We start from the raw sequence: 57,475 nt of genomic DNA on the forward strand, positions 1-57,475 counted from the left end.
GGGCCGGACGGGCCGGCGCGACCGGCCCGGCCGCCGCCGGCAGCGGCCCGGCGAAGGCGCAGCGGGCCGCCGCCGGGGCGCTGTGGCGGGCCGCCGCCGCGGTGCTCGCCTCCGGAGTCCCGGCCGCCGGCGCGGTCGGTCAGGCCGACCTGCTGCGGGCCGCGCACGGCGCCCGGCTGGCCGGCCTGCCGCGCGCCGAAGCCGCCGCGCTGCGCCTGGTGCGCGGCCTGCGCGCGCACCGGTCCCGGCAGACCGGCCACCGGCTCGCCGACCTGGTCGAGGTGCTGCACGACCTGCTGTACGTGGCCGGTCGGCTGGTCGCCGGCGATCCCGACCCGGCGCTGGTCGGCGTGCTCCGGCGGGCCTACCAGCCGGACGGCACGTTGGAGGTGCACGGCATCTGCCGGGAGCCGGTGATCAGCGCGACCGGGTACGCCGGGGTGGTCACCCACCTGGTCGCCGCCGACGGTCGCCGGCTCTCGTTCGCCGACGTGTTGCCGGGCGGCCCGCACCGCGCCCACGACTGCGCCCACGCGGTCACCCAGATGGGCGCGGTCGCGGTGGATCACGCGGCGCTGGCCCGGGGCGGCCTGCGGATCAGCGGCACCACGGTCTCCCCGGAGGGCCGGCTCGGTGCCGGCGCGGGGGTCCGGGCCACCCCGCTCACCGGGACCGACTGGTCCACCGGCGTGCTGGGCGAGCTGTTCGCCCGTCCGCTCGCGGAGGTGGTGGCCGGGCAGCTCGCCACCGACGACCCGGCCGACCCGGGTCGGGCCGGCACGGCGCTGCTCGGTGCCGACCTGGTGGTGGTCGGCGCGGTCGGCGACCAGGTGCTGGCCCGCGAGCTGGCCCCCGGTGCGGGGGCGGACCGGGCACCGGTGCCGGACGGGCCGGTGATCCGGTTGGTGCCGGCCGACCCGCACCCCGCGCTGGCGCACGTGGCCAACCTGCGGCGGCTGGCCTCCCGGCCGGGCCTGCGGATCCGGGTGGTCGGCCGCCTGGACCCCGACCGGGCCGGCACGCTGCGCCCGCTCGCGGTCGGCGCGGTGCCCGGTGCCACCGAGACCCTGTGGCTGCCGGCGCAGTGGCACGGCCGGGCGGACCTGGGCTACGACCAGATCCAGGGCGGTCACCTGCCGCCCCGCTCGCCAGCCGGTACGGCGCAACCGGTGCCGGCCGTCGACGAGGTCGCGGAGTCCCCGCTGTGGCGGGTCCGCCGGCTGGTGGAACTGGCCGTCTCCGGTGGCCGTCGGGCGGTGGCCGAGGCGGCCCGCGACGAGGCCGCCTCGCTGGCGGGGCCGCTGCGCCGGGCCGGCTTCACCACCGCCGCCGCGCTGGCGTCGGCGCTGGTGGCGGAGTCGGACCGGCGTGGCCGGGACGCGTTCGGCCGGCTCACCGATCCCGACCCGGACCGGTACGCCTGGGCCTGGCTCATCGCGACCGCCCACCTCGCCGCCACCGAGCGGGAGCTGATCCGGTCCTCCTGGGTGGAGCCTGCGGTCGGCTGATCCACGCTTGCGGGTCCGGCCTGGATGCCGCCCCCACGGGTGCCCGGTGCGGGGGCACCCGTGGGGGCGGTGCGGGGCGCATTCTTCGTTTGATCTAATTCGATCTCTGGGGCGGCGACGCCGTCCCTGCCCCGCGAGGACCAGGAGAATCGTCATGACCGTTCCGCAGCGCGTCGCGATCGTGACCGGCGGTTCCCAGGGCATCGGCCGGCGGATCGCGCAACGCCTGGCGGCGGACGGCTTCGCGGTGGTGGTCAACTTCGCCACCGGCAAGATCGAGGCGGAGCAGGTCGTGGCGGAGATCCTCGCTGCCGGCGGTAACGCCGTCGCGGTTCCGGCCGATGTCGCCGACGAGTTGGCGGTGGCGGAACTGTTCGACGTCGCCGAGCGGACGTACGGCGGGATCGACGTCGTCGTGCACTCGGCCGGGGTGGCGTCCCACGCGCCGGTGACCGAGCTGGACCTCGCGGAGCTGGACCGGGTGCACCGCATCAACGTGCGCGGCACCTTCGTGGTGGATCAGCAGGCGGCCCGCCGGATCCGTCCCGGCGGCGCGCTCGTCAACATCTCGAGCACGACAACCCGGTTGTCCCTGCCCGGCTACGCTGCGTACGCGGCCAGCAAGGCGGCGGTGGACGCGATCACGTTGATCCTGGCCCGGGAGCTTCGCGGACGCGACGTCACCGTGAACGCGGTCGCGCCCGGCGCTACCGCCACCGCGCTGTTCCTCGCGGGCAAGGACGAGCAGACGATCGCCGCGATGGCGGCCATGTCGCCGATGGACCGGCTCGGTGACCCGGGAGACACCGCCGAGGTGGTGGCGTTCCTGGCCGGCCCGGCCCGGTGGATCAATGGTCAGGTGGTGTACGTCAACGGGGGCGCCGCCTGAACCTCGCCGCCGGCGGGCCGGCCACCCATTCCCTGCCGGCGGGCCGGCCACCCATTCCTTCCGACCGGACGGTAGCATTGTGGGGCTGCGCAGGGGATAGGAGGCCACCAATGGCACGTGCCACGTCCAACCGGCCGGAGTCGACCCGTCGCCGGCAGCGGTGGCCCGACGGCTACGACCCGGAGAACACCCGCAAGTCGTTGATCTCCAGCGCGCTGGAGCTGTTCGAGAAGCGCGGCTTCGACCGCACGTCGGTGCAGGAGATCGCCGACCGGGCCACGCTCACCAAGGGCGCCTTCTACCACCACTTCGAGAGCAAGGACGACCTGCTGCGTCACATCCAGGAGGAGTACCTGGAGGCGCAGCTCGCCGCGATCGGAAAGATCGAGGCCGGCAGCGACGACCCGAAGGTGCGGGTGGCCGAGCTGATCCGGTTCAGCCTCACCAGTGTGGCCGAATACCGGGCACATGTGACGATCTTCTACCAGGAGCGGCGCAACCTCACCGCCGACCTGTTTGCCGAGGTGACCCGCAAGCGTGGCCTGGTGGAGTCTGCCTTCGCCGGGATGATCGCCGATGGCATCGCCCGGGGGGTGTTCCGCTCCGACGTCGACCCGCGCATCGCCACGTTCGGCCTGGTCGGGATGTGCGCCTGGGCGTACCAGTGGCTCAACGTCGGCGGCCCGCTCAGCGTCGACGAGGTGGCGCGCCAGTTCAGCGCGATGGTGCTGGAGGGCCTGTCCGCCTGACCTGCGGGCCGGTTCGGCCAGCCGCCGAGAAGCTGGCGGGCCATGACGTGCGGTGCACCTGGTTGTCGCCGCCCTGTCGGCATGACATACCATCCAGTCGGAATGCAGGGGGTGCGGACCGGGGCGAGCGTCCCCGGAGCCCCTCGACCGACGAGCCGAACGGAGCGAACCGCGACCATGCGAACCGCGAAGAAGACGATCGTGCGTACCCCGAGCGACCTGCTCGACCTCGTCGGCCAGGAGTTGGGCGCCTGCGAGCCCCGGGTGGTGACGCAGGAGCAGATCGACCGGTTCGCCGACGTCACCGGCGACCACCAGTGGATCCACGTCGACGTCGAGCGGGCGCGCTCCGGGCCGTTCGGCACGACGGTCGTGCACGGGTTCCTGACCCTGGCGCTCGTCCCGCTCCTGCTCGCGGACATCCTGGAGGTGCGGGAGCACTCGATGGGGGTCAACTACGGCCTGGACCGGGTCCGCTTCATCCGACCGTTGCCGCCGGGCGTCGAGATCCAGGGCACGGCGACGCTCGTGTCGGCCCGGCGGATCCCGGCGGCGGTGGAGGGTTTGCCCGGCGGCGTGCAGGCCAAGGCGTCGGTGGTGGTGGAGTTCGCGCGGGACTCGCAGCCCTGCTGCGTGGCGGAGATCCTGTTCCGCTACCACGGCTGAGGCACCCGGTTGGGCCGCGACGGCGCGCTCACTCGGCCGGCGCGTCCGCCGGCGCGACGAACCGGCCCCGGTAGAACGACAGCGCCGGCACGCCCGTCGGCTTCAGGAGCACGTGGTCGACGTCCAGCAGGATGATCACGTGGTCGCCGCTGGTGATCACCTCGTCGCGGCGGCCGGCGAGGATCGCCGGCGTGCCGGGCAGCAACGGGACGGCGTCGGGGCCGGGCACCCAGGACACGCCGTCGAGCCGCTGCGCACCGGACAGGCCGGAGGTGGCGAACCGCCGGGCCACGTCCTCCTGGTTCTGGCTGAGGATGTGGACCGCGATGCGGTCGGCCGCCATCAGCACCGGGAAGCTCGACGAGTGGCTGGTGACGCAGAACAGCACCTTCGGCGGGCGCAGCGAGACCGAGGTGAACGAGTTCACCGTCAGCGCGGCGACCTCGCCGGTGCCGGTCACGGCGGTCACGGCGGTCACGCCGGTGGGGAAGTGCCCGCACACCTGGCGGAACTCGGCGGAGTCGAACAGGGGCTCGGCCATCATCGGTTCACCGCCGGGTCGCAGGAGTCGGGTGCGGGGCGGAGTCCGCCTTCGAGCTGGATGAGGCACAGCGTGTGCCCGCCGGGGTCCTTGATCAGGTGCAGGCGTCCGTGCGGGCTGTCGACCGGCCCGACGGTCGGCGTGCCGCCCAGGGCGCGTACCCGGTCGAGCGCGTCGTCGAGGTCGGCGACGGCGAAGTAGGTGATCCACTTCGACGGGATGAGGTTGGGCCACTCGTTGTCCAGTTCGAGGACGCCGGCGACCGGGACGTCGCCGAGCATCAGCAGCGTGTAGGGCCGGGCCGTCGGCGCGTCGCCGCGCTGCCGGGCGGTGTAGCCGAACATGGCCCGGTAGTAGGCCACCGACCGGGCGGGCTCGCCGGTGTCCAGCTCGTTCCAGCACAGCGCGCCGACCGAGTTGAGGGCCTGGACGCCGGCGCGCGACTCGCCCTGGTAGAGGCCGAAGGCGGCGCCGAAGGGGTCGACGACCGCCGCGCCGGTGCCGGCCGCGGGCAGGTAGCGCGGGGGCGTGACCAGTTCCCCGCCGAGCGCGACGGCCTGCCGCGCCGACCGCGCGACGTCGTCGACCGCGAAATAGGTGAGCCAGCCCCGGGGGCGGCCTCCGTGCAGGGCGGCGGCGTCGGAGATGCCGGCGACGTCGCGCCCGTCGACGCCGCACATCCGGTAGGTGGTGGCGCCCAGCTGCTCCGCGCGGACCGTCCAGCCGAGCAGCGAGCCGTAGAAGGCCTCGGCCCGCCCGGGGTCCGGGGTGCACAGCTCCACCCAGACGGCCTCGCCGGGCCGGAACGGCCGGCTCACCCGGACACCGCCCGTGCGGTGAGGGCGGCGACGATCGTGCGCGCCGAGACGTCGTACGCGTGGTCGGGCGCCCCGGTGGCCAGGCTCGACTCGACGACCTCGACCACCGCCCGCAGGGTGCCCTCGGGCAGGGCGAGCAGCGAGTCGACGAGGTCGTCGACCTCGCGGTCGAGGTGGGCGTCGGGGACGACGCGGGCGACCAGGCCCCAGGCGAGCAGCTGGGCGGCCGTGGCCGTCGCCGCGCCGGTCAGCAGGTGGTAGGCGTGCGGCCGGGGCAGGGCCCGGGCGATCGTGTGGCCGACACCGGCGGGGGCGAAGCCGTAGCGGGCCTCCGGCAGCGACAGCCGGGCGTCGGCGGCGGCGACCGGCAGGTGCACGGCGTCGAGCAGACCCGCGCCGAACCCGACGACCTGGCCCCGGACGGCGGCGACGACGGGCACGGGGAGCCGCCGGATCCGCTCCAGGGCCGCGTCGCTGCCGCGCAGGCGGGCGGCGACCGCCTCGCGGGTCGCGCCGGCCAGCCCGGCGAAGGACGAGGTGTCCCAGCCGCCGCAGAAGTGCCGGCCGGCCATGTCGAGGCGGATCACCACGCAGGTCTCGTCGGAGGCGGCGGCCTCCAGGGTGTCGACGAGTTCCCGCAGCGCGGCGTCGTCGACGCAGTTGCCGCGCGCGGCGTTGTCGTAGCGGACGTGCGCCACGCGGCCGTCGTGCCCATGGGCGAGGGTGATGGTCACCGCCGCATCATACATACCGGTCGGTATGAACACAACGCTGCTGTTGGGCGGGGGTTTGACACACGAACGTCACGGACGAGATACCCGCTCGACCCGTTGACTTGATACCGGCTGGTCGGTACTTTGTGGCGAACGTCACCGCCGGCCCAGGCCGAGACACGACGGGTCCATCGCCTCTGAAGGACGCCCATGATGATCACGAAATCCCTGCGCTCCCGGCGGCCCCTCGCGCTGGCCGCCGCCCTTGCCGTCGCGAGCGCCAGCCTCACCGCGTGCGGCGGGTCCGACTCCGAGGACGCCGGGCCGGCCGGCGCGGCGACCATCCGGGCGCTGCTCGCCGCCCAGCCGGCGACCCTCGACCCGATCGTCGGCGCGCGCTCCGCCCAGATCGTCTGGGCGACGATGCTCGAGCCCCTGATCGACACCGACGACAGCCTCGCCCCGACCGACACGGGCCTGGTCACGGCCTGGACGCGCACCGACGCGACGACCTGGACCTTCAAGGTCCGGCCCGACATCGCCTTCAGCAACGGCGAGAAGGCGGACGCGGCGGCCGTGGCGAACACCATCACGCTCACCCGCGACGCCGCCGCGTCCCAGCTGAAGTCCTACTTCACCAACGTCACCGCGATCGAGGCGCCCGACGCCACCACCGTCGTGGTGAAGACGAAGACCCCGCAGTACAACGTCCCCGACCTGCTCACCACGGTCTACCTGGTGCCGCCGAAGTACTACCAGGAGAAGGGCTCGGAGGGCTTCGCCGCCGCCCCCGTCGGCACCGGCCCGTACGTGTGGTCGGGCGCGAACGCCGGCCGCGACATCTCGGTCAAGAAGAACCCCGCCTACTGGGGCACGAAGGCCACCAACGACGGCATCACCTTCACCTGGGCCAACGAGGCCGCGCAGCGCCTCGCGCTGATCCAGAGCAAGAGCGTCGACATCTCCTTCGACCTGCCGCCCGCGCAGGCGAGCGCGGCCAAGAGCGCCGGCGTCACCGTGGTGAGCACCGAGACCGCCATGAAGATCATCGCGTTCCTCGACTCGACGAAGGCCCCCTTCGACGACCCGAAGCTGCGCGAGGCCGCCGCCCTGGCCATCGACCGCGACGCGATCGTCAAGGGCATCTTCGACGGCCAGGCCGTCGCCGACGCCGGCCTGCTCAACGTCAGGCCGGGGCAGCAGCCGGCGCAGAGCGTGACCGCCGACGCCGCCCGGGCCAAGGAACTCGTCGGCTCCGCCGCCCCGGCCGTGCAGATCAGCTACCCGGCGGCCCAGTACACCAACATCGAGGAGGTCGCCCAGGCCGTCGGCGGCAGCCTCGAACAGGCCGGCTTCAAGGTGACCTACGTCCCGCTCGACTACGGCACCCTCGTCAAGCGGATCATCGGCCGCCAGGTGCCCGGCATCTCGATCTTCGCCGGGGTGCCGAACGTCGCGGTGCCGGACTACTTCGTCAGCGGCTTCATGAAGACCAAGTCGATCACCGGCAACTGCCCCGACCCGAAGATCGACGAGCTCGCCCAGCAGGCACTGGAGCAGGACGGCGCCGAGCAGGCCGCCCCGATCTACGACCAGCTCAACACGATCGGCGTGGTGGACAGGCACTGCTACGTGCCGCTGTACCGGCAGGTGTTCAACTACGCGACCGGCCCCGGCGTCTCCGGCGTGGTGTTCGGCCCCCTGAACACCGTGGACTTCACGAAGACGACCCGCTGACGATGACCGAGGCAGTGCGCAGGGGGGTGTCGGGCGAGGTCGCCCGGCACCCCCGCACCCCGGAGACGGACACCCCCGTGCTGGTGGTCGACGACCTCGTCGTCGAGCACCGCGACCGGAGCACCGGCCAGGTCTTCCGCGCCGTCGACCACGTGTCGCTGCGCATCGGCGCCGGCGAGAGCGTCGCCGTCGTCGGCGAGTCCGGCTCCGGCAAGACGACGCTCGCGATGGCCGCGACCGCGCTGGGACCGCGCGGCGAGGGCGACATCCGGCTGCTCGGCCACTCCCTGTCGGAGATCGGCCGTACGCGGCTGCGCCGGCTGCGGCCCGAGGTGCAGGTCGTCCTCCAGGACCCGCACGGCTCCCTCGACCCCCGGCAGTCCGTGCGGTCCGGGCTGCGGGAGCTGCGCACCCTGCAACCCGAGCGCACCTCCTGGATCGGCGACGCCGACCTGCTCGGCAGCGTCCGGCTCGCCCCCGAGCTGCTCGACCGCTACCCGCACCAGCTCTCCGGCGGCCAGGCCCAGCGGGTCTGCATCGCCCGCGCGCTGCTCATGCGCCCGCGCCTCATCGTCGCCGACGAGCCGACCTCCGGCCTCGACGTCTCCGTCCAGGCCGACGTGCTGGCCCTGCTCCGGCAGATCCGCGCCAGCACCGGCGCGGCGCTGCTGATGATCAGCCACGATCTCGCCGTCGTCCGCTCGCTCTGTGACGTCGTGCACGTGATGTACCGCGGCCGGGTCGTCGAGTCGGGGCCCTGCGAGACGGTCTTCGTCACCCCCGAGAACGACTACACCCGCGAGCTGCTCGCCGCCATGCCCGGAGCGCGCTGGAGGTCCCGCCGATGAAGGCCAGCACCGTCCGCCGGGTCGGCAGCCGGCTCGCGTCACTGTTCGCGTCGCTGCTGATCGCCCTCAGCCTCGCGTTCCTGCTGGGCCGCCTCTCCGGCGACCCCACCGCCACCATTCTCGGGCCGATGGCACCACCGGAGCAGCGCGAGGCGCTGCGCCACGAGCTGGGACTCGACCTGCCCCTGGTCGTGCAGTACCTCGACTACCTGCGGGGCGTCCTCACCGGCGACCTCGGCCAGTCGCTGCAGTTCTACCAGTCGAACACGTCGATGATCGCCGACCGGCTGCCGTACACGCTGCAACTGGTCGCCGCCGGCATGGCCCTCGCCGTCGGCGTCGGTGTCCCCCTCGGCGTGCTCGCGGCGACCCGGGAGGGCACCTGGTGGGACCGGGCCGCCTCCACCCTCGCCCTGCTCGGGCAGTCCGTGCCTGTCTTCTGGTTCGGCATGATGCTCGTGGTGCTGTTCGCCGTGCAGCTCGGCTGGCTGCCCGCCGGACAGTCAGGCACCCCGAAGCACCTGATCCTGCCCGCCCTCACCATGTCGGTCTACCCGATGGCGCACATCGCCCGGCTCACCCGCGCCTCGATGAGCGAGGCCCTCGCCGAGCCCTACGTCGACTCGGCCCGCGCCCGAGGGCTCGGCAACCGGCGGGTCGTGTGGCGGCACGCGTTCACCAACGCGATGATGCCGATCCTGACGATCGTCGTGCTCCAGACCGGCATCCTGCTCTCGGGCGCGGTCGCCGTCGAGTACGTCTATTCCTGGCCGGGCCTCGGGCAGCTCGCGCTCCAGGCCATCCAGTTCCGCGACTTCCCGCTCGTGCAGGCGATCGTCGTCTTCGGTGCGCTGGTCTTCGTCCTGCTCAACCTGGTCGTCGACGTCCTGCACTCGATCGTCGACCCGAGGGTGAGGTGAACGTCGTGAGCCAACTCGAACTCGACCCGACCGCCGCGGGGACACCGCCCAGGCGGCCCGGCCGGCGCGCGCGTACCTCCGTGTTCTGGCTGTCCCTGCCGCTGGCCGTCGTCTCCGTCGCGGTGTTCGTGCTGCCACTGACCGGGCTGCTCCCGGCGGCCGGCCAGGACCTGGCCGCGACCCGGCAGCCGCCGGGATTCCTGCCCGGCGGCACCTGGGCCCATCCCCTCGGCACCGACAAGCTCGGCCAGGACGTGCTCACCCAGTTCGTCACGGCCGGCCGCCTGACGATCGTCATCGGTCTGGTCGGCGCGCTCGTCGCCATCGGCCCCGGCACGCTGCTCGGCGTGCTCGCCGGATACTTCCGGGGCTGGGTCGACCGGGTCGTCTCGGTCCTCGTCGACGCCCAGCTGGCCCTGCCGTTCATCCTGGTCGCCCTCGCGATCATCGCGAACCGGGGCAGCTCGCTGCCGGTGCTGTTCCTGGTGCTGGCGTTCACCGGCTGGGCCGTGTGCGCCCGCGTCACCCGCTCGGCGACCATGGCGATCCGGGAACGCCAGTTCGTGTTCGGCCTGCGCGCGGCCGGCGCGTCGGAACCCCGGATCGTCCTGCGGCACATCCTGCCCAACCTCGCCGGCACGACCGTCGCGCTCGGCACCCTCCAGGTCGGCACGGCGATCCTGGTCGAGAGCGCGCTGAGCTTCCTCGGCCTGGGCGTGGTGCCGCCGATGAACAGCTGGGGCTCGATGCTGGCGTCCGGCCAGGACGAGCTGAGCCAGGCCTGGTGGATCGCCTTCTTCCCCGGGCTCGCCATCACGCTGCTGGTGCTGCTGGTGAACCTGCTCGGCGACGCGCTGCTCACCCACCACGACCCCCGGAAGGCGCGCCGATGAGCGCACTGCTGAAGGCCGACGGCCTCGCCGTCACCGCCCGGCTCGCGGCCGGCGACCTGCGCCTGCTCGACGACGTCGACCTGGAGATCCGCCGTGGCCAGATCGTCGGCGTCGTCGGGGAGTCCGGCAGCGGCAAGACCACCCTCGCCCGCTGCGTCGTCGGGCTGCTCGACCGCAACGTCCGCGTCGAGCGCGGCTCCGTCGCGCTGGCCGGCGACGTGGTGGTGGCACCCGGCGTCGACCGCACCGACCGGGTGCGCGGCAGCGCCGTCGGCATGGTCTTCCAGGACACGTCGCGGTCGCTGAACCCGCTGATGCGGGTACGCACCCAGCTCGCCGAGGTGCTGCGCCGGCACGTCCGCGCCATCACCCGGGACGAGGTGCGGCGGCGCTCGGTGGAGGTGCTGGAGCAGATGCGCATCGCCGACCCGGCCCGCGTGCTCGACAGCTACCCCCACCAGCTCTCCGGCGGGCTGCGCCAGCGGGTCGCCATCGCCCTTGCCGTCGTCACCCGCCCCGCCCTGGTGATCGCCGACGAGTGCACCACCGCCCTGGACGTCACGACGCAGACCAAGGTCGTCGCCCTGTTCCGCACCCTGGTCGACGAGCTCGGCATCGGCCTGCTGTTCGTCACCCACGACCTGATGCTGGCCAGCGACCTCTGCGACCGGGTCGCGGTGATGAGCGGCGGGCGGGTCGTCGAGGAGGGGGAGACCACGCGCGTGCTGGACCGGCCGCAACAGGAGTACACGCAGCGGCTCCTCGCCGCCCTCCCCTCATGGAGCTGAAGGAGAACCGCGTGGAGCCGAAGGAGAACCCGCCACCCATGCCCGAGCAGCCCGGCATCGACGCCTACGCGGCCCACCTCCCGGCGTACGCGCTCGACGACAACCGACTCGACGCCACCGGGCCGCCCCGCCCCGGCGGCCCGGTCCGCAGCGTCGCCGCGTTCGACGAGGACACCGTCACGATGGCCGTCGAGGCGTTGCGGCACGTCGCCGCCGCCACCCCCGCCGGCCGGCAGCTGCTGTTCGCCACCACCAACGCCCCGTACGACGCGAAGACCTCCGCCGGGGTGGTGCACGAGGCCCTCGGGCTCGACTCGGCGGTCGCCGCGGTCGACCTGCGCGGACACCGCAGCGGCGCCACCGCCCTCGACCTCGTCGTCCGGGCCGGCGCCACCGCCGCCCTCGCCGACCTGCGCACCACCCGCCCCGGTGCGCCCGACGAGCTGGCCCAGGGCGACGCCGCCGTCGGGTTCGTCGGCGGCGGCCACGCCGCCGCCGTGCTCCTGGCCCGCGCCGGCCGCACCGCCGAGGTCCTGGAGCGCTGGCGGCTGCCCGGGGAGCGGCACGACCGGGTCTGGGACGAGCGGTTCACCGCCGAGATCCTCGTCGCGGCCGGCCTCGACGCGGCCCGCCACGCCCTGGCCGAGTCGTCCCTCGACGCCGTCGACCAGGTCGTCGTGTCGTCGTCGAATCCGCGCGCGGCGGCGGCGCTGCGCCGGGCGCTGGGCGGTGACGGGCGGGACGCGACGATCGAACGGGCCACCGGCTTCACCGGTGCCGCCCACCCGGGACTGCTGCTCGCCGCCGCGCTCGACGAGGCGCGGCCCGGCCACACGATCCTGCTGCTGTCGGCCACCGAGGGCGCCGACGCGTTCGTCTTCGCCGCCGGCGACGGGGTGCGGGCGGCGTGCGGCGGGCCGTCCGTGCGCGCGCAGCTCGCCGCGCGGCAGCCCGTCGGCTACGGCCGGTACCTGCGCTGGCGCGGGCTGCTGGACGTGCAGGGCCCCGCCCGCCCGGCCGCCCCCGCCCCCGCGGCCCCGCCGATGCGCCGCCGCGCCGGCTGGAAGTACCGGCTGGAGGGCAGCCGCTGCGGCGCCTGCGGCGCGGTCACCACGCCACCCGGCCGGGTCTGCGCCGCCTGCGGCATCGCCGGTGCGCCCGACGCGACCGGGAAGGTCTCGCTGCGCGACCGCACCGCCCGGGTCGTGTCGGTGACCCGGGACCACCTGACGACCATGCCGGAGCCGGAGGTCGCGGTCGTCGTCGCCGACGTCGACGGCGGCGGCCGGCTCAGCGCGTACGCGACCGACGTCGCGCCCGCCGACGTGACGGTGGGGATGGCGATGACGCCGACCTTCCGGCGGCTGTGGACCACCGACGCGATCCACAACTACTTCTGGAAGCTCCGCCCGGCACCTCGGGACGCCCCGCCCGGAAAGGACACCACCGATGGCCAGTAGGCGCACGGTCAACGACGTCGCGATCGTCGCGATGGGCTGCACCCCGTTCCGGGACCACTGGCAGTCCTCGGCCGACGACCTGCTCGTCGACGCCGTACGGGAGTGCGTCGGGTCGCTGCCAGCCGTCACCCTCGACGACGTCGACGCGTTCTGGGTCGGCACGCAGGGCTCGGGCCTGTCCGGGCAGACCCTCGCCCGGCCGCTGCGGCTGACCGGCAAGCCCGTCACCCGCGTCGAGAACTACTGCGCCACCGGCTCCGAGGCGTTCCGCAACGCGGCGTACGCCGTCGCGTCCGGCGCGTACGACATGGTCATGGCGACCGGGGTGGAGAAGCTGAAGGACTCCTCCCACTCGGGGCTGTCCGCCGTCTACCCGCCCGCCGACGGCACCGACGTCGATTGGACCGCCCCGGCCGGGTTCTCCCTGCTCGTGCCCGCCTACCAGCGGGCGTACGGGGTGGACGCGCGCGGCATGCGCGACGCGCTGACCAGGGTCGCCGTGAAGAACCACGCCAACGGCGCGCGCAACGAACGCGCCCAGTTCCGCAAGGCGGTGACCGCCGAGACGGTGGAGAACTCCCCGCGCGTGGCCGGGCCGCTGGGCGTCCTGGACTGCTCGGGCGTCTCCGACGGGGCCGCCGCCGCGATCCTCGTGCGCGCCGAGGACGCCCACCGGTACACCGACCGGCCGGTCTACCTGCGGGGGATGGGTTTCGTCGCCGGGTCGGGGGCCGGGCTGGCCACCGACGGCTACGACTTCACCACGTTTCCGGAGGTGGTCGCGGCGGCGGGGCAGGCCTACGAGCAGGCCGGCGTCACGGACCCGGCGACGCAGATATCCCTGGCCGAGGTGCACGACTGCTTCACACCGACGGAGGTGGTGCTCATGGAGGACCTCGGGTTCTCGGCACGGGGCAGGGCCTGGCGCGACATCCTCGACGGCCGCTACGACCTCGACGGGGCGCTGCCGGTCAACACCGACGGCGGCCTCAAGTCGTTCGGCCACCCGATCGGCGCGACCGGGCTGCGGATGATGTTCGAGTGCTTCACGCAGCTGCGCGGCGAGGCCGGCAGCCGGCAGGTGCCCGACGCCCGGCTGGCGCTCGCGCAGAACCTCGGCGGGCAGCCGGGCTCCTGCGTCGCGTTCGTGGCGGTCCTCGGGAACGAGCGATGAGCCCCCGGGTCACCCTCGACGGCCGGGTCGTCGTCGTCACCGGGGCCGGCAACGGCATCGGCCGGGCCCACGCACTTTCCCTCGCCGAGCGGGGCGCGGCGGTGGTCGTCAACGACCTCGGCGGCGCCGTCGACGGCTCGGGCGCCTCGGGCGCGGCCGAGCGGGTCGTCGCCGAGATCCGCGCGGCCGGCGGCGCCGCCGTCGCGTCGACCGACTCCGTGGCGACCGCCGAGGGCGGCGCGCGCCTCGTGCGGTGCGCCGTCGACGCCTACGGCCACCTCGACGCCGTCATCCACAACGCCGGCATCCTGCGGGACCGGACGCTGGCCAAGATGGGCGACGAGGACGTCACCGCCGTGCTCGACGTGCACCTCGCCGGCGCGTTCCACGTGCTGCGGCCCGCCTGGCCGCACCTGGTCGAGCGCGGCTACGGCCGGATCGTGCTGACCAGCTCGTCGTCCGGGCTGTTCGGCAACTTCGGCCAGGCCAACTACGGCGCGGCGAAGACCGGCCTGATCGGCCTGATGAACGTCCTCGCGCTGGAGGGCGCCCGGCACGGCATCCTGGTCAACGCGATCGCGCCCACCGCGGCGACCCGGATGACCGAGAACCTGCTCGGCGACCTGACCGACCGGTTCGACCCGCGGCACGTCGCGGCGGTGGCGACCTACCTCGCGTCCGAGCGGTGCCGGATCAACCGGCACATCCTCACCGTCGGCGGCGGCCGGGTCGGCCGGATCTTCCTCGGCGTCACCCCCGGCTGGTACGGCGGGCCGGAGCCGGCCACCCCCGACGACATCGACGGGTCCATCGACGACATCTGCCGGCTCGACGACTTCGTCGTGCCCGACAGCGGCGCCGACGAGGTCACGCTGATCCAGCGGGTCCTGGGCGGGCCGACCGGACCGGCCGCCTGAGCCGGCGCGGACAACCCAGAAAGCGAGGCACCATGCCGGTCAGCGAAGTGCACCACGTGGCCATGACCGTCTCCGACGTCGACCGGGCCGCGGACTTCTACGAGCGGGCCCTCGGCTACCGCCGGACGCTGCGCACCGACGTCGGCGGGCCCGGGATCGAGGTGTCGCTGGGCCTGCCCACCGGCACCACCGGGAAGGTCCAGTATCTCCAGGGGCCCAGCCGGATCGGCCAGCTCGAACTCATCGAGTGGAACGGCGCCCCCACCCGGACGGCGACCGGCGGCCATCTGGAGCTGGGACCCTTCCTGCTCAGCTTCGAGGTGCCGCTCGACGAGATGGACGAGCTGCACCGGCGGCTGACCGAGCTGGGCGCGGAGTGCCTGACCGCCCCGGACCGGGTGCTGCTGGAGAACTACGGCCACATCACCGCGTTCGCGGCCCGCGACCTCGACGGCAACCTGCTGGAGTTCGTGTCGTTGCCGTCCCGGGAGGAGATCCTGGCGCGGCGGCGGGACGGCGGTCACTGATGGCCGGCAGCAACGTCACCGAGCACCTGCGCCGGCAGGCGCTGCGCCGCGCCGACCGGGAGGCCCTCGTCGACGGGTCGGCCCGCTGGACGTACGCCGAACTCGACGCCGACGTCGACCGGCACGCGGCGGCGCTGCTGGCCGCCGGCATCACCGCCGACGACCTGGTCGGCGTGCTGGGGCGCAACACCGGCACGTACGTGATCGAGCTGCTCGCGCTGAGCCGGATCGGCGCGATCTCGGTGCCGCTGAACTGGCGGCTGCACGCCACCGAGCAGGCGTACGTCCTGGACCAGGCCGGCGTCACCGGCCTGCTCTACGACGACGACTTCGCCGACGCCGCCGCCCGGCTGGTGACCGCGACCGGGCTACGGACCCTCGTCGCCAACGGCGAACGGGCCGTCGGTGGCGCGCGGCGGCTGGCCGACCTGCTCGCCGGGCAGCCGGCCGGCGTCCGGGTCGCCGACGCCGAAAAGGGGCCCGCCGACGTGCACCGGCTGCTCTACACCTCGGGCACCACCGCGCGGCCCAAGGGGGTCGTGCACACCTACGGCAACCTCACCGCGAACCACCTCGCGCAGGTCCTCGAACTGGACCTGACCAGCGCCGACCGGATCCTCGTCTCCGCGCCGCTGTTCCACGTCAGCGGGCTGGAGGCGCCGGGCCTGGCGACGTTCGTGGCGGGCGCGACGATGGTGCTCACGCCGACGTTCAAGGCGGCGGACGTCGCCCGGATCGCCGCCGCCGAACGCGTCACCGGCATGGTGCTCGCCGCGCAGATCCTCTTCGGCGTGCTCGACCTGCCCGACCCGCCGGACCTGCACGCGCTGCGCTACCTGCTCTTCGCCGGGGTCGCGCCGAGCGTGCGGCGGGAGGTGAAGCGCCGCCTGCCGCACGTGCGCCTCGTCGACACGTTCGGCATGACCGAGCTGTGCAACGGCGTCTGCTATATGGACGCCGCCCACGAGGAGTCGAAGCTGGGCGCCCTCGGCGCGCCGTTCCCCGGCGTGCAGATCCGGATCGTCGACGACCACTTCCGGCCGGTCGCCCCCGGCGTGGCGGGGGAGATCGTCGTGCGCGGCGAGAAGGTGTCCCCCGGCTACTGGAACGACGACGAGGCCAACCGGCGTACCCGCCGCGACGGCTGGTTCCGCACCGGCGACGTCGGGCGGATCGACGCCGACGGCTACCTGTGGTTCGTGGACCGCCGCACCGACCTGATCAAGTCCGGCGGGGAGAACATCGCCAGCGCCGAGATCGAACGGGTCCTCGCCCGGCACCCCGACGTCGCCGAGGTCGCGGTCGTCGGCGTCCCGGACCCGACGTGGGACGAGGTGCCGAAGGCGTTCGTCGTCCTGCGCGACGGCGCGGCCACCATCGCCGGGGACCTGCGCGAGCACTGCCGGGCCGAACTCGCCCGGTTCAAGGTCCCGAAGTACGTCGAGATCGTGGGCGCCCTGCCGCGCAACGACTCCGGCAAGGTGCTGAAGAAGCTGTTGCGCGAGAGCCCGACGGTGGCCGGGTGAGCACCGCGAACATCGCCGCGATGCTGGCCGGCAACGCCCTGCGCTTCGGCGACGCCGACGCGCTGGTCTTCGAGGGCCGCCGGTGGACCCACCGGCAGCTCGACGTCGACGTCAACGCCCTGGCCGCCGGCCTGGCGGCCGAGGGGGTACGCCGGGACAGCCGGGTGGCGATCGTGGCGAACAACGTGCCGGAGTTCCTCATCCTGTCCCTGGCGCTGGCGAAGCTCGGCGCGGTCTTCGTGCCGCTGAACTACCGGCTCACGCCGGGGGAGCTGGCGCGACTGCTGAGGCACGCGCGGGTCCAGGCGGTCGCGACCGTCCCGGAGTTCGCCGCGCTGACGGAGGCCGCGCTCGCCGACGCCGAGCCGGCCGACGCCGGGGTTGCCGGCCTGGCGGGCGTACGCCGGTTGGCCCTCGAACCGATCGGCGACGGCTGGCTCGACCTGCGGGCGCTGATCGACTCCCACCGGGGGGCCCGGGTCGCCGACGCCGAGCTGGACGACGCGGCGCTGCAACGGATCGTCTACACCTCCGGCACGACCAGCCTGCCCAAGGGCGTGCTGCTCACCCACGGCAACGTGAACATGAACATGCACGCCCAGATCGTGGAGCTGGGGCTGCGCCCGGGCGACCGGATCCTCAACTTCGCCCCGCTCTACCACGTGGGCGGCACCGACCTGCCCGGCTACGGCATCTGGCACGTCGGCGGCTCGATGGTGCTGCTGCGGCGGTTCGAGCCGGCGGCCGTGCTGCGGGCGATCGAGGCGGAGCGGATCACCGGCATGGTGATGGCGGCGACGATGCTCGACATGCTCCGCCGCTCCACGGGCGTCGAGGCCGACCTGTCGTCGGTGCGGTGGGTCATCTACTCGCAGGTGACGTCGGCGTTGTTCGCCGTGGCGCGGGAACTGTTGCCGAACGCGCGCCTGATCGAGGGCTACGGCCTCACCGAGACGTGCAGCGGGCTGACCTACCTCGACGCCGCGCACCAGGAGGCCAAGCAGGGCTCGGTGGGCCTGCCGGTGCCGTGGGTCCAGGTCCGGGTGGTCGCCCCGGACGGCCGCGACGTGCCGGCCGGCGAGAACGGCGAGGTCGTCGCGCGGGGGCCGAAGGTGAGCCCGGGCTACCTCGACGACCCGTCGGCGACGCGGGCCGCGTTCCGCGACGGCTGGTTCCACACCGGCGACGTCGGCTGCCTCGACGCCGACGGCTACCTCTACATCCGGGACCGGCTCAAGGACATGATCCGTAGCGGCGGGGAGAACATCGCCAGCGCCGAGATCGAGAACGTGCTCGCCGGTCACCCGCTCGTGCTGGCCGCGTCGGTGGTGGGGGCCCCGCACCCGGTGTGGGTGGAGGTGCCGGTGGCGTTCGTCGTCGGCCGGCCGGGACTGGCGGCCGAGGCGCTGATCGGGTACGCCCGGCAGCGGCTCGGCCGGTTCAAGGTGCCGAAGGAGGTCTACCTGGTGGCGGAGCTCCCGACGAACCCGTCGGGGAAGGTCCTCAAACGGACCCTGCGGGAGCTGCGATCCGGGCTGCGGCCGGACTGGACGTACGCCGAGCCGGGGCGCGACTGACGTCCTATCGGGCGGGATCGGTCGCGTGGCGCAGCAGGGCGAGGGTGTGCATCAGGGAGAAGCGCCGGGTGCCCCGGCCGAGGGCGTCCCACGGCTTCTTCCACGGCATCCGCCGTGCCAGGGTCCACGTGTCGGCGCCGTCGCGCGCCAGCTCCCGGGCGAGGTCGACCTCGCCCCGATGGAAGGCCGTCAGCTCGTCGGCGCGTTGCGCCACGTCCCGGTAGGGGAACTGGTGGGCGGGGCAGGCGATGGTGGCGCCGAGGTCGCGGATGCGTCCGAGGGAGCGGAACAGGTCGCCGGCCGGGTCGTCGTCGGGCCGGCTCACGATCGCGAGCTGGGTCGGCCCCTCCGCCATCATCGTGTCGCCGGTGAAGAGCAGGCCACGGGTGTCGAGGTAGACCGTGTGCCCGTAGGTGTGCCCGGGGGCGGGCACGGCGTGGATGGTCACGTCGCCGAGGCGGAACTCGGTGTCCCCGTCCAGGGCGACGTCGAGCCGCAGCGTCTCGTGGTGCTCGGCGACCGCGACGGCGTCGGCGTACATGCCGTCGGCGACGTCGGGCGGTGCGCCGGTCAGGTCGAGGGCGGCGCGCAGCTGGGCGAGGAAGGTACCGCGCGTGCGGTGCGCGGTGGCGAAGTCGTCGGCGCGTCCCATGACGACCCGCGCCCCGGAGGCCTCCCGCAGGCGGGCGGCGAAGCCGATGTGGTCGGGGTGGTTGTGGGTGAGGAACACTGTCGAGATGGCATCGATGCGGTGGCCGACGGACTCGACCGACCGCTGGAACGACGTCCAGCAGCTCGGGTGATCGTAGCCGGCGTCGACGAGGATCGGGCCGTCGGCGGTGTCGACCAGGTAGACGGTGACGTAGCGCAGGGCGCTGCCGTGCAGGGGGATCGGGATGCCCCAGACGCCGTCGACGACCTGGGTGGGGGCCGGCACCTGGCGGGCGCGGTAGCTGGCGGCGTGTGCGTCGCTCACGGGTATGGACATCGTCGGGCGGCTCCCTTACTGTGTGACAACAACATACCGGATGGTCGGAATTTAATTCAAGGAGTCCGATGAGCGAGGAGCGGACGGGGTTCCGGCGGTGGGCAGCCGCCGAACCGGACCTGTGCGCGATCGTGACCGCCGACGATCGGCGGATCTCCTACGGCGACCTGTTCTCCGAGGTGAACCGGATCTCGCACGGCCTGCGCGCCCGCGCGGGCCTCCAGGCCGGCGACACGGTCGCGGCGGTCATGACGAACAGCGCCGGCATGGTCGCGCTCTATCTCGCGGCGATGCAGTCGGGGCTCTACCTCGTGACGCTCAACTACCACCTCACCGCGCCCGAGGTCGGCTACATCCTCGCCGACAGCGGCGCGAGGGTGGTCGTCGGCTCCACCCGCGTCGAGGACGTCGTGGTCGCCGCCGCCGAGGCCGCGCCCGGCATCGAGGTCTTCGTCGACGGCACGCCCACCACGGGCCGGGCCCGGCCGCTGTCGGCGCTCACCGAGGGCATGGCCGACACGAGCCCGCAGGACACGCCGGCCGGGTCGCTGATGATGTACACCTCGGGCACCACCGGCCGTCCGAAGGGCGTCAAGCGGCCGCTCAGCGGCGTCGACGCCGACACCGGGGCGCTGACGTACGTCTGGCTGTTCAAGGAGTTCGGGATGGAACGCCCCGCGTTCGCGTCCTGGCTGGTCTCCGCGCCGATGTACCACTCGGCCAACATCACCCCGGCCATGGGCGCGCTGCACGCCGGCGGCACCCTGGTCCTGATGGACGGCTGGACGCCGGAGGGCTTCCTGCGGCGGGTCCAGGACCGTCGCGTCACCGGGACCAGCATGGTGCCGACGCACTTCTACCGGCTGCTGCAACTGCCCCCCGACGTGCGGGACGCCTACGACGTCTCCTCGCTGCACTACGTGCTGCACGGCGCGGCGCCCTGCCCCCGCGAGGTCAAGCAGCGGATCCTCGACTGGTTCGGCCCCGTCGTCTACGAGTACTACGGCTCGACCGAGGTCGGCACGACCATCGCGCGTCCGCACGAGTGGCTCGCCCACCCGGGCACCGTCGGCCGCCCGGCCTCGATCTCCACCCTGCGGATCCTCGACGAGCTGGGCAACGAGGTGCCCGTCGGGCAGACCGGCATCGTCTACATGCGTCAGGGCGACGACCGGGTCGAATACCACAACGACCCGGGCAAGACCGACGGCGCGCGCCGCGACGGCCTGATGACCGTCTGGGACGTCGGCCACGTCGACGCCGACGGCTTCCTCTACATCACCGGCCGTGCGGCCGAGCTGATCCTCGTCGGCGGGGTCAACGTCTACCCGGCCGAAATCGAGGCGGCGCTGCTGGAACACGACTGGGTCGTCGACGCCGGCGTCGTCGGCGTGCCCGACGAGGAGTTCGGCGAGGTGCCCCAGGCGCACGTCGTCCTGGCCGACGCCGCGCCCGACGCCGACGCGGCCGTGGCGCAGCTGCGCCGGCACCTCGCGCAGCGGCTGGCGAAGCCGAAGCGCCCGGTGTCGTACGTCGTGCGCGACGCGCTGCCGCGCGACCCGAACGGCAAGCTCTACAAGGCCCGGCTCACGCGCTCCACGGAGCTGTCCGCGTGAGGGGCACCGACGACCCGGTGGGAGGTGGGCATGGACTTCGCTGACAGCGGCACCGACCTGGCGCTCCGGCGCGAGGTCGGCGGCTGGCTCGACGGGGCGCTGGCCGACGTGCCCGACCAGGAGGAGCTGTCGCAGGCCGAGCGCGAGCACTGGTCGCGGGTGTGGCAGGACCGGCTGTGCGCCGGCGGCTGGGCCGGCCTGTCGTGGCCGACCGCGCACGGTGGCCGGGGCATGGACTCGCTGGCGCAGGCCATCTTCAACGAGGAGGCCGCCGTGCGCGGCGCGCCGTACCCGCTCAACGGGGTCGGCATGATGCTGGCCGGGCCCACGATCATCGCCCACGGCACCGACGGGCAGCAGGCCCGGCACCTGCCGGGGATCCTGCGCGGCGAGACGTACTGGTGCCAGGGCTTCAGCGAGCCCTGCTCCGGCTCCGACCTGGCGAGCCTGCGTACGGCCGCGACCCGGGTCGACGGCGGGTGGCGCGTCAACGGCGCGAAGATCTGGACCTCCAACGCGCACAACGCCTCGAAGTGCCTGCTGCTGGCGCGCACCGACCCCGACGCGCCGAAGCACCGCGGCATCACCTATCTCCTCGCCCCGATGGACGGGTTCACCGTCCGGTCACTGGAGATGATCAACGGGGACACCGAGTTCAACGAGATGTTCCTCGACGACGTCTTCGTGCCCGACTGCGATGTGCTCGGCGGCGTCGGCAACGGCTGGAACGTCGCGCTCACCACGCTCGCGTTCGAACGCGGCAGCATGGCGCTGAACCTGTGGGTGTGGGCCCGCCAGGCGGTGGACCGGGTCGTCGACCTCGCGGTGGCGCGCGGCGTGGCCGACGACGGCGCGTTCCTCGACACGGTGGGCGCGCTGCACTGCGACGCCGAGGCGGTCCGGATCGGGTCGATGCGCATGCTCGGCGAGAGCCGGGCCGGCGGCGTGCCGGGCCCGGAGACGTCGGCGCTCAAGAGCCTGTGGGCGCAGGTGGTGCAGAACGCCAACCGCCTCGCCGTGCAGCTCGACGAGGCCGGCGGCGTGCTGCTCGACGGCGACGGGGCCGCCGCCCGGATGCGCCGCTACCTGCGTGCCCGCGCCCACACCATCGAGGGCGGCACGGAGGAAGTCCAGAAGTCGATCCTCGCGGAGCGGGTGCTGAACCTGCCCCGCTCACGCTGAGTGGAGTGGCCACATGCGAGCAACCTTCACCCCCGAGCAGCGGGAGATCGGCGAGACCGTCGCCTCCCTCGCGGCGGGGGAGAGCGCCCGGGCGCGCGACGCCCTGTCGGGCCCGTGGCTCGCCCCGGCCTGCGACGGCCCGCTGCTGCGCGACTTCGGCCTCCTCGGGGTGCCCGAGGCGGCCGGCGGCGTCGGGTCGAGCCTGATCGACCTGCTCGTCGCCGTCGAGGCGCTCGGCGAGCGGCTCGTGCCGAGCCGGTTCCCGGCGCACGCGGCGGCGGTCCAGCTGCTCTGCGGCGACGACGGGTCCGACCCGCTGCCCGAGGAGGTGCTGGCGGGCGGCCGGGTGCTCACCTGCGCGGTCGACGTGCCGGGCGCCGCCGGCTGGGCGGACCGGGTGTCGCCCGATCCGCTGGTGCGGACCCTGGTGCCGTACGCGGCGCAGGCGGACGGCATAGCCGTCCTGGGCCCCGGCGGGGTCTGGACCGCAGAGGCGGCCCGGGTCGACGTGCGGGAGTCGGCCGATGCGTCGGTGCCGCTGTCGGACGTCACCCTGGCCGCACCCGGGCGCGTGGCATCCGCTGGTGCGGGCGTCCGGCGCGCCACGCTGGTGGCCGCCGCCGAGCTGTGCGGGGTCGCGCAGGGGGCGATCGACCTGGCCGCCGAGCAGGCCCGTACCCGCCGGCAGTTCGGGCGGGTGATCGGCTCGTTCCAGGGGGTCGCGTTCCAGCTCGCCGAGGCCGCCACGGCGCGCAAGGCCGCGTGGGACCTTACGCTCTACGCCGCGTGGGCGGTCGACACCGGCCGTTCCGACGCCGAGATCCAGGTGCACGCGGCGAAGGCCGCGGCCGGCCGCGCGGCGGTCTTCGCGGCCGAGCGGTGCATCCAGGTCCACGGCGGGATGGGCATCACCATGGAGGCGGACCCGCACCTGTTCCTGCGTCGGGCGCTCGTGCTCGACGCCCGGTTCGGGCGCGGCTCGTGGCACCGCCGTCGCGTCGGCGAGCTGCGGGTCGCGGCGCTGCGGGTCGGCGCGCGCACCGGCGAGCTGCGCGTCCGTGCGCGTACCGCAGCGGCCTGACCTGCGCGACCCTTGCAGGCCATCCACCACGGCAGTAACATACCGGCTGGTCGGAATAAACGAGGAGAGGCCGTGAAGTTCGGAATCATGAACCTGTTCCCGGTGGGCGACGGCACATCGGACCACCAGGTGCTGCGGGAGACCCTCGACGAGATCCAGCTGGCCGACGAGTTGGGCTTCGACTCGATCTGGCTGGCCGAGCACCACTTCTCCAAGTACGGCATCCTCGGCAGCCCGGTGAACTTCGGCATGGCCGTCGCCGAGCGGACCCGGCGCATCACCATCGGCACCGCCGTGCTCGTGCTGCCGCTGCACCACCCGCTGCGCCTGGCCGAGGACATCGCCGCCCTCGACGTGCTCAGTGGCGGCCGGGTCTGCATCGGCGTCGGCCGCGGCTACCAGCCCGCCGAGTTCGCCGGCTTCGGCATCCCCCTTGAGGAGTCCAAGCAGCGTTACCAGGAGACCCTGGAGGTCCTGCGGCTGGCGCTGTCGCAGGAGAACTTCTCCTACCACGGCCAGATCTTCCACTACGACGACGTCACGACCTACCCGCGCCCGCACACCCCCGGCGGCCCGCCGATCCTGCAGGGCACCGTCTCCCCGGACAGCTTCCGCGAGCGCGGCGCGGTCGGCGAGTCGATCATCACCTCCCCGAACTTCACGCCGTTGGGCATCATGCAGAAGAACTTCAGCCTCTACCGGCAGAGCATGCGGGAGAACGGGTTCGACATCGCCGCCTACGACCTGCCGTTCATGCAGCAGGTCTGGTGCGGCGACAGCGAGGAGGGCCTGCGGGAGGCCGCCCTGGCCGCGATGAACTACTACAAGTCGGTCGGCAAGGTCATCCCCGGCTCGGAGGAGGCCATCGAGCAGGAACGGGCCTACTACGCGGCCGTCGCGAAGAACATCGAGCTGCTGACCCTGGAGCAGACGCTGACGCACGGCGGCAACTTCGGCTCGGCGCAGCGCGTCATCGACACCATCGAGATGCTGCGCGAACAGCTCGGCATCAACCACTACATCGGCTGGCTGCGGATCCCGTCGCTGGACCGCCGGGCCGCGCTGCGGTCGATGGAGGAGTTCGCCGCGAAGGTCATCCCGCACTTCCGCGCGCAGGACAACGCCAGCGCCAGTGGCAACGGCAGCGCCACCGCCACCGGCAGCGCCACCGCCACCGCCCGGGTGGAGACACCTGTCACCCAGGCGGTCGTCGGGTGAGAATCAGCTGCTTCCTCAGCGCCCAGTTCGACCCGTCGGCCTCCGTCGTCGACGGCATCGACGGCGTGCTCGCCCAGGCCGCCGCCGCCGAGGCGGCCGGCTTCCACGCCGTCTACCTCGGCCACCACTACCTGGCCCGGTCGGCGTTCGTCCAGCCGATCCCGCTGGCCGGGTACCTCGCCCGCGCCACCTCGCGGGTCCGCATCGGCTTCGGGGTGCTGCTGGCCCCCCTGCTGAACCCGGTCGCGCTCGCCGAGGACCTCGCATCCCTCGACGTGCTCTCGCGCGGCCGGCTGACCGTCGGCATCGGCGCCGGCTACCGCAGGCGCGAGACCGCCGCCTTCGGCGTCGCCTGGGACGACCGGCTGCGCCGCCTGCGCGAGTACGTGCCGATGCTGCGGTCGCTGTGGAACGGCGAGACGGTCGACGTCGCCGGCAGCTGGGGAGAGGTTCCCGGAGCGGCCCTGGCGCTGCGCCCCGTGCAGCCCGGCGGCCCGCCGCTGTGGATCGGCGCGTTCGCCGAGCCCGCGATCCGCCGGGCCGCGCGGCTGGACGCCCCGTGGCTCATCGGCCCCAAGGGCAACGACGCCGAGCTGGCCCGGTTGCTCGGCAGCTACCGCGCCGACCTCGCCGAACGCGGCTTCTCCCTCGACCGGGAGTACCCGATGACCCGCGAGGCGTACCTCGGCGACAGCTACGCCAGTGCGGTCGCGGCCGTCCGCCCGCATCTCGAGCGCCAGTACGCCGGCTACAAGTCGTGGGACGAGGCCCAGTCCCTCGACCTCGACCGCTACCTCGCCGAGGACTGCCTGGTCGGGTCGGCCGACGAGATCGTCGACAAGCTGCGTCGCTGGGAGACCGACCTCGGCATCACGGAGGTCTCCCTGCGGCACCAGTTCGTCGGCGCCGGCCAGGACGAGGCGATGGAGCAGCTCGCCCGCTTCGGCGCGGAGGTCGTCGCGCGCGTCGACACCGCACCGACCGGGCGGGAGGAGGCCCGATGAGCGCCGGCAACCTCGCCCGCATCCTCGACCGGCGCTGCGCCGACCGTCCCGACGTGCCGGGCCTGCACGGCGAGGACGGCCGGTCGTGGACGTTCGACCAGGTCGACCTGCTCGCCGGCGGGGTCGCCGCCGCGCTGCGCGCCGAGGGCGTCGGCCCCGGCGACCGCGTCGCCTGCTACCTGACCAACGGCCCGGAGATCGTCTTCTTCCTCTTCGGCGCGTGGAAGATCGGCGCGGTCCCGGTCACCGTGAGCAGCCTCTACAACGCCGCCGAGCTGGCCGAGTCGGTCGCGAAGACCGACCCGCGCCTGCTGCTCGTCGACGACCGCCGCCCGGACGTGGTCGCCGAGTTCCTCGCCGCCGCCGGGGACGCGCCGCCGGTGCGTAGCGTCGCGGAACCGCTCGCCGGGGCGGCGGCGCTGCCGTGGCGGCACGAGGCGCGGGTGCCGACGGTCGACGTCGCGCCCGAGGCCGAGGCGTGCATCCTGTTCACCGGGGGCACCACCACCGGGCGGCCGAAGGCGGTCAGCGTCACCCACGGCGGGACCCGCGAGTCGCTCGGGCGGCTGGCCCGGGTCAGCACCGGCACCGACGCCGAGGGCACCGCCGCGCCCGACGCCGCCCCCAACCTCATCGCCCTGCCGCTGTTCCACAGCGGCGGCCAGCACTCGCTGCTGTTCGCGTACTTCGTCGGGCGGGCCGCCGTGGTCTGGGAACGCTTCGGCGTCGACCGCCTCGCCGACCTGATGGACCGGTTCGCGTTCGACAACCTCTTCCTGCTGCCCACGATGGTCTTCGACATCGTGCACGCCGAGCGGGACCTGCCGTTTCACGGGGTCAAGTCCGTCCTCGTGGCCGGGCAGGCGATCTCCTGGCCGGTGCGGCGCGCCTTCGAGGAGCGCTACCGGGTGCCCATCCTGGTCAACTACGGCTCGACCGAGGCCGGGCACATCGCCGGCTGGACCGGCCGGGACATGAAGGCCGGCCGGTGGAAGCCCGGGTCGGCCGGCCGGGTCTACCCGGGCGTGGAGCTGGAGATCCGCGACGACGCGGGCGAGGCCCTGCCCGCCGGCTCGTCGGGCGAGGTGGTCGTCCGGTCCGCGCTCACCCGGGGGTACGTCGACGACGCCGAGGCGTCCCGTGACCTGGTCCGCGACGGCTGGGTGCACACCGGCGACATCGGCTACGTCGACGCCGACGGCGTCCTGTTCCTCGTCGGCCGCAAGCGCGACATGATCAAGTGCGGCGGTTTCCAGGTGTGGCCCGAGGAGATCGAGGACGTGCTGCGCGAGCACCCGCTCGTGCGCGACGTGCGGGTGCTCGGCCGCCCCGACGACCGGCTGGGCGAGATCCCCGTGGCGCTCGTCGTGCGGGAGGCCGACGACGCGGTCGCCGACGCCGACCTCGCCGACGCCGTCGTCGCGTACGCCCGGGACCGCCTCGCCCACTTCAAGACCCCCCGGCGGGTCGAGTTCGTGCCCGCCCTGGAACGCAGCACCACCGGCAAGACCAGCCGCGCAGCGGCACCCCTGCCGGAGGCGGGCAAGACCAGCCGCGCAGCGGCACCCCTGCCGGAGGCGGGCAAGACCAGCCGCGCGGCGGCACCCGTGGCGCAGGGAGGGGGAAGCTGATGAGGTTCGGCATCATGGCGTCGCACCAGTACCCGCACGGCGACGACCTGCGCAGGCATCTCGACGACCTGTTCGGCACCGTCGAGCTGGCCGCCGAGCTGGGCTACGACTCGGTGTGGACGATCAACCACTTCCAGTCCAACCTGGCCACCCCGCAGCCCATCTCGATGCTGGCGAGCCTGATCCCGCGCTCGGGCGACATGCTGCTCGGCACCGGCATCCTGCTGCTGCCGATGTTCCACCCGGCGCACATCGCCGAGGAGTTCGCCACCCTCGACCACCTCTCCGGCGGGCGGGTGGTCCTCGGCGTCGGCGCCGGCTACCGCGACAACGAGTTCGCCGCCTTCGGCATCGACCCCGACACCCGGTTCCGCCGCTTCGACGAGAGCCTGCGGCTCATCCGGGCCCTGTGGACCGGGGAGCCGGTCACCCACGAGGGCGAGTTCTACCCGCAGGCCGACGCCACGATCGGGGTACGCCCGCTGACCCCGGGCGGCCCGCCGATCTGGATCGGCGCGGGCGGCAGGAAGGCCGTCCGCCGGGCGGCCCGCCTCGGCGACGCCTGGTACGCGCCGGGCAACTCCCCGAGCCGCCGGTTCCTGCCCGAACACCTCGCCGTCTACAACGAGGCCCTCGTCGAGTACGGCCGCGACCCGGCGACGGTGCAGCGGCCCGTCGGCGTCGAACTCTACTGCGCGCCGACCACCGAGCGGGCCGTCGAGGAGGCGCTGCCCCACGCCCGGGTCGAGTACTCGACGTACGCCGAGTATCCGGCGCTGCGCTGGCAGCGGGACCGGTTCGACGAGTTGGTCCGCAACACGCTGCTGCTGGGCTCCCCGGAGTTCCTCGTCGAACGGATCTCCGCCCTGCGCGACCTGGGCTTCGACCACCTCATCTTCCGTCCCGGGTGGCTGGGCATGCCCACCGGGAAGCTGCGCGCCTCGCTGCGGCTGTTCGCCACCGAAGTGATCCCCGCCTTCCGCACCCCCGCCACCTAAGGAACCGCCGTGAAGAAGACCGAAGCCGAGCTTCTGGAACACCAGTGGGACGTCGAGAACATGGAGGTCGACCCCGAGGTCCTCGCGAAGTACGTCCGCTACGACGTCGACGAGCGGCGGTCCGTCGCGACCATCACCTTCGACCGCCCCGAGCGGCTCAACGCCATCCCGGTGGCCGCGTTCGAACGGGTCGGTGACCTGGTGCGGGAGGCCGAGACCGACGACCGGGTCAAGGTCATCGTGTTTAAGGGCGAGGGCGAGCACTTCGGCACCGGGGCCGACGCCGCCGAGCTGGGCCACTACATCGGCTACAAGACCGGCACGGACAAGGCGTCGCGGCGGCGGCCGGCGCAGCGGCAGCGCATCCTGCCCGACCGCAACGTGCTCAGCTCCGGCTTCACCCGCCCGATCATCGAGTCGCTGAAGGCGACCATCTGCCAGGTGCAGGGCTACTGCTACGGCGGCCACTTCCAGATCGCGCTGTCGGCCGACATCGTCATCGCCTCCCCGGACGCCCGGTTCACCCACCCGGCGTTCCGCTACCTCGGCCCCGCCCCGCAGGACATGTACCACTGGATCGAGAAGGTCGGCCTGACGACGATGAAGGACGTCATGCTGACCATGCGGGCCATCGGCGCGGAGGAGGGCGAGCGCAAGGGCCTGGTCACCAAGGTCGTCGAGCGCGACGAGCTGCAGAAGTGGGTCGACGACTACGCCGACGCGATCGCCGTCATGCCGCTGGACTCGCTGATGATGGGCAAGTCGATGATGCAGCTGGTGATGGAGGCCCGGGGCAAGGGCCTGGGCGCGATGACCGGCTGGGTCGGGCACGGCTGGGCCACCAACGTCAGCTTCGAGGAGGGTGACTGGAACTTCCTCAAGGAGCGTCGCGAGAAGGGCATCGCCCAGGCGCTGGCCGACCGGGACCGGCTGGTCGCGCCGTACTTCCGGCTCAGCGACACCCGGTCCCGGGAAGAGTAGGCGCGCGGCGTGAAGTTCGGCATCCTGCTCGACCACCAGTACGCCCCCGGCGACGACCTGCGGCGGCGCGTCGGCGAGACCGTCGAGTACGTCCAGCACATCCGCGACCTGGGCTACGACTCGGTGTTCGGCATCCACCACTACCTGTCGTCGCTGAGCACGCCGCAGCCGCTGCCGCTGCTGAGCCGGCTCATCGACCACTCCGGGACCATGCAGCTCGGCACCGGCATCCTGATCCTGCCGCTGGGCCACCCGGTGCACTGGGCCGAGGAGATCGCGACCATCGACCAGATGTCCGGCGGCCGGTTCGTGCTGGGCATCGGCTCCGGCTACCGCGACGTCGAGTTCGCGTCGTTCGGCATCGACCGGCGTACCCGGGTGTCGCGGATGACCGAGGCCCTCGAGGTGATGCAGCGGCTGTGGACGGGGGAGGCGGTCCACCACGAGGGGAAGCACTTCACCCTCGACGGCGTACGGTGCAGTGTCCTGCCCGCGCAGCGCCCGCACCCGCCGGTGTGGGTCGGCGCCAACGGCCCGGCCGGCATCGCCCGGATCGCCCGGCAGGGGATGCCGTGGCTGGCCCCGTCGAACGTGCGCCGCAACTGGGCCGTCGGCAACCTGGCCGACTACCGGGAGCAGCGCCGGGCGGCCGGCTTCGGCGAGGAGGGCGCGGTGTTCCCGATCCACCGAGACCTGTGCGTCGCGGACTCCGCCGACGCCGCCTTCGCGGTGGCCGGCGACGCGGTACGCCGCTCCTACGGCGAGTACGTCCAGTACGGCATGGACTTCTTCGAGTCGCAGTGGGACGCGATCAAGGAGAAGGCGCTGTTCTTCGGCTCACCCGACGACATCGCCGCGAAGATCCGGGACTTCGCCGACGCCGGCTACAACCACTTCGTGTTCCGGGCCCAGTGGCTCGGCCTGCCCATCGAGCGGTCCATCGCCATCGTCGAGCGGTTCGCCCGCGAGGTCATGCCGAGGTTCCGCCCATGAGGATCGGGCACGTGATCGTCCCCGCCGGGGACCTGGATGCCCAGCTCGCCTTCTACACCGGCCTCGGGCTGACGGTGCGCTTCCGCGACGGCGACCGGTACACGGCGCTCACCGACGGCACCGTCACCATCGGCCTCGCCGACGCCTCCCAGCAGCCCGTCGCCGGGCGGACCCTGCTCAGCGTCGAGGTCGACGACCTGGACGCCTGCGTGGCCCGGCTGGTGGCCGCCGGCGCCACCGCCGGAGCACCGCAGGCCGGGCCGCACGAGCGGCGGACGGTCGTCGTCGACCCGGCCGGCAACCCGATCGTGGTCTACGAGAGGACACCGGCATGACCGTCAGCGACACGCTTCGCGACCGGACCGTCGCCGTGCTCGGCGGGACGGGCCCGCAGGGGCGCGGCCTCGCCCGCCGCTTCGCCGCGGCCGGGCTCGACGTCGTCCTCGGGTCGCGGGACGCCGAACGCGCGGCGCAGACCGCCGCGGCGCTGCCCGGCCGGGTCCGGGGCGCGGCGAACGCCGACGCCGCAGCCGCCGGCGACATCGTGGTGGTCGCCGTCCCGTGGGACGGCCACGCCGAGCTGCTCACCGAACTCGCCCCGGTGCTGGCCGGGAAGGTCGTGGTCGACTGCGTCAACCCGCTGGGCTTCGACAGGCAGGGTGCCCACGCCCTCACCGTCGCCGAGGGCTCGGCGGCCCAGCAGGCCGCGGCCATCCTCACCGGATCGACCGTCGTCGGCGCGTTCCACCACGTCTCCGCCGTGGTCCTGGAGGACCCCGACCTCGACACGGTCGACACCGACGTGCTCGTGCTCGGCGACGACCGCGAGGCCACCGACCTCGTCCAGGGCCTCGCGGCCGTCATCCCCGGCGTGCGCGGCATCTACGGCGGGCGGCTGCGCAACGCGCACCAGGTGGAGGCGTTCACCGCCAACCTCATCTCGGTCAACCGGCGTTTCCGCTCACACGCCGGCCTGCGCGTCACCGACGTGTAGCCGGTCCCGACGACACCCGACTACATTTACACATAGGCATACCTCGATTACTATCGGTGCTCCGGCCGTCCGGTGGAACGGGGTCGTCGTGATTGCACCGCGCGCACCGGCATTCGCCGCCGCCGCCCCACTCCGGGCCGTCGAACTCGACGACGACGCCGGCCGCCCGCAGGTGGTCGCCTGTGACCGCGCCACCGGGCAGCGCCGGATCCTGACCCGGGCGCGGCACGGGGTGGACGCCTGCGACCTGGAGCCGGACGGCGGCCACGTCTGGTGGTTCGACGCCGGCCCGGACGGCGCGGGAGTCTGGCGACGCCAGCCGTTCGACGGCGGACCGGCCGCGCCCGCGCTGACCGGGCTGCCCCGGGGCCGGCCATACGGCATCGCCTTCGACCACGCCGGGACGCTGGCGGTCGTCTGCGTCGGGCGCGACGCGGAGTCCCGGTGCTTCCTCGGGACGCCCGGCGGCCCGGCGCGCCCGCTGGCGACCGTGGCCGGCTACGCGCCCCTGGTGGACCTGAGCCCGGACGGCACCCTGCTCGCCCTCGCCGGGCGACCGGACGGGCCGGTCGCGGTCACGGTGGTCCGGCTCACCGACGGCCACACCGAGGTCCTCGCCGGCGGCCCGGACCGCCGGGTGTGGGCCCTGGAGTTCCGCCCCGGACCGGCCGGCGACGCGGACCTGCTGCTGGTCGTGGAGGCGGGCGGGCGCTACACCGTCGGCACCTGGTGGCCGGGGCGGGCCGTCCGGCTGTACGAGCGGCTGGCGTTCGACACGGAGATCACCGCGCACTGGCACGTCGACGGCCGCCGGGTGCTGGTCCAACAGGACCGAGCGGGACGCAGCCGGCTGCTCCTGGCCGACCTCGACGGCGGCGAGCCGACCGTCCTGCCCACCCCTCCGGGGACCATCCTGGAACTGGCCTGCGCGCCCGAGGGCACGATCCACTACGTGTGGAGCCGGGAGGCGGTGCCGCCGCGCCGGCTGGTCGTCGACCCGGCCGCCGACCGCCACCCGACGTCGGGCCCGCCGAGCGTACCGGGCCGCCGCGAGGTGTGGACCCCCCAGCCGTACGGCCGGATCCACAGCTTCCTGGCCACCCCGCCCGGCACCGGGCCGTGGCCGACGCTTCTGCTGCTGCACGGTGGGCCCTTCCTGCACGACCGGGACAGCTACGACCCCCGGGTGGAACTGCTCACCGGGGCCGGCTACGCCGTCGTGCGCACCAACTACCGGGGGTCCACCGGCTACGGTCCACGGTGGCGGCACGACTTCGGCCACCGGGTCGGCCTGGCCCAACTGGAGGACCTCGCCGCCGTACGCCGGCACCTGGTCGACCTCGGTGTCGCACAGCCGGGACGCATCGGGCTGTGCGGCTACTCCTGGGGCGGCTACCTGGTGCTGCTCGCGCTGGGCGTCGCGCCCGACGACTGGGCGGTCGGGCTGGCGGTCTCCCCGGTGGCTGACTACTCCACCGCCCACCGCACGACCCTGCCCGCCGTGCGCGAGGCCGACGAGGAACTCTTCGGCGGCACTCCCGCCGAGGTCCCCGACCGGTACCGGGCCGCCGACCCGATGACCTACCTGGACCGGGTGCGCGGCCCGCTCTTCGTCGCCGCCGCCACCGACGACGAACGGTGCCCGGCGGAGGCGGTCGGGCGGTACGTGGCCGCGCTGCGGGACCGGTCGGTGCCGCACGAGGTGCTCTGGACCACCGGTGGGCACCACGGCGACGCCGCCGACCAGACGACCGTCTTCGCCGCCCTGCTCCGGTACGCCGCCACGGTGCTGCCGCCGGACGACGACGCGACTCCGGCGTCCCCCAGCCAGGACCACCGCGACCGGCGGGGTCCGACCCCGGACCGACCGGAGGGAGGTGAATGCAATGAAGCGACGCACTGTGCGGCACGACCCGATCAGCACGGGCGAGCGGGACCGCGGCGCCGTCATCGTCAAGATGCTCCTCGATCTTGACCGGGCGGTTCCGGCCGCGCGGCCCCAGGTGACCGAGGCGCCGCCGGCCGGCAAGTGACCCGGCGGCGGTGACGGCACGTCCAACGACGTCGTTCCGGGGTGCCGCCGCGCGGCCCCGGGACGATGCCCAGCCCGTCGAAAGGAAACCGGCGATGAAGGTCGTCCTGGTGCACATGCCGTGGGGATCGCTCGACGTCCCGTCGCTCGCCCTGGGCATCCTGCGTACCTCCGCCGGCGACGTCGGCCACGACGTGCGGGTCCGCTACGCGAACCTGGACTTCGTCGACTGGGCGGTGGACCGCCTGGCCTTCGGCCTGGCCGACTACCAGTACTTCTCCGAGACCTCCTACTTCCAGGGCGCCGGGGACTGGGTGTTCGCCGGCGCCCTCTACGGGCAGCGGCGCGACTTCGCGCCGTTCCACCGGTTGCTGGCCGACGCGGGGGCGAGCCGGGCCGAGACGGCGATGACCGCCGCGCTGCACGAGCTGGTACCGGAGTTCGTGGCGGCCCTGGTCGCCGAGCTGGACGCCGCCGCGCCCGACGTCGTCGGGTTCACCAGCACCTTCCAGCAGAACACCGCCAGCCTGGCCGCCGCCCGCCTGCTCAAGCAGCGCCGGCCCGCCGTGCGGACCGTGCTCGGCGGGGCCAACTGCGACGGGGCGCAGGGCGCGGCGCTGCACCGCAACTTCCCGTTCCTCGACTTCGTCGTGCGGGGCGAGGGGGAGGCGGCCTTCCCCGCGCTGCTCGACGCGCTCGGCGCCGAACCGGTCACCGACGGCGGCGCCGGCCCGCTCCCCGGCGGTGGCGTGGCCGGCGGCCTCGCGGACATCCCCGGGCTGTGCTGGCGGGACCCCACGGGCGTCGCGCGGGCCAACCCCATGTCGACGCGACCGCTGCCACCGGCCCGGATCGTCGCCCCGGACTACACCGGTTTCGTCGAGCGCCTCGACGCCTCGGCGGCGGCCGAGTGGGTGGCGCCGAAGCTGGTCGTCGAGGGCTCCCGGGGCTGCTGGTGGGGTGAGAAGCACCACTGCACCTTCTGCGGCCTCAACGGCTCGTCGATGCAGTTCCGCAGCAAGAGCCCGGGGCGCTTCCTCGACGAGGTGCTGGATCTGGCCCGCCGGCACCAGCTGCTGGACTTCATCGTGGTCGACAACATCCTGGACATGGCGTACTTCGACTCGGTGCTGCTGCGGCTGGCCGAGTCCGAGTACGACGTCCGGCTGCACTTCGAGGTCAAGGCCAACCTGCGCCGGCACCACTTCCAGCGGCTCGGCGAGGCCGGGGCGGTGCAGGTCCAGCCCGGGGTGGAGAACCTGAGCACCCACGTGCTGCGGCTGATGGACAAGGGCGTGACCGGCTGCCAGAACGTCCGGGCCCTGCGCGAGGCGCAGAGCGCCGGGGTGACGACGAGCTGGAACTACCTGTACGGGTTCCCCGGCGAGACGGCCGAGGACTACACCGACGTCATCGCGCAGCTGCCGGCGATGCACCACCTCGACCCGCCGATGGGCGCGGCGCGCATCGCCATCGAGCGGTTCAGCCCCTACTTCAACCAGCCTGAGCTGGGCTTCCCGGTGCTGGAGCCGGCACCGCAGTACCGGGAGATCTACCACCTGCCGGCCGGGGAACTCGCCGACCTGGCGTACATCTTCACCACCGTCGCCCGGGGCATCGGCCGGGCCGAGGCGGCGGCGCTGGACGCGGCGATCGACCGGTGGCGGGCCGAGTATCCGGTCAGCCGGCTCACCTACCAGGAGATCGACGACCGGATCGTGCTGGTCAGCCGGCGGGCCGCGTACGACTGGTCGGTGCGCGAGCTGACCACGCCGGCCGAGGTCGGGCTGTTCCGGCTGCTGGCGCAGCCCCGGACGGACGCCACCCTGGCCGCCCGCACGCCCGGCGGGGCGGCGGTGGTGCGGCCCTTGCTCGACCACTGGTCGGAGCTGGGCGTCGTGTTCCACGAGGGGGGCTGCTGGGTGCACACCGCCGTCGAGTCGCACAACCAGGTGCTGGCCCGGGTCGACCATCAACGGGCCGCCGCGGACGCCGCCGCGCGCGCCGGAGAGGACCGCCATGCCGTCGCCGCGGGTTGACTTCGGCGCGACCGTGGTCGAGGTCGAACTGTCCCGCGACTACGACCCGGTCGCCGCCCGGCTGCCCGGGATGGCGCTCGGCACGCACCGGCTGGTCGGGCCGTGCGGCCCGGCCGTGGCCGGCTGGTACGCCGCCGGCGCGCGGCACGCGCGGTTGGCCCACCCGGTGGACCTGTGCGCCGACGCCGACGCCGGCTCGGCGCGGTCCCTGGTGCTGGTCCGGGAGCTGACCGCCCGGGGGATCGCGGTGGACTGGACGGCGCGCTGCCGGGACGGATGCCACGGCGGCGACCTGTTCACCCACCTGCACCCGCCGGCCCGCCTCGACGGGGACGCCGCCGGCACGGTCGCGGCCCGCTGGCGGGCGGCGTTCTTCCTCGGCCGGTGCGTCTACCGGCGTGGCCCCGGCTTCGTGGAGGTCCGCGACCGGCGTTCCGGCTCCCTGGAGGTGGTGACGATCGACGAGCCGGGTCACCTGGCGGCGATCGCGACGCTGGCCGAGGGCGTCGCGGCGACGGCGGTGCCGGCCGAGGTGCGCCGGGACCTCGCCGGGGCGCACCTGGTCGCCGGGCAGGCCGGCCACCTGTGGTGGTTGCCGACCCGCGCCCACCGTTGGCCCTTCCCCGCCCTGATCGTCTAGCTCGTCCGAGCGTGTCACCCGAGGAGACCCATGACCAGCGCCGAGGACGGGCCGACGCCACCACGGCAGGCCCCGTTCGTCGTCGACCCGTACCCGACGTTGGCCCGGATCCGGGCCAACGGTCCGGTGTCGGTCCTGCACAGCGACGAGGGTCTGCCCATGTGGGTCGTCGCCCGCTACCGCGACGTGCGCGCGGCGCTGGCCGACCCGAGGTTCGGCCAGGACGCCCGCCGGGCGCAGGAGCTGGCCGACCGTCGGGTGGCGGGGGTGACGCTCGGCGGCGACATGGTCCACATGCTCAACAGCGACCCGCCCGACCACACCCGGCTCCGCCGGCTGATCCACGGGTTCTTCACCGCCCGGCGGGTGGCGGCCATGCGTCCGCTGGTGCAGCGGGTCAGCACCGCGCTGCTCGACGAGGTCGCCGACCGCGACACCGTCGACCTGGTGGCGGACTTCGCCTTCCCGCTGCCGATGCTGGTCATCTGCGAGTTGATCGGCTTCCCGCCCGAGGAACGGGCCGCCTACCGGAGTTGGTCGACGGCGATCCTGACCCACGGCGACGACCCGGAGGCGTTCGGCCGGGCACTGCGGGAGCTGACCGACCACATCGCCGTCGTGCTGCGGCGGCGGCGCACCGACCCGCGCGACGACCTGCTGACCGTCCTGCTCGCGGCCCGCGACCAGGGGCAGCTCGCCGACGACGAGATCGTGGGCATGGTGTTCCTGCTGCTCATCGGGGGCCACGAGACGACCGTCAACCTGCTCGGCACGGCCACCCTGGCGCTGCTGCGCCACCCCGACCAGCACGCCTGGCTGCGGCGCAACCGGGCCGCGCTGCCCGCGGCGGTCGACGAGTTCCTCCGGTACGAGTCGCCGGTGAGCATGGCGACGCTGCGGTTCACCACCGCGCCGGTGGACGTCGACGGGGTCGAGATCCCCGCCGGGGAACTGGTGCTGGTGTCCCTCGGCGGGGCGAACCGCGACCCCGACCGGTTCCCCGACGCCGACCGGCTGCTGCTCGACCGGGGCGACGCCGGGCACCTCGCCTTCGGCCACGGGACGCACCGGTGCCTCGGCGCGTTCCTCGGCAAACTGGAGGGCGAGGTGGCGTTGGCCGGGCTGCTGGACCGCTTCCCCGGGCTGGCCCTGGCCGGCACCGAGACGGACCTGCGCTGGCGCAACACGATCATGCTGCGGGGGCTGGAGTCGCTGCCGGTGGCCCTGCATGGCTGACACCACCACCCGAACCCCCCGACGTCGGCTGCGGCTGAGCCTGGTGCCGCTGCGGTCCCGCGACTACCGGCTGCTCTTCGTCGCCGAGTCGGTGTCGGTCTTCGGCGACGCCTTCCACGCCGTCGCGCTGCCCTTCCTCGTCTACCAGGCCGGCGGGGGTGCCCGCGAACTCGGGCTGCTGGTCGCCGGCTACGGCCTGTGCCGGCTGGCGACCACCCCGCTGGGCGGGATCCTCGCCGACCGGGTCGGCCCCTGGCAGGTGATGCTCGCCTCCGACCTCCTCCGGCTGGCGTCCACCGCCGCGATCGCGGTGGCCGCCGTCGCCGGCGACCCCGGACTCGTCCCGATCGGGGCGCTGGTCGCCGTCGCCGGGCTGGGGGCCGGCCTGTTCCAGCCGGCCGCCTACGCCATCACGCCCCGGCTGCTCCCGGCCGACCAGTTGCAGGCCGGCAACGCGTTGCACAGCACCGCCGGCTTCGCCGCCGGGCTGGTCGGGCCCGGGGTGGCCGGACTGGTCGTCGTCCTGCTCTCGCCGGGCGTCGCGTTCGGCGTCGACGCGCTGACCTTCGCGGTCTCGGCCGCCTGCCTCGCCGCCATCGGGGCGCACCACCGGCGGGCCGCGCCGGTCGCCCGGCCCGCCGACGGGACGGCGTCGCCGCCCCGGCTGACATTCTGGCAGCTGCTGCGCGGGTCACCGCTGCTGCGGACCGTCCTGGTGGTGACCGCCGCGGCCAACCTGACCGTCGGCGGGATGGTCCGGGTGGGGCTGCCCTCGCTGGCCAGCGCAGAGCTGGCCGCCGGGGCCGGCGGCTTCGGTGGCCTGCTGGCCGCGTTCACCGGCGGCTCGCTGGCCGGCGGGTTCTTCACCGCCGCGCTCACCGGGATCCGGCGACGCGGCGCCACGGCCATGCTCGCCGGCCTGGTGATGGCCGGGGCGGTGGCGCTCGTGCCGTTCACCGGGTACGCCGGTGCCCTCGTCGCGCTGGCCGTTGCCGGTGTCGCCAGCACCGTGACCAACGTCCTGGTCGTCACCGTCGTCCAGCAGCACACCGCCGCCCACCTGCTGGGCCGGGTGATGAGCGCCATCCTCTTCGCGGCGTTGAGCCTGTTCCCGCTGTCCGGCGCGGCGGCGGGGCTGGTGGTGGACGCGTACGGCAGCGGGGTGCTCTTCCTGGCAACCTCGGCGACACTGGGTGCCGCCTTCGCCTTCGGCCTGTCCCGCCGGGCGCTGCGCGACGGCTGAGCCGTCGCGGGGGTCACGCCACCCGGTCCGTCAACCCGCGGCGTCGACCGCGAGGGCGGCGACCGACGGATGGGCGGCGCCCGCAACGTCGTCGATGGCCACCGCGAGCCCACCGGTGGACCGCGGCCCGGCCGGCGTCGCCACCCGCAGGGCGGGACCGCCGTCGACCCGGGCGACGGTCTCGCCGTCGCGCACCGTCACCTCCACGCGGTGGGTCGCGGCCGGGGTCAGCGCGGCCTCGGCGACCACCCGGCCGCCGCGCAGCAGCGCCACCCGGCCGTGCGCGACGCGCACCGAGACCGGGTCGTCGCTGTCCACCCGGACCGTCAGGGTGACGGTGCCGCCGTCGGCCCGCAGGCCGCGCAGCGCGGCGTCGACCGTGTAGCCGGTCCAGTCCGCGCTGGCGTAGGCGAGCAGCGTGCCGTAGGCGCGGCGAGGGCTGGCGGCGGTGAACCGGCCGGCGGTCAACGACGACAGGTCGGTCATCGGCTCGCCCTTCTGGTCGCGCCAGTCCCAGGCGTTCGTGAACGGGGCGGACACCCGCGCGGGCGCGGCCGTCCGCTCGACCACCGCGCTGACCAGCTCGGCGGCGCTCGTCGTGGCGTACACCTCGGCCCGCTCGACCTGCCCGCCGGCCGCCGACCGGCGGCTGCTCGGCTCGGGCGCGAGCGACTTGTTGGTCAGCGCGGCGGCGAACCGCCCGGCGACCAGCTCGCGGCTGAACGCCGCCGCCGCCGGGTCGGTCACGGCGTCGCCGACCTCGGAGAACGGGTACGCGAACAACTGCGGCCGGGGCAGGTCGTGGGCGGCGAACGCGGCGAACATCGCGTCGAAGTCGGCGGTGAGCCGCTGCTCGTAGGCGGCCAGGCTCTCCTGCGCCTGCGTGGCCGGATCCCACCGCCGGTGGGTCAGCGGCGAGCCCAGCCGACCCGGCCCGGTCTGCACCCGGGTGTGCAGGTCGTGGGTGTGCGCCTGGAAGTCCCACCGGCCGGAGCGGGCCATCCGGGCGATCTCCGCCCAGCTCAGGTAGTACGGCCGGTGCTCGCCCACCTGCCCGGTGATCAGGTAGGAGGACGCCACCATGTCGTGCCGGGCGAGGATCCGGTCGGCGTACGCCCACAGGCCCCGGGTGCCGTCGTCGAAGGTCAGGTAGACCGAGCGTTCCGGCACCGTGCCGCCGCGCAGGTAGTCGACGTACTGCGCCGAGGAGATCGACCGGTAGCCGGCCGCGCGCAGGGCGGTGAGCTGGGCGTCGAACTCCTCCGGGCTGACCACGTAGTGCTCCCGGCCGGCGGGCTCGACCGCGGCCGGGTCGTCGCCGTGCGGCCGGATGTCGTGGTAGGCCACCACGACCGGCGCGGCCCGCTGCGGCAACTGGCCGGCCAGCTCCGTCCAGCGGCGCAGGTCCGCCGGGTCGACCCGGGTCACCTCGGTGTCCCGCTGCGCGCCGACGTGCCGCCGCAGGTCGGCCAGGTACCAGGAGACCCCGAACGGCGCCGCCACCACCAGCAGGGTGACGAGCGAGAGCAGCGCGCCCAGCGGGCGCGACCACCAGCGCGTCACCGCAGCACCTCCCCACGGGTGAACACCACGACGTAGAGCAGCACCAGCACCACGGCACCGGCGAGGGTGAGGATCACCCGGGCCAGCCTGGCGAGCAGCCGCCGGCCGGCGCTCACACCGCGCTCCGCGACCAGACGCCGCGCCGGATCGTGCCCACCGAGTAGGGCAGCAGCCAGGACAGCACCGTGGCGGAGAGCACGCTCATCAGCGGCCGGTACGCCCAGCGCGGGTCACCCGGGTTGTCCAGCCGGTAGGCCAGCCCCCAGAAGGTGCCCTTGAGCAGCACCCCGCACAGGTAGAGCAGCGGCACCGCCCACCAGCCGTGCAGCGGGGCCCACACCAGGTGCGCGAAGGCCATCGCCGGGGCCACCGCGACCCACAGCGCGTGCCCGTAGTAGAGCGCCGCCGGGCCGGGGCCGCGCCGCCACATGAACGTGCCGGTGAAGAAGAGGTTGCGCACGTAGCTCTTCTTCCAGCGGGTCTGCTGGCGCAGGAACGGGCGCGGCCGCGCCGGCACCGTCGTCCACACCCGGGCCGAGCGGACGTATCCGACCCGCCAGGCCCGCGGCGGGTGGTCCTCGTCGCGGACGAACGGCGAGTCGGCGAAGCGCCGCTTGAGCCGTACGCCGATCCAGCGCTGCCCGAGGACGTAGCCGGTGAGCTGCCGGTCGGTGGCGAAGCGGAACTCGCCGCCGAGGAACCGGTCCGCAGCCCAGGCCGGCAGGTAGTTGACGACCGCCTCCCGCCGGAACACCGCCAGCGGGCCGGAGACGCAGGTCACCGTGCCGAAGGACGCCTCGGCGGCCTTGGCCACCCGGAACTGGCCCTCGTACCAGACGTCCTGCACCCGGGTGAGCAGCGACTCGTCGGGGTTGAGCGCCCGGGCGTGCCCGCTGACCGCCCCGAGGTCCGGCTGCCGCAGCAGGGCCTCGACGCAGCGGCGCAGCGCGTCCGGGGCGAGGACGCAGTCGGAGTCGGTGAAGGCGAGCACGTCGCCGGTGGCGTGCCGGGCGCCGTGCACCAGGGCCCGCTTCTTGCCGACGTTGCGGGGCAGGTGCAGCACGGTGACCGGCAGTTCGGCGGCGAGTCGGTCCAGCACCTCGGCGGTGCCGTCGGTGGAGCCGTCGTCGACCACGATCACCTGCAACGGCCGGTGGTCGCTGTCGGTCATCGACCGTACGCACGCCTCGATCCCGTCGACCTCGTCCTTGACCGCCACCAGCAGGCTGACCCGGGGGGCCGGGGGCAGCGGCGGGAACGTGGCGGCGTGCCGGGGATGTGCCGGGGCCTCGCTCGGGTCCTCGTAGCGGGCGTAGGCCAGGTAGAACACGGCGACGGTGGCGGTGAGCACGGCGAAGCCGTAGTACGCCATCAGCGGCGCGTACGGCAGCAGGGGCAGCTGCCGGGCCAGCAGGGCGATCAGCGGGAGCAGGCAGAGCGCGGCGAGCAGCCGGCGCAGGCCGCGCCGGACCGGGTAGAGCGCCGGCGTCTCGGACGGCCCGGTCGGGACCTGGCGGGGTGTCGGCGCCTCGGACGAGTCGCGCCGGACCTGGTGGAGCACCGGCATCTCAGACGACCTCGCGGCGGGGCAGCCCGGTCATCCGGTAGGTGGCGTCGAGCACCATCGGCTGGCCGCGCAGCCACGCCTCGTCCAGGTCGGACTGGGCGGTGTGCACGACCACCAGGTCCCACTCCCGCTCGGTGTGGTCGGTCAGCCGGTGCAGGGTCGCGCCGTCGGGGGTGCGGACCGACGCGACGAGGTCGTCGACGAAGCCGACGTCCGCGCCGGCCCGGACCAGCTCGCCGATGATCTCCAGCGCCGGCGACTCGCGGACGTCCGCGACGCCGGGCTTGTAGGTCACCCCGACCAGCAGGACGCGGGCCCCGAGCAGCGTACGACCGGACCCGGCGAGCAGGTCCCGGACCCGCTCGACGACGCGGCGGGGACGGGCGGAGATGCCGCGCATCGCGGTCTCGATCAGCGGCGCCTCGCGGCGCTGCCCGCGCAGCTGCCACAGCAGGTAGTGCGGGTCGCAGGGGATGCAGTGCCCGCCCACCCCCGGGCCGGGCTGGAAGGCCATGAACCCGTAGGGCTTGGTGGCCGCCCCGTCGATCACCTCGGTGACGTCCAGGTGCAGGTCCCGGCAGAGGTCGGCGAACTCGTTGGCCAGGGCGATGTTGACGGCCCGGAAGGTGTTCTCCAGCAGCTTGGTCATCTCGGCGGCCTCGGGCGAGCCGAGCCGGTGCACCCGGGGGGTGATCCGGGCCAGCGCCGCGGCGGCCCGCGCGGTGCAGTCCGGGGTGACCCCGCCGACGACCCGGGGGGTCAGCTCCTGACGGTGCCCGTCGTTGCCGGGGTCGACCCGCTCCGGGGCGAAGGCCACCCACACCTCCTGCCCGACCCGCAGGCCCCGGGCGGCCAGCGGCTCGACCAGCAGGTCGCGGGTGGTGCCGACGTAGCTGGTCGAGGTGAGCACGAGGGTCTGGCCGGGGCGGGCGTGGGTGACCACCGCGGCGCAGGCGGCCCGCAGCGCGGTGAGGTCCGGGTCGAGGTGGCGGTCCACCGGCGTGGGCACGCAGATCAGCACCGTGTCGGCGTCGGCGATCTCGGCGATCGAGGTGGTGAGCCGCAGGGCCGGGTCGGTGGCCCGCAGCGTCTCGCGGAGCCGGTCGCGGTCGTCGTCGAGCAGGTCGGCCCGGCCGGCGCGGATGTCGTCGAGCCGGGCCGGGTCGATGTCGACCCCGATCACCCGCGCGCCGCTGCTGACCAGGGCCAGGCTGGTCGGCAGGCCGACGTAGCCGAGGCCGACCACGGCGGTCCGCGCCCCGGGGGCGACGGGAGCGGCGAGGGCGACGGCCGATGCGGTGGCCGGCGCCGGAGGGGTGGACGGGGTCGCCGGGGCGACGGCCGGCAGGTGGGACCGGTCGGCGGCGGGCAGGAGCTGCGACATGGTCGGATCCCTTACGCACGGTGAACGGGAGCGACTCAAGAGTGCCGAGCCCACCGCCTCGCCGCCGCTCGCCCGAACAGCCGACCGGTAGTCCGATCCGGCCCGCTGGCGACTGTCCGATCGGTCATTTTCGGGTGCGGAGAACCGGCCAGCGGCCTCAGGGTGGCCTAAAGCGGCAATCCCGCCTGTCACACCGTTCACGAGCCTTTCACCGATCCCGCCGGCCCGCGCCAAGTAAGAATCATCACTGGTTGCGACCGGTGCGGGTGTGCTCGCCAGCTCCTGCCGGGGCAAGGAAGCACGCTCGTCTTTCCCGGAAACAGCGCCCCACCCGCCCCACCCGCCCCCCGCCCCCTGCCCTCCCCTGTGCGCCGATCTTGCACTTTGGGCCCCGCAAATAGGCGCTTCGCCCCTTCTGTCGGGGCCGCAACTGCAAGGCGGCGACCCCGGGCGGCGACGGGTGACCCCGTCGGGCCCATCGGGTGAACCGGCCGAGTGTCATGGCGCGTACGCCTCGGCCTGGATCCGGTAGAGCGCGGCGTACCGGCCACCGGGGACGGCCAGCAGCTCCCGGTGGCTGCCTGCCTCGACGAGCCGGCCCCGGTGCAGGGTGAGGATGAGGTCCGCGCCGGTGACCGTGGAGAACCGGTGCGAGACGATGACCGTGACGGCGTTCGTGGCGGCCGCGCAGCGGCGGGACCGCTCCAACTGCCGGTCGAAGATCTCCTGTTCGCTGGGCGCGTCGAGCGACGCCGTCGGCTCGTCGAGCAGGAACAGCAGCGGCTCCGGGCGCATCGCGGCCCGGGCCAGGGCGGTCTTCTGCCACTGCCCCTCGGACAGGTCCACCCCCCCGGACGCGGCGTCGAGCTCGGTGTCCGGGCCGTCCGGCAGCCGGTCCACCAGGGCGGCGGCGTCGACCTCCCGCACCGCCGCCGCGATCCGCTCCCGGTCGGCGAGCCGCGGCAGGTCGCCGAGGCCGACGTTCTCGGCGAAGGTGGTGGGGAACCGGCCGAAGTCCTGGAACGTGGCGCTGATCCGGGATCGCCAGGCGGGGGTGTCCAGCTCGTCCAGCGGCACACCGTCGACGAGGATTCGTCCGCTGTCCGGCCGGTACAGCTTGCCCAGGAGCTTGACCAGTGTGGTCTTGCCGGACCCGTACTCGCCGACCAGCGCCACCACCGACCCGGCCGGCAGGTGGACGCTGACCTCGGCCAGCGCCGGCCCGGTCGTGCCGGGATAGCGGTAGCCGACCCGGTCGAGGGTGATCCCGTGGCGCAGCCGGGCCGGCGGCGGCACCGACCCGCAGGCCCGGGCCCGGTCCCGCTCCGCGCGCACGTAGTCGCGCAGCCACAGGTACGGCTCGATGACCCGCCCGGCGGCGGCCACGTTGGTGGTGTAGCGGACCCCGGTGTAGACCGACTGCCGCAGCGCGGCGGCGACGGTGACGGCGAGCACCAGGTCACCGGCGGAGCCGGCGCCCCGGGCGGCCTGGTGCACGACCAGCGCCAGCGCGGCACCGAAGCCGGCGGTGAACAGCAGCCAGCCCGCCATCCGCCAGCCGGCGGCGACCAGCTGGGCCCGGAACCGCAGCCGCATCGCCTCGTCCCAGGCGGCAGCCTGCCGGCGGGCCACCGCGTCGCCCGCCCCGGCGACCCGGATCTCCTTGCCGCCGGCCGGATCGGTGGCCAGGTCGAACAGGTGCCGCTGCCGGCGTACGGGTGCCGCGGTGGCGAGGGCCGCCCGGATGACGGCGTTGTTGCCCCGCTGGTCGAACCACAGCGGTACGGCGGCGAACGCCAGCAGCCACAGCAGCCACGGGTTCACCGTGCCGAGCAGCAACAGCATCACGGTGAGCTCCAGTACCGCGAAGACGACGCCGTTGGCCGACCACAGACTCAGCACGATCTCCCAGCCCGCGTTGCGGACCAGGGTGAGCCGGTCCTGGAAGTCGCCGCGTTCCAGGTGTTCCAGGCCATCGAGGGTGGTGATGTCGCGGTGGATGCGGGGGTTGAGGTCGAGAACGGCGACCTTGCCGATGAGGATCCCGGCGGTGTGCGAGTCCAGCGCGCCGAGCGCGATTCCCGCCGCGCCGGCCAGCCCGGCGCCGACCGCGCCCGCGACGGCGCTACCGGCGTCGCCGCGGATCATCGCGTCCACGGCCACCTTCAGGGCCAGGGCGCCACCGGTGACCGCGGCCGCCATCGCCGCCGGGATGACGAACTGCATGGCGGTCAGCACCGGGGCCCGCCGCCAGGAGAGCGCGAGCAGTTCGGCCCACAGGCGCAGGTACCGGCGTCTGCGGGCGGGCCGGGTGTCGACGCCGGGACCGCCGGCCGGGCCGTCGGTGGCGGTCGCGGTGGCGGTCACGGGTGGCCTCCGGTCGGTACGCCGGCCGTGGCCGGTCCGCTTGTCGGGTCGGTCGGCGGGGCGGCTCGCGGGCTGGTCGGCGGGGCGGCCGCCGGGTCGGTGGCGAAGCGGCGGGCCTGGATCGCGAACAGCTCGGCGTACCGGCCCCGGCGGGCGATCAGCTCGTCGTGGTCGCCGCTCTCGGTGATCCGGCCGCCGTCGAGCAGCACGATCCGGTCGGCTTGGCGGACCGTGGAGAGGCGGTGCGAGATCAGCACCACGCTCACCCTGCCCCGGCTGCGGGCCAGCCGGTCGAAGACCTCGAACTCGGTGCGGACGTCCAGGTGCGCCGTCGGCTCGTCGAGGACCAGCAGGTCGGCGCCCATCCGCACGGCGTAGCGGGCGCGGGCCAGCACGATCTGCTGCCACTGGCCGCCGGAGAGGTCCACCCCGCCGGTCACGGTGCGGGCCAGCGGGGTGTCCCAGCCGGCCGACAGCCGGGCCAGCACCGGCTCCAGGCCGGCGTCGGCGGCCGCGGCGTCGAGGGCCGCCGGGTCCGGCGGGAGGTCGCCCCGGCCGAGGACGACGTTGTCCCGGGCCGGCAGGTGGTAGCGGACGAAGTCCTGGAACACGACGGCCAGCCGGCGACGCCAGGCAGCCGCCCCGAGCGCGGCGATGTCCACGCCGTCGGCGGTGATCCGGCCCTCGTCCGGCTCGTACAGCCCGGCCAGCAGCTTGATCAGCGTCGACTTGCCAGCGCCGTTGAGACCGACCACGGCGAGCAACTCGCCGGGCCGGATCTCCAGGTCCAGACGATCGAGCACGGGCCGGCGAGCGTTCGGGTAGCCGAACGAGACCCCCTCGAAGCGGACCAGCGCCGGCCCGGCGGCACCCGCCGTGCCATCCCGGTGACCCGTCGGGGCCGTGCCGGTCGTGGTCGTTGTCCGGGCCGCGCCGGTGCCGGTGCCAGCGGGGCCCGGGTCGGCCGCCGTCCGGGCGGTGCCGGTCGGGCTGGACAGCCGGCCGGCCAGGTCCACAGTGGCGCGCAGGCAACCGGCCGCGGAGACGGCCACCCGCAGGTCCTCGCTCCACCCGAGCGCCTGGAAGACGGCCACGCCGCTGGCCAGCACCGCCGTGGCCGCGACGACCCGGTCGGAGCCCGCCGGTGCGCCGGCCGCACCGGCCGCGACCGCCGCGTAGCCGGCGACGAGGGGCACGCCGACCAGCAGGAACTGGCCACCCTCGCGGGGGATCGCCCGGGCCAGCCGCGCCCAGACGGGGGCGTCCATGGCCAGCGCGTGGCGCTGGATCCGCCCGGCCAGCCAGTCACCGAGCCCGTAGACCCGGATGTCCTTGCCCTCGGCCGGCGAGGTCGCCGCGTCCTGCCACCGCTGGTTGCGGGCGCCCTCGCCGGTTCCGGCCCGCCAGACGGCGATGCCCCGGGCGGCGTCCCGCTGCCGCAGCACCCCGTTGACCAGGGCGGGAATCAGCAGCGCCGGCACCAGCCAGCCGGCGTACCGGGCCAGCACCAGGCAGCCGCCGGCCACGCCGATCAGGTTGGCGGCCAGCCGCAGGCCGGCGACCGCCCCGGCGCCGGGGGTGTGTTCGGTCCAGTTCTCCGGGTCGGCCCGGGACGCCCGGATCAGCGCCCGAACCTCCGGGTCCTCCAGCGGGGCGATGGTCGTGCCGGCGGCGGCCAGGCCGGCGACCCGCGCCCGGTGCGCGCCGTCGATCCGGGCGGTGGCCAGGAACGCCAACGGCGCTACCGCCGTGTCCACGGCGTGACCGAGCAGGAGCACCCCGACGAAGGCGAGCAGCGGCAGCGCCATCACCGCCAGCGGCGCGTCGGCGGGCACGGCGGCCTGGATACGGCCCACCAGGTGCGCCATCGCCACCGCGCCGGCCGGCGGCAGCAGGGCACCGAGGGCGAGCAGCAGCGTCAGCGTGGCGGTCAGCGGCGCCCGGGCCGCGCGCAGCGCGCCGGCCAGCAGCCGGGCGTCGGTCAGGATCGCCAACAGTGCCTCCTCGTCGTACGGCGCGCCGGCCAGCGCCCGGCCGGTGGGTGCGGGGTCGGGCCGTCCGGGCCGGCCGCCGGTCGGGTCACCGGGATCATGGCCGGGGTGGTCCCTGGTCGGCCCACGCCCACGCCTGCCGGGGGTCGCGGCGCCACGGGTCGAAGGACTCCAGCCACCAGGTGGCGCCGGCGGCGCGGTGGTCGGCGACCAGGGCCCGGGCGCGCGGCGGGTCGTCCGGCGGCAGCCGCCCCGGCACAGCCACCGTCCAGCCGGCCCGTCGGGGCGGCGTGGCGGCCAGGACGGCGGCGAGCTCCGCCGGCTGCGGCCCCCGCAGCCCGCCGCCGGGCTCGCGGACCATCGGGACCACACCGTCCCAGCGCGCCGCCCGGGCCAGCGGCCCGGGGCTGCGCGCCGGCCAGGTGGCGGCGATCCAGACCGGGATCCGGGGGCGCTGCACCGGCGTCGGCAGATACCTGACCCGGTCCAGCCGCACCTGCTCGCCCCGGTGGCTGACCTCCTGACCGCTCCACAGCCGGTCCAGCACCGCCAGCGACTCGTCCACCCGCCGGGCCCGCGCGGCGAGGCCCGGATCGAGGCCGAGGGCGGCGAAGTCCGCGTCGGCGTCGGCGCCGAGACCCACGCCGAGCACCAGCCGGCCGCCCGAGAGGTGGTCGAGGGTGGCGGTCTCGCGGGCGACCTTCCACGACTGCCGCTGGGCGAGGGGGGTGACCAGAGGACCGCCCCGGATCCGCCGGGTGCCGGCGAGGACGGCGGTGACGGCTGTCCAGGAGTCGGCCAGCGGGAGCCGGCCGGCCCGGTCGAGCAGCAGATGGTCCCAGAGGAACACGCCGTCCCACCCCGACCCCTCGGCGGCCCGGGCGAGCTGGAGCAGCCGGGCGGGGTCGGCGTAGTAACCGGCGTTCGGCAGCAGCAGGCCGAACCGCAGGCCGCCGCCGGCCGGCCCGGCGGGCGGCACCGGGTCGGCCGGCGGTGTCGGCCCGGCGGGGGGCACCGGCCCGGCGGGCGGCACCGGGCCATCCGGGTCGGCGGGGCTCACCGGAGCATCCGGCCGGACGCCGGGTCGGCCGCGAGGATCCGCCGGGCCGCCGCCTGCCCGGAGCGGACCGCGCCCTCCAGGTGGCCGTAGAACTCGGCGCTGCGCTCCGTCCCGGCCCAGTGGACCGGCCCGTCCGGCGGGTCCGTCGCAGCCGGGCCGACGACCGGCCATGGTGGACCGGCCGTGGTCCACCAGCCCGGGTCGGGAACGGCCGCGTAGCAGCCCTCGACCGTCGGCTCGGCCTGCCAGTCCCGCTCCAACCACGCCAGCGGCCGTCGGGCCGCCGGCCCGAACCAGCCGGCGAGCCGGTCCAGCACCGCCGCCCGGCGGGCGGCCGTGGGCAGGCCGGCGTGGCGGCGGGCGTCCGCGCCGGTGACGAACCCGACGAGCACGCCGAGCCCGCCCCGGCCGGCGGAGTCGTCCACCACGTACCGCAGCGGGCCGGCCCCGGCGGTCACCCAGCCGGACAGGCCGGCGTCGGCCCAGAACGGCCGGTCGTAGACCAGATGCAGCTTGACGGTGGCGCCCCGGGTCCGCGCCGGCCCCGGTGGCCGGCGCACGCCGGGCAGGCCCAGCCGGATCCGGCCCGCCGGTCCGGGCGGCACCGCCACGACCACGCGGGAGCAGCGCACGGCCAGGCCGGGGCCGACGACCCGGACCGGGCCCGCGGCCGGCCGGACGCCACCGGGGCGGACCCCGGCCGGGTCCGCCGGCGGAACATCGTCCGGTGGCGCGGGCCGCAGGTCGGTGACCGGGGTCCCGAGCCGGACGGGCCGGGCCAGCGCCGCCGCCATCCGCTCGGCGAGCAGGTGTGCGCCGCCGGCGAACCGGTCCTGCTGCGCGCCCCCCGCGAACGCCGTGAGGTAGTGCACCCCGCCGCCGGAGGCCAGGTAGAACAGCAGGTGCAGCATGCCGACCTCGGCCGGGTCGGCGGCGAGCATCTGCCGGACCAGCAGGTCGACCAGGAGCCGGGCGTCCGGGTGGGTGAGCTCCTGCTGCGCCCACGCCGCGACGGTCGTCCGGTCCAGTTCGGCGGCGCCCGGGGCGGCGCGGGGATCGGCCGGCGGCACCTCGGCGGCGAGGTCGTCGAGGCGGTCCAGCAGGTCGCCGACGGCCAGCGCGTTGAACGCCGGCCGGCGCGCGTCCGACCGGACCGGGCCGTCGGCGAGGTCGAACAGGTGCGCCCCCGGCGCGGTGGTCGGGGTCAGCGCCAGCCCGAACCGGCCGGCCAGCTCGCGTACCCGGGTGTGGCGGGCGCCGACGTAGGCGCCGCCGGCGTCGAGGGCCTGCCCGAACCGGTGGTGGCTCGCGGTCCGGCCGCCCACCCGGTCGAGCGCTTCGACCACCTGGACCCGCCGCCCGGCCGCCTCCAGCTCGGTGGCGGCGGCCAGGCCCGCCAGGCCCGCGCCGACCACCACCACGTCCACCACGTCCACCTCGGCCGCCGCCGCCGGGCCGGGCCGCCCGCCGCCGGTCACCGGGCCGGCTCCGCAGCCGTCGGCCCGGGTCCGTGGGCACCGGCCGGCCCGGCGTCGGCGGCCTCCGGCGGGCACCACCACGGCCCGCCGGAGAGGTACGCGCCGGCGAGCCGGCCCAGGAAGGCGTGCAGCAGGTCCTCCTGCGGGGCCAGCGGCCCAGGCCGGTAGCCGCCGCCGGAGATCCCCCGCTGCACCGACTCGCAGGCCGCCCAGTCCTGCCGGTTCGTGGTGTGCCAGAAGTCCACGGCCCAGCCGGGGTCGATCCTTGCGGCGACCAGCTCCGCCGGCAGGAGCCACTCGCACTCGACCCGGGTCCGGTCCGCCGCCACCGGCACCAGCCGGTGCGTGACCAGGTGGTCGGGCGTCGCCGTGACGAAGAGGCCGGGCGGCAGCAGGTGGTAGCGGACCTGGCGGGCGGCGTCGGGGTCCAGCCCGGGGAAGACCGACCCCGGGCCGGTGCCGTCCAGCGACATCGTCGCCGCCGAGTTGCGCAGGTCGAGCTGCCCGCCGAGCCAGCCGCCGGTCGCGGCGAAGCTCTCCCCGCCCTCGGTGCGTTGCACCCGGCTCAGCTCCGGGTGGGTGCTCGGGCAGTGGTAGCACTCCAGGTAGTTCTCCACCAGCAGCTTCCAGTTCGCCGCCACGTCGTACCCCTCGGTGGCCACCACCCGCAGCTCGCCGGGCCGGTACGGCGCGAGCGCGGCGTCGAGGTCGCCGACGACGTCGGCCAGCGGCGGCGCGTCGCCGGAGAGGTCGGCGAAGAGCCAGCCCGCCCACTGCGCCGAGCGGACGGGCAGCAGGTCCAGGTCCGCGCCCGGCGGCGGGTCGAACCGGGGCGCGTGGCGCAGCGTGCCGTCCAGGCGGTAGACCCAGGCGTGGTACGCGCACCAGACGGTCGGTCGGCGCACCGTGCAGCCGCGCTCGACCAGCTCGTGCCCCCGGTGCCGGCAGGCGTTGCGGAAGGCGCGCAGCTGGCCGGACGCGTCCCGTACGACGAGCACCCCGGCCCCGGCCACGTCCAGTCCCGCCTGCTCGCCCGGCCCGGCGAGCCGGTCGGCGCGGCCGAGGCAGACCCAGCCCCGCCGCCAGAACCGCTCCCGCTCCCAGGCCAGCACCCGGTCGCTGGTGTACGCCTCGGCGGGCAGCCCCCGGGCCCGGCCGGGCGGCTGCATCGTCGCCGTCAGTTCCTCCGCCGGCAACGGGGGCCCGACCGTCGTCATCGTCGGCTGCCCGTGACCGGCCGTGGCATGATCGCCCGATGGCTGTGGGTGCGGAGGTCCGGCGCGCGCCGCTCGGCGGGGCGCAGCAGTTCGAGTGGTGGAAGCTGCTCACGGGCGACTGCAACAGCATCACCGTGGCGCACCGGCCCGAGCCGCCGGTGGCCCCGCACCGGGCGGTGGCGGCGCTGCGGGGACTCCTGGCCCGGCACGAGGCGCTGCGCACCACGTTCCGGCTCGACGACGCCGGGGTGCCGGCGCAGGTGGTGCACGACGCCGGTGAGCCGACCGTCCGGTTCTGCGACGACGACTCCGACGACGCCCGGGAGGCGTTCCGCCGGGCGCTGGCCGAGCCGCCGTTCACCACCGCCGACGCCGATCTGGTTCGCTTCGGCGTCGTCCGTTCCGCCGGTCTCGCCGTGGAGCTGCTGGTGGTGGTCAGCCACGCGGTCTTCGACGGGCACAGCGAGCGGATAGTGCTGACCGAGCTGGCCGCCGCCTGCCGGGACACCGAGGCCGCCCCGGGTGCCGCCGACACCGCCGGGCCCGGCGGTGCCCAGCCCGCCGCCGGCGACGCCGATCCCGACGTCCACCAGCCCGCCGACTCGGCCCTGGACGAGGAGTCCGGCGAGTTGCTGCCGGCCCGGGAGGCCGCGGAGCGGTTCTGGCGTCAGGAGGCCCGCCGGATCCCCGCCCGGCTGTTCGCGCCGCTGCGCCCGGGAGTGTTCCAGCGGTACGGTGCCACGTACCGCTCCGCCGCGCTGCCGCCGGCACTGGTGCTGGCCGCCCGCCGGCACCGCACCAGCCCCGCCGTGGTCTACTCGGCGCTGGTGCACGCGTTGCTGGCGGTCATGTCGCACGCCCCGGTGACCGTGGTGCGCAGCCACTTCGCGGGGCGGACCCTGCGGGAACGCGACGTCGTCGGCTGCTACCACTGCATCCTCCCCACCACGGTCGACGTCTCGGATCGCCCGTCGGTGGGCACGCTGATCGAGCGGCTGCGGCTGCGGACGTTGCGGGTGCAAAGCCGGTACCGCATCGGTCAGCTCACGCTGCGGGAGATCCTGGCCGCCGAGGAGCGGCGTCGCGGCGTCGCCCTCGCGGTCGGCACGACGGTCAACTTCGACCACAGCCCGGAGCTGACCGCGTGGCAGGGGCGTTCCGACCGGGAGCTGACCGACCTGCTGGCCACCTCCGGCGAGCTGGAGTTGGCGATGGGCCGCAACGAGGTGACGCCCGACCCGATCGGCTTCGACGCGTACCTGATGACCACCGTCGAGGCCGGTGCGATGTGGATCCTGGCCAGCTTCAACAGCATGGTCCTCGACCCGGGGCAGATGCGGGCGCTGCTGACCGGCCCGGAGCGGATCCTGCGGGCCCACCTCGACGGCCCGGACCTGACCCTCGACCAGCTGGCGGCCCGACTCGGCGGTGACCTCGGCGACCCGCCGCAGGCGGGCCTCGGCCCCGGCGAGGAGTTCTCCTCGCCGGAGCAGGGGGCCGCCGGCCCGGACAGCAACGGCGGCCCGGCCAGCGGCGCGGTGGCGGCGCTGCGCGACGCGGTGGCCCTGCCCCACCGGCTCGACGACGTCGACGCGGACTGGTGCTACCTGGAGGCGGGCGGCCGGCTGCTGCTGGTGCCGGCGGTCCTCGGCCGGCTCGCGGCGGCCGGCTGGACCGGGCTCGTGCCGGACGACCTCGCCCGGCCGGAGCCACTGACTCGGCTGGCGGGGCGGCTGCGCCGCGTCGGGTGACCCGGTCATCGGAGGGCCCCGGCATCCGACGGGTCGCCCGGGGCGTCGGTGGACCCGGCGAGCCGGGCGGCCAGCTCGCGGAAGTCCTCGGCCTCGAAGAACAGCGCGACGTCGAGTTCCCGGCCGAGCCGGGCCTCCAGCCGCAGGATCAGGTCGGTGGCCGTGGCCGAGTCGCCGCCGACGTCGAAGAGGTTCTCCTCGGCGGCCGGTCGCCGGCCGAGCACGTCGGCACAGACCGCGAGGATCTCCGCCAGGCACCGGTCGGCCACCGGGTCACCCATCGCCCTGCCCCGTCCCCGCGCCGGCCCCCGCCCGCCTGTCCGGCGGCAGCAGGCCGGCCAGGCCGCGCGGCGTGCGCCACTCGAACAGGTCGACGAAGGTGAACTCGACGTCGAACCGGCGGTAGAGGCGGGAGATGAGCCGGGCGGCGAGCAGCGAGTCGCCGCCGGCGTCGAAGAAGTCGTCGTCCGGCCCGTGGGCGCGGTCGAGGACCCGGCTGAAGATCCCCGCGACCTCGGCGACCACGGGGTCCGCCGGGAACTGCGGCACCCCGCCCGCTCGGTCCGACTCGTCGGTCCGGGCCGTGTGGTCCGGCGCGTCCGTCCGTCCCGCGCCGCCGGCCGCTCCCGGCGCACCCGGGCCGCCGTCTTCCGTGGTGAGCGCCGCGTGGTCGACCTTCCCGTTGCGCAGCAGCGGCAGCGCGGCGCGCACGGACCAGCGGGTCGGCACCTGGTGGCCGGGCAGCCGCTCGGCGAGCCACGACGCCAGCTCCGGCCCGGTCACGCTCGCCCCCGCGCGGGGCACCACCGCGGCGGCCAGCTGCCGGCCGCCGGTTGCCGCGCCGATCCCGTACGCCGCCGCGGCGACCAGCGCCGGGTGGCCGAGCAGGGCCCGCTCCACCGCCTCCGGCTCGACCCGGTGGCCGCGCACCTTGAGCTGCCGGTCCACCCGGCCGACGTAGCCGAGTTGGCCGTCCGGGCCGACGGTCACCAGGTCACCGGTGCGGAACAGCCGGTCGCCGCCCGCGCCGGGCACGGGGCCGAACCGCTGCGCCGTGGCCGCCGGCTGGGCCTGGTAGCCGAGGCTGAGGGCCGGCCCGCCGACGTACAGCTCGGCGACCGGGGAACCGGGTGCCGTCGGGACCAGGAACTGGCGTACGTGCGGCAGCGGCCGGCCGATCGGCACCGGCACCCCGTGGGGCATGCCCCGGCCGGCGGCGCCGCCCAGCTCCGCCTGGTGGGTGACCAGGACCGTCTCGGTCTGGCCGTACGTGTTGACCAGCCGGACGTGGTCGGGCACCAGCTCGCACCAGGTGCGGACCGGGCCCGCGGCGACCTCCTCGCCGCCGATCACGACCAGGCGCAGCGACGGTGGCAACGGCCGGCCGGTCAGCCGGAGGAACTCCACCACCTCGTACCAGAAGGAGGTCGGCAGGTCGACGACCGTGACCCCGTTCGCCGCCACCGCCGCCAGCAGCCCGGCCACCGTGCCGTCCGTGGCGCGTCGGTCGATGACCAGGGTCGCCCCGCCGAGCAGGCTCGGGTAGATCTCCTCGCCGCCGGTGTCCCAGGTCAGCGCCGCGAAGCTGAGCACCCGGTCGCCGGGGGAGACCCGCCACGCCTCGACCAGCGCGGTGGCGGCCGTCGCCAGGGCCCGGTGTCCGACCAGGACCCCCTTCGGCCGGCCGGTGGAACCGGAGGTGTGGATGACGTACGCCGGGCTGTCGCCCGGCCCGGGGGCCGCCGGTTCCTCCGGGCGGACGGTGCCGGGGTCGGCGGGCGGCGCGGGGGTGATCGTCCGGACCGGCAGGCCGGCGGTGACGGCCGAAGACAGCGGCGCGGCGAGCAGGATCCGGCGCAGGCCGCAGGTCCGCGCGATGTCGCGGAGGCGGTCCGGCGGGTCGGCGGGGTCCAGCGGCACGTACGCCGCGCCGGCCCGCAGCACCGCGAGCAGCGCGCCGACGCCGGTGGTCGATCGCCGCACGGTGACGCCGACCGGCTCGCCTGCCCGGACGCCGTCGCGCAGCAGCGCGGCGGCCGTCGCCCCGACGTCCCGCCACAAGGTGCGGTAGCCGGTCACGGTGCCGTCCTCGACCAGCGCGGCGGCGTCCGGGGCGCGGGCCACCACCCGGTGCAGCAGGTCGACCACCGACGCCGCTCGGGTCGGGCCGGGCGGGTCCTCGCGGACCGGTGCCTGGTGGGTGGGCATCGGGCTCCTTCCCGGCCGGCGGGCGGGGTGGGTGGTGGGTGGCCGGGGCGCGTCGCCCGCCCTGGTCGCCCGATGGCTCACCGGGCGGGCATCGAACCGCTTCGACCAGCGAGAAGCTAGCCGTTCGCTGGCTGGCCGGTCAATGGCGTCCCGACCGGCGGCGGTCGCCAGCGGTGCGCGACCGTCCGATGCGGATCCCGGCCATAGTCCGATCTGGACGCTTCGCCACAGCCCGATGTGGGCCGGGCGTCACCGTCCGCTTCGGACGGCGGTGTCGATCTGCTCGACCATCCGCCGCTCGGCGGCGGCGATCAGCCGCAGCAGCTTCGGCACCTGCTGAAGCCCTCTCGCCGCCAGGCCGGCGGCCGGGTCGTCCCCCAGGCCGGGGCCGGCGAGCCAGAGCGAGGCGGCGACGTCCCACTGCCGGGACACCGCGCGGACGCGGTCGGCGCACTCGGCCAGCGCCGGACGACCGAGCCCGGCGACCCGGGACAGCCAGAGCGCGTGGCCGCGGCGCGTCGCGCCGAGGTCGGTGAAGCTGCTCACCGGCAGCTCCCGTCGGCGGCCTGGATCGGCCCGGAAATCCGGCCCGGCCAGCCACTCCGCCAGCCGGTCGGCGACCAGGGTGATCGCGGCCACCCCGTGCCGGCCGGACGGGTCCAGCATCGACGCGACGTTGCGTCCGATCCGGTCCCGCCAGTTGCGGGCCAGCCAGCCGGCGGCCTCCCCGGCCGCGCCGGGCCGCAGCGTCACCTCCACGGTGCGGTACCGCGCCTCGCCCAGCTGCGGCGAGTCGGCCCACCCGGCGAACCGGGACGCCGGGACCAGGCCGGCGAACCGCGACCGGGGAAAGCTGTCCAGCACGTCGAGACCGGCGCGGGTGGCGGCGGTGACCACCAGGTCGTGCGGCACGTGGGCCCGGCGGTGGAAGGGGGCCGGCTCGTAGTCGTACTGGTCGATGGTGACCACGACCGCGCGTCCGTGCCGGGACTGGTTCCGCAGGTGTTGGCACAGCTGGGGCAGGTCGGCGGCCCGCCGTTCGGACCGGTCGATGCCCGTGCCGTCCGGGCCGGTGGCCGGGGGCAGGGGATTCCCGGCCCGGCACGACGGGGCGAGCCCGTCCGCGACGCTCCGGTCCACGGGGACATCGAAGGCCAGCTCGCCGAGGAGCAGGTCCTCGGGGTGGGCGACGCCGGCGAGCAGAAGCAGCGTGCCGAGCGCCGTGTCCCGGCAGTCGCCGTGCGGGAACCCTGCGTCGGCGGGTGACCCGGACGGTTGCGGCATCGGCTCTCCTCGTCACGCCCGGGTCCGGGCGTCGGGTCCGGAGTGTAGTCCAGCGCGGGGACGCGGCCGGCGGCCCGCCGGGGCCGGCGCCGACCGGGTCGCGCGTCCCGCGCCGCTCCGGCGGGGGCCCGATCAATGGACGGTGATTCGCGTGCGGTGGATTTCCCATCCGGAGCGAGATCCTCCTGGCCTGGGCGAACGCGCGAGCCGTCGACGCGCCGGCAATCTGACATTGCCGTCCGTCGCGGGGTCAACTACGATTCCATCTGGTTGCAAGCCGATGCATTTGCATAGTCGTAAATCGATTCCAAATGGAAGCGTCGCGCCGGTGCTCCCTCGCGGAACGCGTTCCAGGCCAACAAAACTGTGACTCTGTCGAATGGGGTGCCAACGCGATGTTGATCCTGACCCGGCGACACATTGGCCGAATAATGGACGAAGTCGGCGTCGACGCGTTGCTGAACGAGCTGATCGCACGCCTCGGCGAGAAATTCACCGAGGTGCACAAGGGGGTGGCCGAGTTGTCGCCCGCGCGGGGCGCGTTCGAGCGGGAGGGGCCCGCCCCGGGCGTGATCGAGTGGATGCCGCACCGGGAGCGGGGCGAGAGCACCACCATCAAGGTCGTCTCGTACAGCCCGTCGAACGTCGACGACCACGGCCTGCCGACGATCACGGCCTGCGTGGCCCGCTTCGACGACCGGACCGGCCGCACGATGGTGGTGGCCGACGGCGCGGCGCTCACCGCCCTGCGCACCGGTGCCGCGTCGGCGCTGGCCAGCCGCGCGCTGGCGCACCCCGACAGCCGGACGGTCGGGCTGATCGGTTGCGGCGCCCAGGCGGTCACCCAACTGCACGCCCTGAGCCTCACCTTCCCCATCGACACGGTGCTGGCCTGGGACGTCGACCCCGCGCACCTCGCCTCCCTCGGCCGGCGGGTCGAGTTCACCGGGCTGGCGGTGACGGCCGCCCGGCCCGAGGAGGTGGCCAGGTCCGCCGACATCCTGGTCACGGCCACATCGGTGGGCATCGGCGCGGGGCCCGTCTTCCCCGACAGTGCGCTGCGTGAGCACCTGCACGTCAACGCCGTCGGCTCCGACGTCGTCGGCAAGGTCGAGCTGCCCCGGACGCTGGTGGACCGGGCGCTCGTCTGCCCCGACCACCCGGAGCAGGCGGCGCGGGAGGGCGAGAGTCAGATCCTCGATCCGCGCCGCCTCGGCCCCGCGCTCAGCGAGCTCTGTGCCGACGCGGGCATCGTGGCGCAGGCCCGGTACGGTCCGACGGTCTTCGACTCGACCGGCATCGCGCTCGAGGACCACGTCGCCCTGGACCTCCTCGTCGAGCTGGCCGCACACGTCGGGGTGGGCACGGAGATCGACTTCGAGGACGAGCTGACCGACGTGCTGAACCCGTACGCCGTGCGCAGGGGCGCTGTCCTGTCGTAACCCAGCTGCGAATGGAACTGGTGGGTTGAGCGGCTC

Annotated in this window: 48 protein-coding genes; 33 read left to right on the forward strand and 15 right to left on the reverse strand. The window is 74.7% G+C overall.

Annotation, left to right across the window (positions count from 1 at the left end; translation table 11 throughout):
• The 4 genes from ACFT41_RS18730 to ACFT41_RS18745 all read left to right on the forward strand — a co-directional run.
• Window positions 1-1,508 (forward strand): hypothetical protein (locus tag ACFT41_RS18730; RefSeq protein ID WP_377613933.1); only part of this gene is annotated, 1,508 nt, incomplete at its 5' end.
• Between the two features lie 154 nt (window positions 1,509-1,662).
• Complete coding sequence (locus ACFT41_RS18735) at window positions 1,663-2,397, forward strand: SDR family oxidoreductase (protein WP_377587144.1); 735 nt, start codon at window positions 1,663-1,665, stop codon at window positions 2,395-2,397.
• Between the two features lie 110 nt (window positions 2,398-2,507).
• Entirely contained in the window at window positions 2,508-3,146 is a 639-nt protein-coding gene (locus ACFT41_RS18740) for a TetR/AcrR family transcriptional regulator (RefSeq protein WP_377587143.1), read from the forward strand.
• Between the two features lie 177 nt (window positions 3,147-3,323).
• Complete coding sequence (locus ACFT41_RS18745; protein WP_377587141.1) at window positions 3,324-3,812, forward strand: MaoC family dehydratase; 489 nt, start codon at window positions 3,324-3,326, stop codon at window positions 3,810-3,812.
• A gap of 28 nt (window positions 3,813-3,840) precedes the next feature.
• Here the strand turns inward: ACFT41_RS18745 and ACFT41_RS18750 are convergent, their stop codons facing one another.
• Genes ACFT41_RS18750 through ACFT41_RS18760 form a run of 3 tightly spaced genes read right to left on the reverse strand, consistent with a single transcriptional unit; the run spans window position 3,841 to window position 5,905 of the window.
• Complete coding sequence (locus tag ACFT41_RS18750) at window positions 3,841-4,356, reverse strand: flavin reductase family protein (RefSeq protein WP_377587140.1); 516 nt, start codon at window positions 4,354-4,356, stop codon at window positions 3,841-3,843.
• Window positions 4,353-5,171 (reverse strand): VOC family protein, encoded by an 819-nt coding sequence (locus ACFT41_RS18755; protein WP_377587139.1) that lies wholly within the window; start codon window positions 5,169-5,171, stop codon window positions 4,353-4,355. Before ACFT41_RS18755 ends, ACFT41_RS18750 begins: the two co-directional genes overlap by 4 nt.
• On the reverse strand, window positions 5,168-5,905 hold the full coding sequence (locus ACFT41_RS18760) for an enoyl-CoA hydratase/isomerase family protein (protein WP_377587138.1): 738 nt from the start codon (window positions 5,903-5,905) through the stop codon (window positions 5,168-5,170). The genes ACFT41_RS18755 and ACFT41_RS18760 overlap by 4 nt, the downstream gene beginning before the upstream one ends.
• 192 nt (window positions 5,906-6,097) lie before the next feature.
• Between ACFT41_RS18760 and ACFT41_RS18765 the strand changes: the two genes are divergently transcribed.
• Genes ACFT41_RS18765 through ACFT41_RS18815 form a run of 11 tightly spaced genes read left to right on the forward strand, consistent with a single transcriptional unit; the run spans window position 6,098 to window position 18,251 of the window.
• Complete coding sequence (locus tag ACFT41_RS18765; RefSeq protein ID WP_377587137.1) at window positions 6,098-7,621, forward strand: ABC transporter substrate-binding protein; 1,524 nt, start codon at window positions 6,098-6,100, stop codon at window positions 7,619-7,621.
• Between the two features lie 2 nt (window positions 7,622-7,623).
• On the forward strand, window positions 7,624-8,469 hold the full coding sequence (locus ACFT41_RS18770; RefSeq protein ID WP_377587135.1) for an ABC transporter ATP-binding protein: 846 nt from the start codon (window positions 7,624-7,626) through the stop codon (window positions 8,467-8,469).
• Window positions 8,466-9,389, forward strand: coding sequence for an ABC transporter permease (locus ACFT41_RS18775; protein WP_377587134.1), 924 nt, complete (start codon window positions 8,466-8,468; stop codon window positions 9,387-9,389). The genes ACFT41_RS18770 and ACFT41_RS18775 overlap by 4 nt, the downstream gene beginning before the upstream one ends.
• A 5-nt stretch (window positions 9,390-9,394) precedes the next feature.
• A complete protein-coding gene (locus ACFT41_RS18780) occupies window positions 9,395-10,282 on the forward strand; it encodes an ABC transporter permease (RefSeq protein WP_377587133.1) in 888 nt (295 codons plus the stop codon).
• Window positions 10,279-11,070 (forward strand): ABC transporter ATP-binding protein, encoded by a 792-nt coding sequence (locus ACFT41_RS18785; RefSeq protein WP_377587132.1) that lies wholly within the window; start codon window positions 10,279-10,281, stop codon window positions 11,068-11,070. Before ACFT41_RS18780 ends, ACFT41_RS18785 begins: the two co-directional genes overlap by 4 nt.
• Before the next feature lie 11 nt (window positions 11,071-11,081).
• Complete coding sequence (locus ACFT41_RS18790) at window positions 11,082-12,530, forward strand: zinc ribbon domain-containing protein (protein ID WP_377587131.1); 1,449 nt, start codon at window positions 11,082-11,084, stop codon at window positions 12,528-12,530.
• Complete coding sequence (locus tag ACFT41_RS18795; RefSeq protein WP_377587130.1) at window positions 12,520-13,704, forward strand: acetyl-CoA acetyltransferase; 1,185 nt, start codon at window positions 12,520-12,522, stop codon at window positions 13,702-13,704. The genes ACFT41_RS18790 and ACFT41_RS18795 overlap by 11 nt, the downstream gene beginning before the upstream one ends.
• Window positions 13,701-14,621 carry an SDR family NAD(P)-dependent oxidoreductase gene (locus ACFT41_RS18800; protein WP_377587129.1) on the forward strand — a complete coding sequence of 307 codons (921 nt, stop codon included), beginning with the start codon at window positions 13,701-13,703 and terminating at the stop codon, window positions 14,619-14,621. The genes ACFT41_RS18795 and ACFT41_RS18800 overlap by 4 nt, the downstream gene beginning before the upstream one ends.
• A 32-nt stretch (window positions 14,622-14,653) precedes the next feature.
• Complete coding sequence (locus tag ACFT41_RS18805) at window positions 14,654-15,148, forward strand: VOC family protein (RefSeq protein WP_377587128.1); 495 nt, start codon at window positions 14,654-14,656, stop codon at window positions 15,146-15,148.
• On the forward strand, window positions 15,148-16,674 hold the full coding sequence (locus tag ACFT41_RS18810; RefSeq protein WP_377587127.1) for a class I adenylate-forming enzyme family protein: 1,527 nt from the start codon (window positions 15,148-15,150) through the stop codon (window positions 16,672-16,674). The genes ACFT41_RS18805 and ACFT41_RS18810 overlap by 1 nt, the downstream gene beginning before the upstream one ends.
• Complete coding sequence (locus ACFT41_RS18815; protein WP_377587126.1) at window positions 16,671-18,251, forward strand: class I adenylate-forming enzyme family protein; 1,581 nt, start codon at window positions 16,671-16,673, stop codon at window positions 18,249-18,251. The genes ACFT41_RS18810 and ACFT41_RS18815 overlap by 4 nt, the downstream gene beginning before the upstream one ends.
• 4 nt (window positions 18,252-18,255) lie before the next feature.
• Here the strand turns inward: ACFT41_RS18815 and ACFT41_RS18820 are convergent, their stop codons facing one another.
• Window positions 18,256-19,239, reverse strand: coding sequence for an MBL fold metallo-hydrolase (locus ACFT41_RS18820; RefSeq protein ID WP_377587125.1), 984 nt, complete (start codon window positions 19,237-19,239; stop codon window positions 18,256-18,258).
• Window positions 19,240-19,307: 68 nt separating this feature from the next.
• On the opposite strand from ACFT41_RS18820, the gene ACFT41_RS18825 reads away from it, so the two are divergent.
• The 16 genes from ACFT41_RS18825 (at window position 19,308) to ACFT41_RS18900 (ending at window position 38,127) form a co-directional block, all read left to right on the forward strand.
• Window positions 19,308-20,855 (forward strand): AMP-binding protein, encoded by a 1,548-nt coding sequence (locus ACFT41_RS18825; RefSeq protein WP_377587124.1) that lies wholly within the window; start codon window positions 19,308-19,310, stop codon window positions 20,853-20,855.
• A 30-nt stretch (window positions 20,856-20,885) separates the two neighbouring features.
• Window positions 20,886-22,037, forward strand: coding sequence for an acyl-CoA dehydrogenase family protein (locus ACFT41_RS18830; RefSeq protein ID WP_377587123.1), 1,152 nt, complete (start codon window positions 20,886-20,888; stop codon window positions 22,035-22,037).
• Window positions 22,038-22,050: 13 nt separating this feature from the next.
• The gene (locus ACFT41_RS18835; protein ID WP_377587121.1) at window positions 22,051-23,118 is read left to right on the forward strand and encodes an acyl-CoA dehydrogenase family protein; all 1,068 of its coding nucleotides are present in this window, start codon (window positions 22,051-22,053) and stop codon (window positions 23,116-23,118) included.
• 72 nt (window positions 23,119-23,190) lie between these two features.
• Window positions 23,191-24,336: an LLM class flavin-dependent oxidoreductase gene (locus ACFT41_RS18840; protein WP_377587120.1), complete on the forward strand. Its 1,146-nt coding sequence runs from the start codon at window positions 23,191-23,193 to the stop codon at window positions 24,334-24,336.
• Window positions 24,333-25,340, forward strand: a complete 1,008-nt coding sequence (locus ACFT41_RS18845; protein ID WP_377587119.1) for an LLM class flavin-dependent oxidoreductase — start codon at window positions 24,333-24,335, stop codon at window positions 25,338-25,340. The genes ACFT41_RS18840 and ACFT41_RS18845 overlap by 4 nt, the downstream gene beginning before the upstream one ends.
• Complete coding sequence (locus ACFT41_RS18850; RefSeq protein ID WP_377613934.1) at window positions 25,337-26,971, forward strand: class I adenylate-forming enzyme family protein; 1,635 nt, start codon at window positions 25,337-25,339, stop codon at window positions 26,969-26,971. The genes ACFT41_RS18845 and ACFT41_RS18850 overlap by 4 nt, the downstream gene beginning before the upstream one ends.
• The gene (locus ACFT41_RS18855; protein WP_377587117.1) at window positions 26,971-27,969 is read left to right on the forward strand and encodes an LLM class flavin-dependent oxidoreductase; all 999 of its coding nucleotides are present in this window, start codon (window positions 26,971-26,973) and stop codon (window positions 27,967-27,969) included. The genes ACFT41_RS18850 and ACFT41_RS18855 overlap by 1 nt, the downstream gene beginning before the upstream one ends.
• 9 nt (window positions 27,970-27,978) lie before the next feature.
• Window positions 27,979-28,950, forward strand: coding sequence for an enoyl-CoA hydratase/isomerase family protein (locus ACFT41_RS18860; RefSeq protein WP_377587115.1), 972 nt, complete (start codon window positions 27,979-27,981; stop codon window positions 28,948-28,950).
• A gap of 9 nt (window positions 28,951-28,959) precedes the next feature.
• Window positions 28,960-29,943: an LLM class flavin-dependent oxidoreductase gene (locus ACFT41_RS18865; RefSeq protein ID WP_377587113.1), complete on the forward strand. Its 984-nt coding sequence runs from the start codon at window positions 28,960-28,962 to the stop codon at window positions 29,941-29,943.
• Window positions 29,940-30,278, forward strand: a complete 339-nt coding sequence (locus ACFT41_RS18870) for a VOC family protein (RefSeq protein WP_377587112.1) — start codon at window positions 29,940-29,942, stop codon at window positions 30,276-30,278. Before ACFT41_RS18865 ends, ACFT41_RS18870 begins: the two co-directional genes overlap by 4 nt.
• Entirely contained in the window at window positions 30,275-30,937 is a 663-nt protein-coding gene (npdG, locus tag ACFT41_RS18875; protein WP_377587110.1) for an NADPH-dependent F420 reductase, read from the forward strand. The genes ACFT41_RS18870 and npdG overlap by 4 nt, the downstream gene beginning before the upstream one ends.
• A gap of 172 nt (window positions 30,938-31,109) precedes the next feature.
• Window positions 31,110-32,912, forward strand: coding sequence for a prolyl oligopeptidase family serine peptidase (locus tag ACFT41_RS18880; RefSeq protein ID WP_377587145.1), 1,803 nt, complete (start codon window positions 31,110-31,112; stop codon window positions 32,910-32,912).
• Window positions 32,913-33,064: 152 nt separating this feature from the next.
• Entirely contained in the window at window positions 33,065-35,008 is a 1,944-nt protein-coding gene (locus ACFT41_RS18885; protein WP_377587108.1) for a RiPP maturation radical SAM C-methyltransferase, read from the forward strand.
• Window positions 34,989-35,648: a DUF5825 family protein gene (locus ACFT41_RS18890; RefSeq protein WP_377587107.1), complete on the forward strand. Its 660-nt coding sequence runs from the start codon at window positions 34,989-34,991 to the stop codon at window positions 35,646-35,648. Before ACFT41_RS18885 ends, ACFT41_RS18890 begins: the two co-directional genes overlap by 20 nt.
• A gap of 30 nt (window positions 35,649-35,678) precedes the next feature.
• Entirely contained in the window at window positions 35,679-36,884 is a 1,206-nt protein-coding gene (locus ACFT41_RS18895; protein ID WP_377587106.1) for a cytochrome P450, read from the forward strand.
• The gene (locus ACFT41_RS18900) at window positions 36,877-38,127 is read left to right on the forward strand and encodes an MFS transporter (protein ID WP_377587105.1); all 1,251 of its coding nucleotides are present in this window, start codon (window positions 36,877-36,879) and stop codon (window positions 38,125-38,127) included. Before ACFT41_RS18895 ends, ACFT41_RS18900 begins: the two co-directional genes overlap by 8 nt.
• Window positions 38,128-38,157: 30 nt before the next feature.
• Here the strand turns inward: ACFT41_RS18900 and ACFT41_RS18905 are convergent, their stop codons facing one another.
• The 8 genes from ACFT41_RS18905 to ACFT41_RS18940 all read right to left on the reverse strand — a co-directional run bounded on the left by ACFT41_RS18905 (window position 38,158) and on the right by ACFT41_RS18940 (window position 50,706).
• A complete protein-coding gene (locus tag ACFT41_RS18905; RefSeq protein WP_377587104.1) occupies window positions 38,158-39,690 on the reverse strand; it encodes a polysaccharide deacetylase family protein in 1,533 nt (510 codons plus the stop codon).
• Window positions 39,691-39,802: 112 nt separating this feature from the next.
• Complete coding sequence (locus ACFT41_RS18910; protein WP_377587103.1) at window positions 39,803-41,257, reverse strand: glycosyltransferase; 1,455 nt, start codon at window positions 41,255-41,257, stop codon at window positions 39,803-39,805.
• Window position 41,258: 1 nt separating this feature from the next.
• Entirely contained in the window at window positions 41,259-42,641 is a 1,383-nt protein-coding gene (locus ACFT41_RS18915) for a nucleotide sugar dehydrogenase (RefSeq protein ID WP_377587102.1), read from the reverse strand.
• Between the two features lie 498 nt (window positions 42,642-43,139).
• Window positions 43,140-45,008, reverse strand: coding sequence for an ABC transporter ATP-binding protein (locus ACFT41_RS18920; RefSeq protein WP_377587101.1), 1,869 nt, complete (start codon window positions 45,006-45,008; stop codon window positions 43,140-43,142).
• Complete coding sequence (locus tag ACFT41_RS18925) at window positions 45,005-47,002, reverse strand: ATP-binding cassette domain-containing protein (protein ID WP_377613935.1); 1,998 nt, start codon at window positions 47,000-47,002, stop codon at window positions 45,005-45,007. The genes ACFT41_RS18920 and ACFT41_RS18925 overlap by 4 nt, the downstream gene beginning before the upstream one ends.
• A 94-nt stretch (window positions 47,003-47,096) precedes the next feature.
• Window positions 47,097-48,059: an LLM class flavin-dependent oxidoreductase gene (locus ACFT41_RS18930; protein WP_377587099.1), complete on the reverse strand. Its 963-nt coding sequence runs from the start codon at window positions 48,057-48,059 to the stop codon at window positions 47,097-47,099.
• Entirely contained in the window at window positions 48,056-49,537 is a 1,482-nt protein-coding gene (locus ACFT41_RS18935) for a flavin monoamine oxidase family protein (protein WP_377613936.1), read from the reverse strand. Before ACFT41_RS18935 ends, ACFT41_RS18930 begins: the two co-directional genes overlap by 4 nt.
• Window positions 49,534-50,706, reverse strand: coding sequence for an aromatic ring-hydroxylating dioxygenase subunit alpha (locus ACFT41_RS18940; protein ID WP_377613937.1), 1,173 nt, complete (start codon window positions 50,704-50,706; stop codon window positions 49,534-49,536). Before ACFT41_RS18940 ends, ACFT41_RS18935 begins: the two co-directional genes overlap by 4 nt.
• Before the next feature lie 86 nt (window positions 50,707-50,792).
• Between ACFT41_RS18940 and ACFT41_RS18945 the strand changes: the two genes are divergently transcribed.
• Entirely contained in the window at window positions 50,793-52,505 is a 1,713-nt protein-coding gene (locus ACFT41_RS18945; RefSeq protein ID WP_377589749.1) for a condensation domain-containing protein, read from the forward strand.
• Window positions 52,506-52,510: 5 nt separating this feature from the next.
• Here ACFT41_RS18945 and ACFT41_RS18950 read toward each other — a convergent pair whose 3' ends face one another.
• The 3 genes from ACFT41_RS18950 to ACFT41_RS18960 form a co-directional block, all read right to left on the reverse strand.
• Complete coding sequence (locus tag ACFT41_RS18950) at window positions 52,511-52,786, reverse strand: acyl carrier protein (RefSeq protein WP_377589747.1); 276 nt, start codon at window positions 52,784-52,786, stop codon at window positions 52,511-52,513.
• A complete protein-coding gene (locus tag ACFT41_RS18955) occupies window positions 52,779-54,713 on the reverse strand; it encodes an amino acid adenylation domain-containing protein (RefSeq protein WP_377589746.1) in 1,935 nt (644 codons plus the stop codon). The genes ACFT41_RS18950 and ACFT41_RS18955 overlap by 8 nt, the downstream gene beginning before the upstream one ends.
• Before the next feature lie 249 nt (window positions 54,714-54,962).
• On the reverse strand, window positions 54,963-55,997 hold the full coding sequence (locus tag ACFT41_RS18960; RefSeq protein ID WP_377589745.1) for a hypothetical protein: 1,035 nt from the start codon (window positions 55,995-55,997) through the stop codon (window positions 54,963-54,965).
• A gap of 431 nt (window positions 55,998-56,428) precedes the next feature.
• Between ACFT41_RS18960 and ACFT41_RS18965 the strand changes: the two genes are divergently transcribed.
• Window positions 56,429-57,439, forward strand: a complete 1,011-nt coding sequence (locus ACFT41_RS18965; protein WP_377589744.1) for an ornithine cyclodeaminase family protein — start codon at window positions 56,429-56,431, stop codon at window positions 57,437-57,439.
• The last annotated feature ends 36 nt before the right edge of the window (window positions 57,440-57,475 follow it).

Source organism: Micromonospora sp. NPDC057141 (genome assembly GCF_042670805.1).
GTDB lineage: Bacteria > Actinomycetota > Actinomycetes > Mycobacteriales > Micromonosporaceae > Micromonospora.

What these genes read in the sequence shown, in the direction of transcription:
- ACFT41_RS18735 (WP_377587144.1), top strand. Translation starts at nt 1,663, where the DNA reads ATGACCGTTCCGCAGCGCGTCGCGATCGTGACCGGCGGTTCCCAGGGC.
- ACFT41_RS18740 (WP_377587143.1), top strand. Translation starts at nt 2,508, where the DNA reads ATGGCACGTGCCACGTCCAACCGGCCGGAGTCGACCCGTCGCCGGCAG.
- ACFT41_RS18745 (WP_377587141.1), top strand. Translation starts at nt 3,324, where the DNA reads ATGCGAACCGCGAAGAAGACGATCGTGCGTACCCCGAGCGACCTGCTC.
- ACFT41_RS18750 (WP_377587140.1), bottom strand. Translation starts at nt 4,356, where the DNA reads ATGATGGCCGAGCCCCTGTTCGACTCCGCCGAGTTCCGCCAGGTGTGC.
- ACFT41_RS18765 (WP_377587137.1), top strand. Translation starts at nt 6,098, where the DNA reads ATGATCACGAAATCCCTGCGCTCCCGGCGGCCCCTCGCGCTGGCCGCC.
- ACFT41_RS18770 (WP_377587135.1), top strand. Translation starts at nt 7,624, where the DNA reads ATGACCGAGGCAGTGCGCAGGGGGGTGTCGGGCGAGGTCGCCCGGCAC.
- ACFT41_RS18775 (WP_377587134.1), top strand. Translation starts at nt 8,466, where the DNA reads ATGAAGGCCAGCACCGTCCGCCGGGTCGGCAGCCGGCTCGCGTCACTG.
- ACFT41_RS18785 (WP_377587132.1), top strand. Translation starts at nt 10,279, where the DNA reads ATGAGCGCACTGCTGAAGGCCGACGGCCTCGCCGTCACCGCCCGGCTC.
- ACFT41_RS18795 (WP_377587130.1), top strand. Translation starts at nt 12,520, where the DNA reads ATGGCCAGTAGGCGCACGGTCAACGACGTCGCGATCGTCGCGATGGGC.
- ACFT41_RS18800 (WP_377587129.1), top strand. Translation starts at nt 13,701, where the DNA reads ATGAGCCCCCGGGTCACCCTCGACGGCCGGGTCGTCGTCGTCACCGGG.
- ACFT41_RS18805 (WP_377587128.1), top strand. Translation starts at nt 14,654, where the DNA reads ATGCCGGTCAGCGAAGTGCACCACGTGGCCATGACCGTCTCCGACGTC.
- ACFT41_RS18810 (WP_377587127.1), top strand. Translation starts at nt 15,148, where the DNA reads ATGGCCGGCAGCAACGTCACCGAGCACCTGCGCCGGCAGGCGCTGCGC.
- ACFT41_RS18820 (WP_377587125.1), bottom strand. Translation starts at nt 19,239, where the DNA reads ATGTCCATACCCGTGAGCGACGCACACGCCGCCAGCTACCGCGCCCGC.
- ACFT41_RS18825 (WP_377587124.1), top strand. Translation starts at nt 19,308, where the DNA reads ATGAGCGAGGAGCGGACGGGGTTCCGGCGGTGGGCAGCCGCCGAACCG.
- ACFT41_RS18830 (WP_377587123.1), top strand. Translation starts at nt 20,886, where the DNA reads ATGGACTTCGCTGACAGCGGCACCGACCTGGCGCTCCGGCGCGAGGTC.
- ACFT41_RS18835 (WP_377587121.1), top strand. Translation starts at nt 22,051, where the DNA reads ATGCGAGCAACCTTCACCCCCGAGCAGCGGGAGATCGGCGAGACCGTC.
- ACFT41_RS18850 (WP_377613934.1), top strand. Translation starts at nt 25,337, where the DNA reads ATGAGCGCCGGCAACCTCGCCCGCATCCTCGACCGGCGCTGCGCCGAC.
- ACFT41_RS18855 (WP_377587117.1), top strand. Translation starts at nt 26,971, where the DNA reads ATGAGGTTCGGCATCATGGCGTCGCACCAGTACCCGCACGGCGACGAC.
- ACFT41_RS18870 (WP_377587112.1), top strand. Translation starts at nt 29,940, where the DNA reads ATGAGGATCGGGCACGTGATCGTCCCCGCCGGGGACCTGGATGCCCAG.
- npdG (WP_377587110.1), top strand. Translation starts at nt 30,275, where the DNA reads ATGACCGTCAGCGACACGCTTCGCGACCGGACCGTCGCCGTGCTCGGC.
- ACFT41_RS18885 (WP_377587108.1), top strand. Translation starts at nt 33,065, where the DNA reads ATGAAGGTCGTCCTGGTGCACATGCCGTGGGGATCGCTCGACGTCCCG.
- ACFT41_RS18890 (WP_377587107.1), top strand. Translation starts at nt 34,989, where the DNA reads ATGCCGTCGCCGCGGGTTGACTTCGGCGCGACCGTGGTCGAGGTCGAA.
- ACFT41_RS18895 (WP_377587106.1), top strand. Translation starts at nt 35,679, where the DNA reads ATGACCAGCGCCGAGGACGGGCCGACGCCACCACGGCAGGCCCCGTTC.
- ACFT41_RS18900 (WP_377587105.1), top strand. Translation starts at nt 36,877, where the DNA reads ATGGCTGACACCACCACCCGAACCCCCCGACGTCGGCTGCGGCTGAGC.
- ACFT41_RS18910 (WP_377587103.1), bottom strand. Translation starts at nt 41,257, where the DNA reads ATGCCGGTGCTCCACCAGGTCCGGCGCGACTCGTCCGAGGCGCCGACA.
- ACFT41_RS18915 (WP_377587102.1), bottom strand. Translation starts at nt 42,641, where the DNA reads ATGTCGCAGCTCCTGCCCGCCGCCGACCGGTCCCACCTGCCGGCCGTC.
- ACFT41_RS18940 (WP_377613937.1), bottom strand. Translation starts at nt 50,706, where the DNA reads ATGCAGCCGCCCGGCCGGGCCCGGGGGCTGCCCGCCGAGGCGTACACC.
- ACFT41_RS18945 (WP_377589749.1), top strand. Translation starts at nt 50,793, where the DNA reads ATGGCTGTGGGTGCGGAGGTCCGGCGCGCGCCGCTCGGCGGGGCGCAG.
- ACFT41_RS18950 (WP_377589747.1), bottom strand. Translation starts at nt 52,786, where the DNA reads ATGGGTGACCCGGTGGCCGACCGGTGCCTGGCGGAGATCCTCGCGGTC.
- ACFT41_RS18955 (WP_377589746.1), bottom strand. Translation starts at nt 54,713, where the DNA reads ATGCCCACCCACCAGGCACCGGTCCGCGAGGACCCGCCCGGCCCGACC.
- ACFT41_RS18960 (WP_377589745.1), bottom strand. Translation starts at nt 55,997, where the DNA reads ATGCCGCAACCGTCCGGGTCACCCGCCGACGCAGGGTTCCCGCACGGC.
- ACFT41_RS18965 (WP_377589744.1), top strand. Translation starts at nt 56,429, where the DNA reads ATGGACGAAGTCGGCGTCGACGCGTTGCTGAACGAGCTGATCGCACGC.